Genomic DNA, 56,876 nt, shown 5'->3' with positions numbered 1-56,876 from the left:
CATCATCGCCGACACCCTGATTGCGGCCGGGGAGGAGGTCTTTCATATCCTCGGCGACGGCCGCATCGAACTGGCGCGCCTGACCCCCGCAGCCCAGCCTCAACCCAATGGAATGCTGACCTATCCCGCTCGCTCCTGATCATCGGGACGCGGCGTAACCTCGCCCGAGACACCCAGGCGAGATTTTTGGACGCGCTCCAGTTCATCGGCGCCGGCGCGAGGACTCGCGCCGGCGACGGTTCGTTCTTCTCACCCGGAAGCGGGATTGTCCTGCAACAGCGAGTGGCGACGATGAGCGTGGGCGGATTCCTCGGTCATCCATTCCTGCCGGTGGATCTTGACCCAGAACGTCGCGAACGCGGCCGGCCGCCCGGCGAGCGGCCGCCTCGTCACATGCGCGTTCGCCGCCCGCATCCGCGGCGGCGCCCGTATGGCGGGTTTGTCGACGTGTCCATGCATCGGTGGCCTCCCTCGTTTGGAGCCCTCCGATCGCCCTCTTCGCGTCCGCCACCCCATACGGCGACGCTCCACCCGATCGCGGCGATCCCTAGCGCGACGGGCGTCAATTTGCATTGATTCAGGTCATTGACCGCAAGAATTTGGCTACGGACGTTAACTTCTGCAGGACGAGGCCCGGGTGAAGCGCCCGCGGCTCGACGTCCGCTTCGGCGCCGGGCGCCGTCCCTCGGTGGAAAAAGCTCAGTTCCGACGGTCCGCGGCGGCGCATGGACGGCCCGCGTCTGCGCAGGAATTCTAAAACCGAAATCCGAAACGGGGTTCCAGAAACGGAAGGACGCCCTCGCGGATTGACGGCGGCAGCCCGGACGCCCGGCGTTCGAACGGCGGCGCGGGAGTCCGGTCCGAAAAGAGCAGGGGCCGCGAGGGCCCCTGCGAATCACAATCGTGAGGGCGCCGATCGGGCAATCGCCGATCGTTCCCCAAAAGCCCGTCGCGCCGGATTACGCCTTCGGCGTTTCGGCCGGCGCCGTTTCGGCCGGCGCCGGCTCGGCGACGACGGGCGGGGCGGGGACGTGCGCGGCGAGCGCCGCCTTCAGCGCCTCTTCCTTCGCGTTGTCGAACGAGGTCCGGATCACCGTGCCGCCGACGCCCTTGAGATCGTCGAGCACCTTGTCGGTCGTCATCTTGCGGATCAAGAGGAAGAGACCGGCCGTGCCGGGCTTCAGCGCCGCGTTCGCCTGGGCCCGCATGTCGTCGTCGTTGATGCCGGGGTCGGCCATCGAGCCGCCGAGCGCGCCGCCGGCGGCGCCGACCGCGGCGCCGGCGAGCGGCATCATGAACAGCCAGCCGACCAGCATGCCCCAGAACGCGCCCGACACCGCGCCGCCCGCCGCCGGATGCAGGATCTGGTTCAGCTTCACCCGGCCGTTGGCGTCGCGGACCGCGATGACCGCGTCCTCGACCTCGATGAGATAGTCCTTCTGGAGGCCGAGCACCTTTTCGCGCACCTCCTCGGCCTTGTGTTCGCTGTCGAAGGCGATGAAAACCAGATCGCTCATGTCGGACTTCTCCTTGGGTCGGGTTGCAAATTTGTTTCGCCGGCGCTTCCTTGGCGGCGGCGCATTACGGTTTCGTGTCGGCGCCGGCGGCCAGCGCCCGGCGATAGCGCGCCAGCACCTGCGCCCGGTAGACCGGCCGCATCGCCTCGTGGCGCAGGCGATCGATCAGGCCGAGCCGCTTGCGCTGCACGGTCGTGCCGCCGGTCTCGCGCGAGACGTCGCGGATCGGGGTCGGGGCGGCGGCGAGCAGGGTGACGCCGGTCACCCAGTTCATCTGCAGAAAGGTGTCGACCGGCCGGTCGAACGGCGCGGTGAGCGCCAGCAGGCGCTCGGCCGCCTCGCGCGCCACCGCCTGTCCGATCGCGCGCAGCGGGGGAGACGAGGGCCGGAGGAGGGCGACGTCGCCCCGTCGGGCGAGCGTCACCCCCGCGGGCTCGAGCCCCGCCGCGGGCAAGAGGACGTAGCGCCAGCGCCCGCGCTCGGCCGCAAGCGCCGCCAGAAGCGCCGTGAAACGCTGCGGGTCGAGCGACGCGTCGTCCTCGAACACGAAGGCGAAGTCGAGGCCGTCGTCGACGATGCGGCGCCACGCGGCGCGATGGCTCAGGAAAGCGCCGATCTCCGAGCGGGTGAGGGCGAACGGATAGCGCGGCGCGTAGCGGGCGCCGGCATAGGCCGCGCCCACGGCTTCGGCCGAGAGCGCCAGGCCGTCGACGGCGGGAAGAATTTCGCTCTCGATCGGCAGGGCGCGCGCCAACGCCTCGACGCTCGCGCGTCGCCCGGCGGCGCGCTCGAGGTGGATGACAAAAGCCTTCGGCGCGCTCGACACTGGCCGATCCTGACGAGAGCTGATAGGACCCGGAGAATCGGGCGAGCGGCCTTCTACCGCGACGGCCCTCCCGGAGTCATCATGGGCCCGCCGTCGTTTTCGCGTCGGCGCCGCCCCGTCGGCGAGAGCATGACGGAAACGTTCGCAAACCCCTCCGCCCTGCCGATTTCCGCGACCGTCATCTGCCGGAACGAGGAGGCCTGCATCGGCCAGTGCCTCGCCAGCCTCGCCGGCCTCGCCGAGATCGTGGTCGTCGATTCGGGCTCGACCGATCGCACGCTCGCCATCGTCGACGAATTCGCCCGCAACGGCGCGCCGATCCGGCTGATCCGCCGGGACTGGCCCGGCTACGCCCGCCAGAAACAGTTCGCCCTCGACGAGGCGCGCCAGCCGTGGGTGCTCAGCATCGACGCGGACGAGTGGCTGGACGCCGACCTGCGCGCCGATCTGCCCCGCCTCGTGGCGGCCGAGGCCTCCCTCCTCGGCTGGCGGCTGCGCCGCACGCTGACGCTCTACGGCAGCCCGAAGCCGGTGAGCCTGTGGACGCGGCCCGAGCACATCGTGCGGCTCGTCCGGCGGGGCTGCGCCCGCTTCGACGAGTCGCTCATCGTCCACGAGGGCCTGATCGTCGACGGCCGGACCGAGATCGCCGAGCGCGGCCTCATGCGCCACGAGCGCGGCCTGCCGCTCGACGAGCAGATGCGCAAGGAGATCGACTACGCCAGACTCAAGGCCGAGCAGCGGCTCGAGCGCGGGCGAAAGCCCTCCCGGGCAAAGCTGTTCTTCAACCCGCCGCTCTATTTCTTGCGCATCTTCTTCTGGAACCGGTTTTTTCTGTGCGGCTGGGCGGGCTTCATCCACGCCCTGACCGGGGCTGCCTATTCCTTCATGACCGAGTCGATGCATCGCCAGTTCTACTACGCGCGGAAGCGCCCGTGACCGAGGCCGGGCGCATCGACCTCGACGCGGTCGAGGCGGTCATTCCCAATCTCAAGCGGCGCTATTCCGGCGTCACCGCGACCAACCGCACGATCGCGCCGCTGATCGCCGGGCGCTGCGAGGCCGTCTGGTTCGGCCCGGATCGGCCGGACGGGATCGCCGGCTTGAGCCTCCTCGACCTCGTGCGGCTGCGCTTCCGGCCGCCGAAGGGGCGCCGCGCGCGGATCTGGCACGCCCGGCGCAACACGGAAATGCTGCTCGGGCTGGTTCTGAAAGGCCTCGGCTTCCGGCTGAAGCTCGTCTTCACCTCGGCCGGGCAGCGGCGCAAGACCGCCTACACCAATTTTCTGATCGCCCGGATGGACGCCGTCATCGCCACCAGCGCCGTGTCCGCCTCGTTCGTCGAGCGCCCCGCGACCGTGATCCACCACGGCGTCGACCTCGACCTGTACAAGCCGCCCGCCGACCGCGCCGCCGAATACGCCGCGACCGGCCTGCCCGGACGCTACGGAATCGCGACCTTCGGCCGGGTGCGCAAGCAAAAGGGCAGCGATCTGTTCGTCGAGGCGATGTGCCGCCTGCTGCCGAAATACCCCGACTTCGCCGCCGTGATCGTCGGCCATGTCTCAGCCGACAACGCGCAATTCGTCGACAGGCTGAAGGGTCGCGCCGCCGCGGCCGGCCTCTCGGAGCGCATCCGCTTCCTCGGCGAACGGCCGATCGAGGAGGTTCCGCTGTGGTATCGGCGGGTTTCGATCACCGTGTTCGCCTCGCGGGTCGAGGGCTTCGGGCTCACCTTGCTCGAAGCGATGGCGGCGGAGAACGCGGTGATCGCCACCCGCGCCGGCGCCGCCGAGCTCGTCATCGACGACGGCGACACCGGCTTTCTGGCGCCGGTCGACGACGTCGACGCGCTCGCGGCGGCGATCGAGCCGATGATGCGGGCGCCCGAGCGCATTCCGACCATCGGCGCGCGGGCGCGCGTCCGAATCGCGCGCGACTTCAGCCGCGAGCGCGAGGCGGACGAAATCGTGGCGGTGTACCGGAGGGTCTGGGAGGGGGCGGGCGCGGGCGGCGCGAACCAGGCGTCGGCCGCCTCGTCGTGAGATCGCGCCCAGGCAGGCCCGGCGCGCGCGAGCCCGCGCGCCGCGGCGCCCGACTTCGCCGCCTGGCGGCGGCGCTCGCCTTTTGCAGTGGACCCCCGAACCACGTCGGCTTATAAGAGCCTCGGTTGGGTGGCTGGCATGTTAGCTATCGGAAATCGAAGTCGGACCCGCCTCTTCAAGGCGAGCCGGGTGGGGGAAGCGATGGGCCGGCGCTCCGGCGCCGCCGCGCCAAAAGAGCTGCTGGTGGACGGTGTCCCCGCCGCGGTGGCGCGGCGCTTTGCCGCGGTTTCCGTTTGCAGCGGTAACTCCCAAGGCGGGAGCTCGCTTCAACGTCGTCATCGCGAGGAGCGAAGCGACGTGGCGATCCAGGAGTCCGGGACGCCGTCGCCTGACGCCAGTGGAGTCCGGCGCTCCGGCGGCCGGAAGCGCAGACGGCTCCCGGATCGCCGCGTCGCCCTTCGGGCCCCTCGCGCTGACGACGCCGGGGCGCCGTCCTTGGCAGTGACTTCGAGTGAGACGGCTCCGGGAGCCCGACCATGCCCGACACGGGTCAATTAGACCGGCCCGAAATCGGGCCTCTCCCGGTGTTGCGGCTCGAAGGGATATGCAAGGCGTTCGGGCCGGTGCGTGCGCTCGAGGACGTCTCCTTCGACGTTCTGCCCGGCCGGGTGCACGGCCTCGTCGGCGAGAACGGGGCCGGCAAGTCGACGCTGGTGCAGATCATCACCGGCCTCGCGCAGCCGGATTCGGGGCGCGTGTGGCTCGCCGGCCAGCCGGTCCGGTTCCGAACGCCGATCGAGGCGCGAGCCCAGGGCGTGGCCGCCGTCTATCAGGACCCGAAACTGTTTCCCCACATGTCGGTGGCCGAGAACATCGCGCTCGGCGCCTATCCGACGCTGCCGATCGGCGTGATCAACCGCAAGACGATGGTCGCCACGGCGAGCGCGTTGCTTCGCCGCCTCGGGTCCGACATCGACCCGCGCGCTCTGGTGGCGGGGCTGTCTTATGCCGAACACCAGTTCGTCGAAATCGCCCGCGCGCTCTCGGCGGACGTGCGCGTCCTGATCCTCGACGAACCGACCTCGGCGCTCACGCCGGCGGAAGCCGAGCGGCTGTTCCGGGTGGTGCGCGCGCTGCGCGATCGCGGGACCGCGGTCATCCTCATTTCTCACCGGCTCGAGGAGATCACCGCCGTCTGCGACGACGTCACGGTGTTGCGGGATCGCCGCCACGTGGCGACCAGGCCGGCGGCGGAGGTGGACCGCGCCAGCCTCGTGCAGATGATGGTCGGCCGGCCGCTCGAGACGCTGTTCACACGGCGCGCGGCGCCGGCGCTCGGCGCGGAGACGTTGCGCGTCGAGGCCCTGTCGCTCGCAAGGGTTTTCGCGGACGTCTCGTTTTCGGTGCGCGCCGGCGAAATCGTCGGCATGGGCGGGCTGGTCGGCGCCGGACGATCCGAGATCGCGCAGACCCTTTTCGGCGTGACGCCGCCGACTTCGGGTCAGGTGTTTCTGCGCGGCCGCGAGGTCCATCCGCGCAGCCCCGGGCAGATGCTGGCGCTGGGCCTCGCCTATCTGCCGGAGGACCGCGACCGCGACGGGCTGATCATGCCCGAAACCATCACCCACAACATCACGCTGCCGATCGTTCGGACGCTGGCGCGCTGGAGTTTCGTCGATTCCGCCCGCGAGCGACGGTTGGCCGAAGACGCCGCCGCGACCTATCGGGTCCTGACGCCGTCGGTGGAGCAGATCGTATCGTCCCTCTCCGGCGGAAACCGGCAGAAAGTGGCGTTCGCCAAGTGGCTGGCCACCAAGCCGGCGGCGCTGATCCTCGACGAACCCACGCACGGCATCGACATCGGCAGCAAGGCGCAGGTGCACGAAATGATCGCCCAGCTCGCCGGCGAGGGGTTGGCGGTGGTGCTGATCTCCTCGGATCTGCCGGAACTGATCGCGATGAGCGACCGCATCCTGGTGATCGCCGAAGGCGCCCTGGTCGGTGCGTTCAGCCACGCCGAAGCGACGCAGGAGAAGGTGATGATGGCCGCGGCGCAGCAGGGCGCGAGGGCGCGGCGGTGAGCGCGCCGGACGACGCCGCGGTCGGGAACCGGAAGGGCTCGCGTCGAGCCATCGCGTTCGTCCTGCGGCTGCGCGAAGCCGGCGTGCTGGTGTTCCTGGCGGCGCTGGGAACGCTGTTCGCCGTGTTGACGAACACCTTCCTGACGACCCAGAACCTCACCACCGTCGCCTCCTCGGCGGCGATCCTCGCGATCGCCGCCTGTGCGCAGGCGGTCGTTCTGCTGACACGCAATCTCGACGTTTCGGTCGGCGCGATGATGGGCTTCGCGGCCTACCTGACCGCCGATTTCGCCGCCCGCCATCCCGCCATCGCGCCGTGGCAGCTCGTGCTGATCCCGCTCGCGATCGGCGCCGCGCTCGGCGCGATCAACGGCCTCCTGGTGGCTTACGGCAAAGTCCCGGCGCTGATCGCGACGCTCGGCACGATGTCGCTCTATCGGGGTCTGACCTACGTCTACGCGCACGGGCAGGAAGTCACGTCGAGCCGCTTGCCGCCCTGGATGCTGACCAGCGTCGATGCGCGGATTGCCGGCGTGCCGCTGCTGGCGGCGGCGGCGACCGCGATCGTCGTCATCGTCTGGGCGTTCCTGCAATACTTTCCCTGGGGACGGCGCATCTACGCAGTCGGCTCCAATCCGCTCGCCGCCTTCTATTTCGGACTTCGCGCCGAGCGGGTCGTGCTCATGGCCTACACGCTGTGCGGCGTCTTGTGCGGCGCGGCGGGGCTGCTTTATGCGGCGCGGGTCGGCACGGTCACGGTGGTGCTGGCCTCGGGCTGGGAGATGAGTTCGCTGGCCGCGGCGGTGATCGGCGGCGTCAGCGTGTCGGGCGGCGCCGGCTCGGTGATCGGCGCCGCGCTCGGCGCGGTGGTGCTCGCCACCATCGACAACGGCCTGGTGCTGCTCGCCGTGCCGGAGTTCTGGCGCATGTTCATTCAGGGCGTGGCGATCGTCGCGGCGGTGGCGGCCGACGCCGCGATCGCGTCGGGCATCCGCGCTTCGCTTCGCACGCGGGGGGCGAAGTGAAGGACGACAGGACCAAAAGGCCGGTTCGCCCGCAGTGGCCCGCCTGGGAGATGACGCTCGCCGCGTTGATCGTGGCCGCAGGCGTCTGGTCCACGACGCTGTCGCCGTACTACCTGAGCCTCGACCAGATCTTCGGCTCGACGCGATTCTTCATCATCCCCGGGTTGCTGGCGCTCGGGCTGGCGATGGTGGTGTCGCTCGGCGAGATCGACATCTCGCTCGCCTCCACCGTCGCGGTCGGCACGGTCACGCTGTCGAAACTGTCCATGTTCGGCGTTCCCATCGGCTTCGCCGCCGCCGCCGTCGTCGCGATCGGGGCGCTGCTGGGAACGCTGAATGGGGTTCTGGCGGCGCGGTTCGGTCTGCCCTCGCTCGCCGTCACGCTCGGCGCCATGGGCGCCTACCGCGGCCTCGCCTTCATCGTCGGCAGCGAAGTCGGCTACACGGATTTCAACGATTCGTATCGCTGGCTCGGCGCGACGCGTTTGTTCGACGACATCGTTCCCGTGTCCCTGCTGGCTTTCGCGGCGGTGGCGGTCGCCGTCTGGCTGCTGATGCATCGCACGGTGTTCGGGCGGTACTGCTTCTCGATCGGGCTCAACCGGGACGCGTCGTGGTTCGCCGGCGTGAACGTGGTGAAGATCAAGATCTGCGCCTATGCGCTGGCGAGCGCGCTCGCCGGGCTGGCGGCCGTGGTGTGGGTGGGGCAGTACGGCTCGGCGCGCGGCGACAACGCGGACGGCTCCATTCTGTTCGTCGTCACCGCGGTGGTGCTCGGCGGGATGGATATCAACGGCGGACGCGGCACGATCGGCGGCGTCGTGCTCGCGCTCATGCTGCTGGGCACCCTCCGCAACGGCATGGGCCTCGCCAACATCGGCGGCCCGACACAGACAGTCGTGCTCGGCGTCCTGCTCGTCGGCGGCGTGCTCCGCCCGGCGGTTGCGGCGGCGCTGGCGCGTCTGCGGCGTCCCGACAACGCGGACGTCTGAAGCGGAACCACAGGAACGCAACGATAAAGAAGGAGGAAGACGATGGTGAACCGTAGAGAATTGGGAAAGCTCGGGGCGGGTCTCGTCCTGGCCGGCCTGGCGCCGCGCCTCGCGACCGCCAAGGACTCGGGCTTCAAGATCATGATGACGCCGAAATGGACCGGCTTTCCGTATTTCGAGCTCACCGGCGACGGCGCCAAGGCCGCGGCCAAGGAGCTCGGCGACACGCTGATCTACGCCGGCGCCGATCATGCGGACGTGTCGCTGCAGGTCGAGACGCTGCAGAACTTCGTCAACCAGAAGCCGGACGCCATCATCCTTGCGGCGATCGACCTCAACGCCGTCGCGCCGGTGCTGGAGGAGGCGCGCAAGAAGGGCATCGTGGTCACGACCTACGACGCCGACGCCGCCGTGCCGGCGCGCGACATGTTCGTCAACCAGCTCTCCTACGAACAGGCCGCCAAGGTCATGCTGGATGCGGCGTTGATCGACGTCCCCGAGGGCGGCGAGATCGCTTTCGTAGCCGCGTCCCCAACGTCGCCCAACCACATGGCGCACATCAAGATCATGACGGAGCTGACCAAGACCGATCCGAAGTATCAGGTGTTCAAGGTCGTCGACACGCAGTTCGCCGGCGACGACGACGCCAAGAGCTACGACGTGGCGGTGAACCTGATGCAGGCGCATCCGAACCTGAAGGTGATCATCTCCTCGTCGGCGGTCAGCGCGCCCGCGGCGGCGCGCGCGATCGAGGCGAGCGGGCATGTCGGCAAGGTCTACGCCACCGGCTTCGCGCTGCCGAGCGCGATCAAGCGCTACCTCGAAAACGGCTCGCAGAAGGCGTTCGCGTTCTGGGATCCGTTCGAGCTCGGCTACGTCGCCGCCTATGAAACCCACATGAAACTCGCCGGCAAGTTCGACCCGTCGAAGGTCGGCGCGACGATCGAGGTGCCGAAGGCCAACGCCACCTTCACCGCCGGCAAGGACGGCGAGGTGGTCTACGGCAAGCCGTTGATCTTCACCAAGGACACCGTCGGCAAGTACGACTTCTGACGACGGGCGGCGTCCTGGCGTCTTGCGCCGGGACGCCGCGACCGCCGACCCGGCGCGCTACGCCAGCGCGGCGACGGCGGCGGCGAAATCGTCGACCTGCCCCCAGTCGGTGTATTCGATGTCGGAGCGGCCGTCGGCGACGCCGCCGGTCATCGCCATGATCAGGCGGATCATCTGCTTGTCGACGAAGCGATAGTGCGGATAGTTCAGCCGGCCGGCGATGGCGACGGCGAGGGCGGGGCGCAACGGATAGCGCGCCAGCGTCTTGCGCAGATAGGGGTTGGTCTCGGGCGTGCGCCGCGCCGGGTCGCGCGCCACCAGATTGACGACCGCGAGCGCCAGCGGCCGCACCGTATCCTCGGCGGCGTAGGCGGCGAGGAAGTCGCGCGCCTCAGGCAGCACGTTCCCGTAGCGCACCGCGAGGATGGCGACGCAGGCCGAACTCTGGGCGCCGATCGCCGGCGGGCTGCGTCTTTCGAGGCGGTGAAAGGCGGTGGTCGCGCCGGCGTCGCCGAGGCGCGCGGCGATCCGCCCGGCGATCCGCTCGGACTGGCCGTCGCGCGTGGCGTAAACAATCGCAATATCCTTCGTCGCCGCCTCCCCTCACATCGTCTGGACCGCGGAAAGGACGAAGCGGGGCGCGACGAAGCGCTCGAACGGCTCCCGCGCCGCCAGCGCCGCCTTCCTGTCCAGACATCGCAACGTCACGAGGGGCGCAGACTCCCAGGCCGCGGGCGAAATTATGGTGCGGCGCACAGGGTGTCAAAAGCGCATGGGGCGGCAAAAGCGCGCGGGCGGCGCGGCGATTGCGTCGCAGTCGAGCAAGACCTCAGCCGGCCGGCTCGAACACCGGAATCCGGCGCAGCGCCGCGCGCTCGCGCCCCGCCTCGAGCGCCTCGCGCAGGATCGTCGCCAGCTGACGAAACGTCTCCTTGCGGCCCGACGCCCTGCGCCAGACGAGGGCGATCCGGCGTCCGGGCTCCTCGCCCGCGAGCGGCGCGACATGCAGATCGAGGCCGGCGGCGAGGCCCGAGGCGATCGCCATCTCGGGAACCAGGGTGACGCCGAGCCCGTTCGCCGCCATCTGCACCAGCGTATGCAGGCTGGTGCCCTGGAACGCCGCGGTGTTGCGGCGCGCGCCCTCGAGGTGACAGGCGGCGAGCGCGTGTTCGCGCAGACAATGGCCGTCCTCGAGCAACAGCAGGTCCTCCGTCGCCATGTCGCACGGGCGAACCACGGGCAGGGACGCCAGCCGGTGCCCGGGCGGGCAGACCACGTAGAACGGATCGACGGCGATGTCCTCGCTCTCGACGTCGGCGAGGGGCACGGGCAGCGCGAGCACCGCCGCGTCGAGCTGGCCCGCCTCGAGCCGGTCGACCAGTCGCGCCGTCTGCTCCTCGCGCAGGTAGAGCTTCAGATCGGGCGCGATTTCCCTGAGTCTGGGCAGCACGCGCGGCAGAAGGAACGGCCCGATCGTCGGGATGACGCCGAGTCGCAGCGGACCGGACAAGGGATCGTGCGCGGCGATCGCGATGTCGACGAGGTCCTCGGCCTGGCGCAGGATGGTTCGCGCTCGCTCGGCGATCTCGACCCCGATCCCGGTCGGCGCGACCGAGCGGCGGGTGCGGTCGAACAGGATCACGCCGAGGCCTTCCTCCAGCTCCTGGATCGCCGCGCTGAGCGTCGACTGGCTGACGAGGCAGGCCTCCGCCGCCTGGCCGAAATGCCGGCGGTCGGCGAGGGCGACGAGAAAACGGAGCTGGCGAAGCGTCGGAAGGAATTTCATCGGCCCCATGTGATCGAACAAATCGATCAATGCAATCGCTATTTCCAACTTCTAGCGATTGGGCTAACAGGGTATACGCAGGGCGTCCCCGGGGTCCGCGCTGGGCGGTTCGCCGGGGCATAAGACACCAAAAAAATCTCAAACAAGAACCGCAACAGCGAGGGCTGAATCATGTCGCTCATTGGTACCGAAATCAAACCGTTCAAGGCGACCGCGTTCAAGGCGGGCAAGTTCATCGACGTCTCCGAGGCGTCGGTGAAGGGCAAGTGGTCCGTGTTCTTCTTCTATCCGGCCGACTTCACCTTCGTCTGCCCGACCGAGCTCGAGGATCTCGCCGACAACCAGGCCGAGTTCGACAAGCTCGGCGTCGAGGTCTACGGCGTCTCGACCGACACCCATTTCAGCCACAAGGCCTGGCACGACACCTCGAAGGCGATCGGCAAGATCAAGTACGCGCTGATCGGCGACCCGACGGCCAAGCTGTCGCGCAACTTCGACGTCTACATCGAGGAGGCCGGCCTCGCCGACCGCGGCACCTTCGTCGTCGATCCCGACGGCAAGATCCAGATCCTGGAGATCACCGCCGGCGGCGTCGGCCGCAACGCGGCGGAGCTGATCCGCAAGATCAAGGCGGCGCAGTATGTCGCGGCGCATCCGGGCGAGGTTTGCCCGGCGAAGTGGGAAGAAGGCCGCAAGACGCTGGCCCCCTCGCTCGACCTCGTCGGCGCGATCTGAACTTTCACGACCCGGGAGGGCGCCGTCCGCGGCGCCCTCCGACAACACTCCGTCCATCGCGGTGAGCCGGGAACCAACGCCGGCCCGCGCATTCGCCATAGGCACATTCGGGGGCGTTCCATGCTCGACGATTCCATCAAGACACAGCTCAAAGGCTATTTCGAGCGCATTCAACGTCCGATCGAGCTCGTCGCATCGCTCGACGGCGGCGAGGCTTCGCGGGAGACGCTGGAACTCCTGGAAGAGATCGCATCGCTCTCGGACCGCATCGCGCTCATCCGCGACGGCGACGACGCGCGAAAGCCGTCCTTCGCGATCCGCCCGGCGGGCGGGGACGCGGTCGTCACCTTCGCCGGCCTGCCGATGGGCCACGAATTCAACTCGCTGGTGCTCGCTTTGCTGCAGGCCGGCGGCCATCCGCCGAAAATCGCGCCCGAGACGGTCGAGCAGATCAAGGCGATCGCGGGCGATTACCGCTTCGAGACCTATTTCTCGCAATCCTGCCAGAACTGCCCCGAGGTGGTACAGGCGCTGAACGCCATCAGCGTGCTCAACCCGCATGTCCGCCACGTGGCGATCGACGGCGCGGCCTTCCCGGCCGAGACGGCGGAGCGCGAGATCATGGCCGTTCCGTCCGTCTTCCTGAACGGAAAACCGTTCGGGCAGGGTCGCATGAGCCTCGACGAGATCGTGGCGAAGCTCGACGCCGGCGCGTCAGCCCGCGACGCCGAACGGCTGAACGCCCGGGCGCCTTACGATATGCTGATCGTCGGCGGCGGCCCGGCGGGGGCGGCGGCGGCGATCTACGCCGCGCGCAAGGGCATCCGCACTGGCCTCGTCGCCGACCGCTTCGGCGGCCAGACCAACGATACGCTCGGCATCGAGAACCTGATCTCGGTCGCCCACACCGAGGGGCCGGCGCTCGCCAAGGAGCTCGAAAGCCTGGTGCGCGCCCACGAGGTCGAGGTGATGACCGGCCAGATGGCGGCCCAGCTCATTCCGGCTGCGCCCGGCGGCCTGGCCGAAGTCCGGCTCGCGAGCGGCGCGACGCTGAAGGCGCGCACGGTCGTGCTGTCGCCCGGGGCGCGCTGGCGGTCGATGAACGTGCCGGGCGAGGCCGAATACCGCAACAAGGGCGTCGCCTATTGTCCGCATTGCGACGGGCCGTTGTTCAAGGGCAAGCGCGTCGCGGTGATCGGCGGCGGCAACTCGGGCGTCGAGGCGGCGATCGACCTCGCCGGCATCACCGCGCACGTGACGCTGATCGAGTTCGACCCGAAGCTGCGCGCCGACGAGGTGCTGCAGGCGAAACTCCGTTCGCTGCCGAACGTCTCGATCATCGCCTCGGCGCAGACGACCGAGGTGTTCGGCGACGGCGCCAGGGTGGTCGGCCTCGCCTACAAGGATCGCACGACCGGGGCGGTTCACCGCCTCGAGCTCGAGGGGATCTTCGTCCAGATCGGCCTCGTGCCCAACTCGGAATGGCTGAAGGGCGCGGTCAAGCTCACCGGGCGCGGCGAGATCGAGGTCGACGCGCGCCAGGAGACCTCCGCCTACGGGGTGTTCGCCGCCGGCGACGCGACGACCACGCCGTTCAAGCAGATCGTCATCGCGATGGGCGACGGCGCCAAGGCCGCGCTCTCGGCGTTCGACTGCCTGATGCGCGCCCCGGCGCCGATGGTCGAGGCGGCGTGATACAAGAAGGCAGTCGGCAGTCGGCAGTCGGGTTTTCCGTTGAGTCGACTGCCGAAGCCCGACTGCCATTCGAGGGAGCGAGACGATGGGCAAGATTCTGGTGATCGGCGCCAAGGGACTGATCGGCTCGGCGGTGGTCGAGGCGTTGGGAGCGGATACCTGCATCCGCGCCTCGCGCAGTTCGGACGAGACGGTCGACATCTCCGATCCGAAGTCGCTGCAGGCGCTGTTCGGCCGCGTCGGCGAGCTGGACGGGATCGTCTGCACCGGCGGCGCCGCCCGGTTCAAGCCGTGGGACCAGCAGAGCGACGACGATTGGGCCTTCTGCCTCGCCAACAAGCTGATGGGTCAGGTCAACGTCGTCCGCTACGGCGCGAAATCGGTGCGTCCGGGCGGGGCGATCACGCTCACCACCGGGGTGCTGGCGCAGCATCCGATGCCGGGCGGGGCGATGATCACGACCGTCAACGACGCGGTCGAGGCCTTCGTCCGCGCGGTCGCCGTCGAGCAACTGCAGGTCCGGGTCAACGCCGTCTCGCCCGGATGGGTGTCCGAGACGCTGCAGGCGATGGGCCGCGACCCCTCGGCCGGGATCCCCGCGGCGGAGGTGGCGGCCGTGATGGTCCGCCAGTTGCGCGAAGGGCCCGCCGGAACCATCGCGCTCGCCGCCAAGGGCTGACGCCGGCCGCGGCTCCGCCGCGAAACAGACATTTCGTCAGCGGGGGCGCCATGGGCGACGTCGGGTTGCTGTCCCGCCTGAAGCGATCGTTTCTGGCGTCCGCCGGCGACGTCGTCTTCGGCATGGAGGACGGCACGGTCTCGATCTTCGGCTTGGTGTTCGGGGTCGCGGCGACCACCACCGACAGCAAGACCGTGCTGATCGCCGGCGCCTCGGGCGCGGTCGCGGCGGCTGTTTCGATGATGGCGGGGACCTATCTCGACGTCGAGACCGCGCGCGACGCCGCGCGCCGGGCGGCCGCCGCGCTCAAGGCGGAGATGAGGACGGACGCGCGCGCCGTGCTCGACCGGGTCGAGGCGCGGCTCGGGCGGCTGGGGCTCGCGCCGACGACGACCGCGGCGATCGCCGAGCTTCTGCGCGCCGATCCGACGAGCCTCGAAGGCGTGGCGACGGCGCTCGAAGCGCCCGAGCCCGGCGACGGACAGGGGCCGGCAGCCCAGGCGCTCTGGATGCTGGTCGCCGACTTCTTCGCCGCCGCCATCCCGATCGTGCCGTTCGTCCTGTGGCCGGTCCCGCAGGCGCGCGCCGTCTCGGCGTCGGTGACCCTTGTGCTGCTCGTCGCGCTCGGCGTCGGGCGGGCGCTGGTCGGCGGCCGCGGCGTCGTGCGCACGGTGATCGAGACGGTCTCGATCGGCGTCGCGGCGGCGCTCGCAGGGGTCGCGATCGGCGTGGCGATCTCGCGCGCTTTCGGCGCGTGAACGACCAGCTCACGGCGGGACGAAAAAGTCCTCGACCGCGAGGGCGAGGCCCGGCGGCTCGAGCGGCAGCGGCCCGGCCGTCAGGATACGGGTCTCGATCACGTCGCCGCGACCACGCCGGTGGTGGATGAGGGTCCGGCGTTCGGGGTCGACGATCAGATAATGCGCGACGCTCGGCAGCGAGAAGTAGTTTTCGAGTTTCGCTCCGAAAGTCGGGTCCGCCGCGCCTTCGGACAGGACTTCGACGACGATCAGCGGATTCGGGATTTCGATCGCGTCAGGCGGAACACGGGGGTCGCAGGTGACGAGCGCGTCCGGCTCGAACGCCGTGCGCGCCGACACCCGGACGGTGGCGCCGTCGGGGAAAACCGTGCAGGGCAGACCGGCCCGTCCGACCGCTCGATAAAGTGCGTCCCAGGCCTGCGCCTTCGTCAGAAGATGCGCCGCCCGTTCCGGCGCCATCGCGATCGGGCGGCTGTCGAGAAGCTGCCAACGCCCGTCCAGCCCCTCGGCCCAGGCGAGAAACGCCTCGACGGTCATCGGCGTTTCGGCGGCGATCGACATGGCCGCGAAGCCTACCACGCCGGGCCGCGTCGGTCAGCCCTCACACCGGCGCGAACAGCTCCTCGACGAAAAACGCCAGGCCCGGCGGGTCGAGGCGGAGCGGGCCGTCCGTCAGCGCCTCCCGCTCGATCCGGCCGCCCGCGCCGCGCCAGCGGTGCTCGACCGTGCGCTGCTCCGGGTCCAGGATCAGATAATGCGCCACGCTCGGCAGCGAGAAGTAGCCGGCGAGCTTCGGTCCCCGATCGCGCGCCTCCGTGCCCTCCGACAGAACCTCGACCACGACCGTCGGCGCCGGGACTTCGACCGTGTCGCGCTCCGCCCGCTCGCCGCTGTAGATCACCGCGTCGGGCTCGAACGCGGTGCTTTCGGAAATGCGGACGATCGACCCGTCCTTGGTGACGTGGCACGCCGCGCCGACGCGGCGGATGGCGCCCTTGAGGGCGGCGGCCGTCCGGCGCTTGGTTTCCGTATGGGCGGGGCGCTCGGGCCTCTTTTCCACGAGTTCGCCCTCGAACAGCTCCCAGCGCCCTTCGCGGCCCTCGATCCAGGCGAGGAATTCGTTGACGGTCATGGGCGCGTTCGCCGCATCGGCATGGATCGTTCTCTCCGCAAGCCTTCACCGGGAGCGCTCCCGACCGGGCCCGGCGCCGCTCGCCATGGAGCCAAGTCCGTCGGCGGCGTTCAGGTAACCACGGTCCCGGAAGAGCGTTCCCCCATGAATTGCTTATCATTGTCGCGAACACCGGAAAACCGGCTCTTTGCGCTATAGCGTCCCGAAAATGCGGTTGAGGAAGTCGTTGGTCTTCCGTCCAGGTTGGGCGTCGGGAATGGGCGCGGGCGGGACCGGCGCATCGCCGGGCGCGGGAAGGGATGGCGCGCGGCCGGCTGGCCGCGGCGCCGGCGCGGGCTCGGACGGCGCAACCGCGACCGGCGCGGCCGCGACCGGCCGGGCGCCGCCCCGGCCGCCGGCCTGCGGGATCATCCCGGGCGGCAGAGGCTGCGGCTGGGGTTGGCCGCCGCCCGCGAACGGGGCCAGCAGCGGCGCGAACGGGTTGGACGGCTGCGCCTGCCACGTGCCCAGCGGCAGGGGGACGGGGGAGACGTTCTGGTGCGCGGCCTTCATGAACCGGCTCCAGATTTCGACCGGCAGATTGCCGCCGGAGACTTTCTTCGTCGGGCTGTCGTCGTCGTTGCCGAGCCAGACCGCGGTGACGATGTAGCTCGTGTAGCCGATGAACCAGGCGTCGCGGAAATCCTGGCTCGTGCCGGTCTTGCCCGCCGCCTGCCAGCCCGGCAACTCCGCCTTGCGCGCCGTGCCGGTGAGCAGCGTCTCCTGCATCATGCTGTTCATCATCGGCACGTATTGCGGCTCGATGACCCGGCCGAAGCTGGCGTTGCGCCGCACATAGAGCAGCTTGCCGCCGGTCGTGCGGACCTTCGTGATCACGTGCGGCTGCACGCCGATGCCGCCGTTGGCGAAGGCGGCGTAGGCCGAGGCCATTTCCAGCGGCGTCACCGCCGAGGTGCCGAGCGCGATCGAGGCGTTCGGCTCGAGGTCCGAGGTGACGCCCAGGCGGTGCGCCGTCGCGCATACCGTCTTCGGCCCCACCTCGAGGCCGAGCCGCACCGCGACCGTGTTCAGGGACAGCGACAGGCCCTTGGTCAACGTGACCGGGCCGAAATATTCGCGGCTGTAGTTTTCCGGGTTCCAGCCCTTGACCGAGATCGGCGCATCCTCGCGCACGGTGTCGGGGGTGAGGCCCTTTTCCAGCGCGGCCAGATAGACGAACGGCTTGAACGACGAGCCCGGCTGGCGCTTGGCGGCGACCGCGCGGTTGAACTGGCTCTCGGCGTAGCTCCTGCCGCCGACCAGCGCCTTGACGCCGCCGGTCGGGTCGAGCGCCACCAGCGCGCCCTGTCCGACGCCGAATTTTTGCCCCTTGGCGGACAGTTCGTCGGCGACCGCGCGTTCGGCCTCGGTCTGCATCCTGGCGTCGATCGTGGTGGTGACCACGATGTCGTCGTCGATCGCGCCGACGGTGTCGTCGAGCGCGTCGAGGACGTAGTCGGCGGCGTAGTTGATCGCGCCGGCGGTCTTGTCGCGCCACGCCTGCGCCGGACTGGCGAGCGCCATCTTGGCCTGCGCCGGGGTGATCAGGCCCTGTTCGGCCATGGCGGCGATGACCTGTCCGGCGCGCTCCGCGGCGCCGGTCGGGTTGCGGTTCGGCGCCAGTTTCGACGGCGATTTCATCAGCCCGGCGAGCAGGGCGGCCTCCGACAGGCTGTCGAAGCGCGCGCTCTTGCCGAAATATTTCTGCGAGGCCGCTTCGACCCCGTAGGCGCCGGCGCCGAAATAGACCCGGTTCAGATAGAGTTCGAGGATCTGGTCCTTGGAATAGCGGCGCTCGAGCCAGATGGCGAGAATCGCCTCCTGGACTTTTCGCGACAGCGTCCGCTCCTGGGTCAGGAACAGGTTCTTGGCCAGTTGCTGCGTCAGCGTCGAGCCGCCTTCGACCGCGCCGCGACCGGCGATGTCGCGCACGAGGGCGCGCGCCATGCCGAGCGGATCGACGCCGAAGTGGGAATAGAAGCGCCGGTCCTCGATGGCGATGAAGGCCTTCGGCAGATAGGGCGGCAGGTCCATCAGCCGCACGGCTGGGCCGCCGGAATCGCCGCGATTGACGAGCAGCGTCCCGTCGTCGGCGAGAATGGCGATGTTGGGCGGCCGCTTGGGCACCGCGAGCTGGTCGATCGGCGGCAGACGGCTGGCGTAATAGCCGACCACGCCGACGAGCGCGATCGCGCCCCAGACGGAGGCGACCACGCTCCAGTAGACGAGACGGCGAAACAGCGAGCCGATCAGCGGCCGGCGTCGCGCTTGCCGGCCTCGCGCGGGTTCGGCGACGAATTTGGCGGCGGATTTGGCGGCGAATTTGGTGTCGGACCTGCGTCGGCCGCCCGGGGGGCGGTCGGCGGGATCGGCGCGCAGGTCGTCGTCGCCGCGCTCGTCCGGCCAGTCGAGGCGCGGCTCGATCCGCGCCCGGCTTCTCTTTCCGCCGCCTCGGCCGAACATGGGACATCCCGCTCGTCGGGCGCCTGGGCCCCGGCTCTCGGGTATCCTCGCGCCTGACGCTGACGGAGAGGCTAAACCGGGCGATTTAAGGGCGGGTAAAGGAGCAGGGGACGGGCTGGGATTCGGGGGCGAATCGTCTCAGTCCTCCTCCTGCGGAGCGATGCCGAAGCGTCGCGTCTCGAAGGGTCTGCCCCGGTTGTCGAGGGGACGCTTTCGGGCCGGCGGAACACGCCTATCCGACGTCAACAAACCGACGATGTCGAAGCGGCCCACGACGACAAGGACGAGGGCCATGCGAAATCAGGACTTCCGCCGCGATCGCGGGTTACAGGACGCGGACGACGTCGAGGACGCCGACCATCGAGGCGCGCGGCGGGTTCATCGGCTCGGCGCCCGAGGCGGGACGAAGCCGGCTGCGCCGGGCGCTTCGCCCTCGCCCGGGAAGCGCGGGCGAGGGCGCGCGTCGATGCGCCTATTTCGCCTTCGCCGCGGCGACAGCGGCAGGACCCGGGGCGGCGGCAGGGGCCGGGGGGGAGGCGGCGGCAGGCGCCGGGGCCTGATCCGGCGCGTCATTCCGACCGGACATTCTCTCTCCGAACCGATACAAGGCGCCGATCAGGATCACCGCCAGAAGAAGCGCCGGGATTGCCCACGGAGACTTCCCGTAGTCTTTCCACCTTTCCATTGTCTCGACCCACGACGCTTCTGGTCGGCGGCCTTCCAGGCGGCTATTGCGGGAAGCCTGCGGCCTCACCCCGCCTGACCTTCTCCCGCTCGCGGCACGAGGCGGCGCCCCGCCCGCCTGGACTCGTTCCCAGGCGGAGCCGACGAGGGCCTGCAGCCTTACGCCCCCGCTCCCTTCAACGCCCAGCCGATCGCGATCCAGGTGGCGCCGTAGAAAACCAGGTCGACGCCGATGAACAGGCCGATCACCCACAGGCCCGAGAACGGGAACTGGGCGAAGATCATCAGGCCGAGCAGGATGTTGATGACGCCGTCGATGACGTGCCAGCCATAGCCGCCGTAGCCGGCGCCGGCGTAGCCGATCATGCCCATCCCGGTGCCGGCGATCTGGAAGATGCCGCCGACGAGGAAGAACGCCGCCATCAGGAAGGTCAGCACTTCCGCTGAGACCCTCGGCCTCACGAGGAACATCAGGCCGACCACGCCGTAGAGAATCGCGGCCAGCGCGTGCTGGAAGAACCCGGCCCAATGGCCGACCCAGAAGGCGGCGCCGGCCTCGACCGCGGCGGCGATGACGAGCAGCCAGCCGAAGAACAGCATCGAAACGATGGTCGCCGCCACCGAGCGCCAGATCGCCGCGGCGCCGAGGACGACGAGCGCGGCGCCGAAGGCGATGATCCAGCCCCACTGGGTGGCGAAGGTCTTGGTCACCTCGATATCGAGGGTGTGGACGACGTCGGTATTCATGAGCGGTCACGCCTCCTGTAGACGAGTGCGCCCGGTTTAGGCCGCAAACCGGCCACAGTCCAGTTATTGGAACGGCTGCGGGATGTGTTAACGAGGCGCGGAGCCGGCGCGGGGCGCGCCGCTCGCCGCGCCGGTCGCGGCCGGCGTCTGTATAAAGCGCGACGCCGAGCCAACGTCCGGGCGCCGATTTTCGACGCGCCGCACTTTTCAGGTCTCGATTCGAGCGATCGACATGTCCGGTCGTTTCCCCATTCGCTTTCACCGACAAAATTATTTGTTCCGACTTGCGCGGGCGCCGCGCCGGGTCGAGGCGAACGCTCGAACAGGAAGACAAGGCGCGCTCGGTGTCCGGACATCGATGGCAGGTCGCGACAGGCGTCGGGGCTGCGGCAAGCTGTCGCGCTTTGTGGACGTCAAGCCGGCTGGACGTTTTCCGCGCCGCCGACCCCGGGTCCGCGGGCGGCGCCGGGCGTCGGAGCGCCGCCGTCAGGACGCCCCTTCGACCTGTTCCGACAGCTCGAGCCACGCCTCCTCGGCGGCGGCGAGCGCGCGTTCGAGGTCGCCGCGGCGTGCGGCGAGGTCCGCCACCTTGACCGCGTCGCCGCCTGCGCCGGCCGCTTGCGCCAGCGCCTCGTCCACCCGGCGCAACAGGTCCTGGAAGCGGTTCATCTTGTCTTCGAGCGCGGCGAGCTCCCGCTTCATCGGCGCCGGATCGCGCTTGCGCGCCGGGGCGGGTTTCGCCGCGGACGACGCCTGCTTCTTCTGCGCCGACGGCGCGCTCTGGCCGAGGACGAAACGGCCGTAGTCGGCGACGTCGCCGTCGAACGGCTTCACCGTGCCGCCCGCGACCAGCCACAGCCGGTCGACGCAGGCCTCGAGCAGCCGCCGGTCGTGCGACACCAGAATGCAGGCGCCCTCGTAGTCGTTGATCGCCTCGATCAGTTCGGCGCGGCTGTCGATGTCGAGGTGGTTGGTCGGCTCGTCGAGGATCAGCAGCTGCGGGCCGTCGAAGGTCGCGAGCCCCATCAGCAGCCGCGCCTTCTCGCCGCCCGACAGCGCCTCGATCCTGGTGTCGGCGCGGGCGCCCGAGAAGCCGATCAGCGCCGCACGGCCGCGGATTTTCGCCTCCGGCTCGCCGCGCATGCGCTGGGCGACATGCGTGTAGGGCGAGCCGCCGGGCTCGAGGTCGTCGACCTGGTGCTGGGCGAAGAAGCCGGTCTCGAGCTTGTTCGCCCGCACCATCTTGCCCGCCATCGGCGCGAGCCGCCCGCCGATCAGCTTGGCGAAGGTCGACTTGCCGTTGCCGTTGGCGCCCAGAAGCCCGATCCGGTCGTCGTTCGAAAGGGTCAGGTCGAGGCGCGACAGCACCACGCGCTCGCCGTAGCCGGCGCTGACCTTCTCCAGGGTGACGATCGGCGGGCTGAGCGGCCTGGCGACCGGCGGCCACTTGAACGGCAGGACGGCGTCGTCGACGACCGCCGTCACCGGCTCCATCTTCGCCAGCATCTTGAGGCGCGACTGGGCCTGGGTCGCCTTGGTGGCGCTGGCGCGGAACCGGTCGACGAAGGCCTGCAGGTGGGCGCGCCGCTCCTCCTGCTTCTTCAGCATCTTGCCCTGAAGGGCCTGTTGCTCGCGGCGCTGGCGCTCGAAGCTGGTGTAGCCGCCGGTCCAGAGCGTCAGCCGGCCGCGGTCGAGATGCAGGATGTGGTCGGCGACGTCGTCGAGCAGGTCGCGGTCGTGGCTGATGACGACGATGGTCGAGGGGCACGAGCGAAGATAGTCGGTGAGCCACAGCACGCCCTCGAGGTCGAGGTAGTTGGTCGGCTCGTCGAGCAGCAGGATGTCCGGCTCGGAGAACAGCACCGCAGCCAGCGCCACCCGCATCCGCCAGCCGCCGGAATATTCCGACAGCGCCCGGTCCTGCGCCGCCTCGTCGAAACCGAGGCCGTTGAGAATCCGCGCCGCCCGCGCCGGCGCGGCGTGCGCGTCGATGTCGACGAGCCGGGTCTGGATCTCGGCGATGCGCTCGGGGTCGGTCGCATCCTCGGCCTCGGCGCTGAGCGCGGCGCGCTCGACGTCCGCCGACAGGACGAAATCGATCAGCCGCTCCGGCCCGCCCGGCGCCTCCTGCTCGACGCTGCCGAGCCGCGCCCCCCTCGGCGTCGTGATCGCCCCCGACTCGGGGGAAATCTCGCCGCGGATCAGCCGGAACAGCGTCGACTTGCCGGCGCCGTTGCGGCCGACCAGACCGACGCGCGCGCCGCTCGGCAAGGCCGCGGTCGCGCCGTCGATCAGCAGCCGCGCGCCCAGCCGGTAGGTGAGGCCGTTGATATGAAGCATGGCGGGCTTTTGACCCGGCGGGCGTCAGGTTTCAAGCCGCGTCAGCTCGCCCGGCCGCCTGGGCGTCGCCTCAGCGCAGGCGGCGGCCGCGAGGGCCGGCGCGCCGACGAACCGGCGGCGTTGCTTTCGCAAGGCGCGCCGCTATATATGCGACGCTTTTTCGACGACCCCCTGATGAACGGCGCGGCCTCCGCGCCGCCGGAGCTGCTCCCCGTGTTCATTTCCGAAGCCTACGCCCAGACCGCCAGCGCCATATCGCTCGGCGGGATCAACGATACGGTCGTCCAGCTCGTGCCGATCGTGGCGATGATCGCGATCGTCTATTTCGTCCTGTGGCGGCCGCAGCAGCGCCGGGCGAAGGAGCAGCGCGCGATGATCCAGGCCGCCAAGCGCGGCGACACCGTCGTCACGTCGGGCGGGCTCATCGGCAAGATCAGCAAGTCCGTCGACGACAACGAGGTGGAGCTGGAAATCGCGCCCAACGTCAAGGTCCGTCTCGCCCGTTCCGGCATCGCCGAGGTCCGGGTCAAGGGCGAGCCGGTCAAGGACGCGTCGAAGGCCTGAGCGTCGCGACCGGTCGCGGCATAGTTTTGTAAGACAACGCGAGAGCCCGATGCTCCGATTCGCCCCCTGGAAATTGGCTTCGGTTCTGGCGATGGTGGCGGTGGCGATGCTGCTGGTCGTGCCGAGCTTCCTGCCCGCCGATCTCGTCGATACGCTGGCCGCCCGGGTCCCGAGCTTCGTTCCGCTGCGTCAGATCGTGCTCGGTCTCGACCTCCAGGGCGGCGCCTACATGCTGATGCAGGTCGACGACGCCTCCGTGGTCAAGGCGCAGGTCGAGGCGCTGCGCGACGACGTGCGCCAGAAGATGCGCGACGGCAAGATCGCGCTCTCGGGCGGCATCGTCACGCAAGGGCGCGGCGTTCTGGTGCGCATCGGCGATCAGGCCGAGCGCGACAAGGCCTACAGCCTGCTTCAGGCGCTCAGCCAGCCGATCGGCGGCGCGCTCGCCGGAGGCAACGGACGCACGCTGGACGTGACCGAGACCGACAGCGGGGTTCAGCTCACGCTGACGGACGCCGCCATCGCCGACAAGGTCCGCCACGCGGTGACGCAGTCGATCGAGGTCCTCAACCGGCGCGTCAACGCCATGGGCACCAAGGAGACCGTGATCGCGCAGCAGGGCCTGAACCGGGTGCTGATCGAGATTCCCGGGCTGCAGGACACCACCAAACTCAAGGAAATCATCGGCCAGACCGCCAAGCTCGACTTCCAGCTCGTCGCCGATCCCGGTGATCCCGCCAACGAGGTCGAGACGCTGCCGATGCAAAAGGGCGGCGGAACGATCACCGTGCAGAAGCGGATCATGGTCGACGGCGGCGACCTCGTCGACGCCCAGCAGAGCTTCGACCAGCAGACCGGCGAACCCGACGTGACGTTCCGCTTCAACCTGCGCGGCGGCCAGAAATTCGGCCAGGTGACGACCGAGAACGTCGGCCGGCCGTTCGCCATCGTGCTCGACGGCAAGGTCATTTCGGCGCCGGTGATCCGCTCGCCGATCACCGGCGGCACCGGCCAGATCACCGGCAACTTCACCTCGGAGGAGGCGAGCAGCCTCGCCATCCTGCTGCGCGCCGGGGCGCTGCCGGCCAAGCTCACGGTGGTGGAGGAGCGCACCGTCGGCCCCGGGCTCGGCCAGGATTCGATCGACGCGGGCAAGCGCGCCGCCTATGTCGGCGCGGTGCTGGTGGTGATCTACATGATCGCCACTTATGGCGTGTTCGGCGTCTTCGCCGATCTCGCGCTCGCGGTGCACATTCTGTTCATCTTCGCCTCGATGACGCTGCTCGGGGCGACGCTGACGCTGCCGGGCATCGCCGGCATCGTCTTCACCATCGGCATGGCGGTCGACTCCAACGTGCTCATCTACGAGCGCATCCGCGAGGAGGCGCATCTCGGGCGCTCGGTCATCTCCGCGCTCGACGCCGGCTTCAAGCGCGCCTTCGCCACCATCGTCGACTCCAACGTGACGATGTTCGTGGCGGCGCTGATTCTCTACCTGTTCGGTTCGGGCGCGGTCCGCGGCTTCGCCGTGTCGCTCGGCCTCGGGATCATCACCTCGATCGTCACCGCGGTGACGATGACCCGGATGATGATCGCCCTTTGGTATCGCCGCGTGCGGCCGACCAAGATACCGATCTAAAAGCGCGCCGGTCCCGGAAAAAGAACCCCCATGAAACTCCTCCGTCTCGCGCCCGAGAACACCAAGTTCGGCTTCATGCGGTTCCGCCGCGTGAGCTATCCGTTGTCGGCGTTCCTGTCGCTCGTCTCGGTGGCGATGTTCCTGTTCGTCGGCATGAATTTCGGCATCGACTTCGCCGGCGGCACGCAGGTCGACATCCGCGCCAAGAGCGGCGAGGTCCGCATGGCCGAGATCCGCGCGACCGCCGACGGCCTCGGCCTCGGGCGGGTGGAAGTGCAGCAGATCGGTTCCGGCGGCGACGTGCTGCTGCGCCTCAACGTGCAGCCGGGCGGCGAGCAGGGGCAACAGACGGCGATCGCCAAGCTCCGCGACGCTTTCGGGGCCGACTATGAATTCCGCAGCGTCGACTCGGTCGGCCCGAGCGTCTCGGCGGAGCTGGTGCAGAGCGGCACGCTCGGCGTCGTGGTGGCGATCATCGCCGTGCTGACCTACCTCTGGTTCCGCTTCGAGTGGCAGTTCGCCGTCGGCGCCATCATCGGCACCATGCACGATCTGTTGCTGACGGTCGGCTTCTTCTGCGTCACCCAGCTGGAGTTCAACCAGACCTCGATCGCCGCCATCCTGACCATCGTCGGCTACTCGCTCAACGAGACGGTCGTGGTGCTCGACCGCATCCGCGAGGTGATGCGCAAGTACAAGCGCCTCTCCACCGCCGAGATCATCGACATGTCGATCAACGCCGTGCTGCCGCGCACCATCATGACCGCGACCACGGTGTTCCTGGCGCTGCTCGCCCTGTTCTTCCTCGGCGGCCACGTGATCCGCTCGTTCTCCGCGGCGATGATCTGGGGCATCTTCGTCGCCACCTACTCGTCGATCTTCATCTGCTCGCCGATGCTGATCTACATGGGCGTGCGCGGCGACGTGTTCGACAAGAAGGACGAGGGCGCCGAGCCGGCCGCCGCGGACGCGAAGGCGAAGGCGTGACGGCGCCGTCCGCGCCCTTCGCGCCGGGACATCATGCGATCGTCGCCCACGGCGGCGGCGGCTTCGCCTTCGCCGGCATGATTCATCGCGGCTCGATCCTCGCGACGCCGCTCGGCGTGCGCCCGCTCGAGGCGGCCGCCGCCGGCGACCTCGATCCGTTGCGCCTCGCGCCGCTGTTCGCCGAGCTCTCGGCGCGTCCGGGGGCGATCGAGTTCCTCGTCCTCGGCTCGGGCGTCGACCTCGCGCCGCCGCCCTCGGCGCTACGGGCGGCGCTCAGGGAAGCGGGCCTGCGCTTCGAGATCATGGCCACCGGACCCGCGCTCCGGGTCTACAACGTGATGCAGTCGGAAGCGCGCAGGGTCGCCGCGGCCCTGATCGCCTGCCCGTGACGGCGGCGGCCGGACCCGACGCGACGCGGCTTTCGGAAGCCTTCCGGCACTGCGCGGCGATTGCGCGGGAGAGCGCCCGGGATCAATGGCTCGGAGCGCTGTTCGCGCCGGCCCGCAGCCGCGACGGATTGCTCGCGCTCGCCTGTTTCGATCACGAGATCCGGCAGGCGAAATTCCGCGCGCGCGACGCCAATCTCGCGGCGATCCGACTCGCCTGGTGGCGCGAGGCCGCGCTCGGCGCGCGCGACGCCGGCGGCAGCCCCGCGGCGCTGGCCTTCGGCGCGACGATCGACGCGTTCGCTCTGCCGCCGGAGGCGATCGAGGCGATGCTGGACGCGCGGCTGACCGAGATCGCGCCGCCATTGCCGTTCACGCTGTCCGAGTTCGAACGCTACGCCGGCGAAAGCGAGGGCGCGCGGCTGCGGCTCGCCGCGCGCATCGCCTCGGGCGGTCCGGACCTCGACGCGGCGCGGGCCCACGAACCGGCCGGCGCGGCGCTGGCGCTGGTCGGCATGCTCGCCGCCCTGCCGGCGCGGGCCGGCGCGGCGCCGACGCTGTTTCCCGTCGACGTGGTGGAGCGGCATGGCGGGGCGGCCGGCGACCTCGACGGCCGACGCGGCGCCGAAGCGGTGGTTGCGGCCGTCGCCGACCTCATCGCGCTCGCGCGCGATCGTCTGCTCGAGGCCGAGCGGCGGCTGAAAGCCTCGCCGGCGGCGATCCTGCCCGCCTTCGTTCCCCTCGGCGCGCTGCGGCTCGACCTCGACCGGCTGGCGCTGAACGCCGCGCGGCCGTTCGAGCCGTTCGTCGCGGCGTCCGCGCTCCGGCGCCAGTGGGCGATCTGGCGCTGGACGCGGCGGTTCTGACGGCGTCGGTCACGGCGCCGCGGCCAGGGCCGCCGCCTCGTCGCGCTGGCGCAGGTATTCGCGCACGTCGCCGATCGAATCGCGCAACAGTGCGGCCATCCGTTCGCGCGCCCGCTCCGGCGCGCCGTCGCGGATCGCTTCGAACACCTCGCGATGCTGAAGCAGGCGGTTGTCCTGGATGCCGGCGGCGCCGCGCCAGCTCAACCGGAAGGTGATTTCGAGCGCGGTGTGGATGAGGCCGCCGAGCGCGGCCACGAAGCGATTGCCCGACGCCTCGAGAATCGCCATGTGGAAATCGAGATCGGCGCCGATCAGGTCGCCCTCGCCGTTCTTGAACCGCTCCATCCGGTCGTAGGCTTCGGCGATCCGCTGCACCGTCTCGCGGGCCGGCGCCGCCGCCGCGAGCGCCGCCGCCGCCGGCTCGACCATCTGCCGCAACACGAACAGTTCGCCGACCAGATGCTCGCTCGGCGTCGCCGCGAGGTGCCAGGCCAGCACTTCCGGGTCGAGCAGGTTCCATTCGGACTTGGGCCGGACCCGGGTGCCGATCTTGGGCCGGGCGAAGATCAGCCCCTTGGCGTTGAGGATGCTGTAGGCCTCCCGCAGCGCCGTGCGCGAGACGGAGAACCGGGTGCACATCTCCTGGGCGTTGGGCAGCAGCGAGCCGTTCTCGTACAGGCCGGCGACGATCTCCTGCCCGAGCCGGCCGGCGAGCTGGCTGTAGATGTTGCGCTCGAACTCCGGAACGCCGTGGTCGCGCGCGGCCGGGCGCCCCGCCGGGACGTGGCCGGCGGCGACGCGGCGGCGCTTGAGGCCGGCGGTCGAGACTTTGCCCGGGCGGGTCATTGCGCCGGATCCCTCAAGCCGCGCCTCGCATCCGCAGCGAGCCGACCAGCGACCGCTGCAGGACGATGAACACGAACAGCAGCACGCCGCTGACGATCATGATCCAGGCCCCGTTCAGCGTTCCGTTGAAGATGATGATGGTCGCGATCAAACCAAGAATCATGCCGCCGAACAAAGTGCCCGCGACCATGCCGACGCCGCCGGTGAGCATCGTGCCGCCGAGCACGACCGAGGCGATGGCGGTGAGTTCGGCGCCGGAGCCGGCGAGCGGATAGCCGGACGAGGTGTAGAAGGCGTAGATCACCCCGCCGAGCGCGCTGTAGAACCCGCCGAGCGCGTAGATGCCGACCGTCGTGCGCCGGACCGGCACGCCCATCAGGGTCGCCGACGTCCGGTCGCCGCCGATCGCGTAGACGTTGGCGCCGAAGCGAGTGAAGTGGGCGATGACGATCCCGCCCGCGAGCGCCAGAAGCATGACGATCGCCGAACTGCGCAGCACGCCGCCGCCGGGCAGGGGAATGCCGAGACCGGAAAACCAGCCGACGAAACCGTTCTGGATCGGCACCGAATCGAGGTTGATCATGAAACAGGCGCCGCGCAGCAGGAACAGCCCCGCCAGCGTCACGATGAACGGCTGGATGTCGCAGATGTCGATGATGAGACCCTGGAGCGCGCCGAACAGGAATCCGAAGCCGAGCATCAGCGCCGCGGCGAGCAGCGGATGCCACCCGGCGAGGTCGAGATTGGCGATCACCACGCCGACGAAGCCGATCATCGACCCGATCGAAAGATCGATTCCGCCCGACAGGATGACGAACGTGGTGCCGAACGCCGCCGTGATGATGAAGGCGTTGTCAGCCAGGATGTCGCCCAGCACCTGCGTCGACATGAAGTTGTTGTAGAGCAACCCGCCGATCACGAAGATCGCGACGAACACGGCGATGGTGGCAAGGAGCGGCAGAAACTTCTCGTTCATCGCTTCGTCCTCGCGAGGGCATGGTAGAGGGCGTGGGTGAGGGCGCGGCGCAGGTTGGCCGACTGCAGCAACAGGACGCAGATGACCACGACCGCCTTGACCACGAGGTTGTATTCCGGCGGCAGGCCGCTGGTCAGGATCGACGTCGTCAGCGCCTGAATCACCAGCGCGCCCAGGATCGTCATGCCGAGATAGACCCGGCCGCCCGCGAGCGAGCCGCCGCCGATCACCACCGCGAGGATGGCGTCGAGTTCGATGTTGAGCCCGATGCTGACCGGATCGGAGGTGTGGGTGTCGGCGGCGAGCACCACGCCCGCCCAGCCCGAGCAGAAGGCGGAGATGAGATAGGCCGCGTAGATGATCAGGCGCGCGTTGATGCCGACGATGTTCGCCGCCGCCGGACTGCTGCCGACCGATTCGAGCATCAGTCCGAAGGCCGTGCGCCGGACGAGCAGCCACAGGGCGGCGAAGATCGCGACGAACAGCACGAGGCGGGTCGGGATCAGGCCGACGTGGCCGACGCTCAGGCCTTGCAGCAACGGGCTGGTGAAGCTCGGGTTGGTGCCGCCGTAGAGCAGGTTGATCATCAGCCCGATGCCGCGGCCCGAGGTCATCAGGATCAGAGTCGCGATGATCGGCTGGATGTCGAGGACGGCGACGAGGCAGCCGTTCCACAGGCCGCACAGCAGCGCCGAGCCGAGCGCGATGACGAGGACGAGCCAATGCGGGTCGCCGGCGTGGATGCGCCAGGTGATCACCGCGCCGACGATGGCGACGATCGATCCGACCGAGAGGTCGATGCCCTTGGTGCCGATCACCACCGCCATGCCGAGCGCGACCAGCGCCGTCGGCGCCGCGCGATAGAGGATGTCGACCAGGTTGCCGAACAGCCGGCCCTCGACGATGCGGATCTGGAAGAAGCCCGGCGAAATCATCCCGTCGACGGCGAGGATCAGCGCCAGCGCCAGAACCGGCCACACGGCGCGGTGAGCCATGAGCGCGCGCAGGCGCGACGGGGCGGGGGCGTGCGGCCGGATGTCGGAGGAGTGCTTCACGTCCGTGCGCCCGCGATGGTGTCGATGATCGTCTGCCGGTCGATGGCGCGCTCCTCGATCTCGCCGACCTTGCGGCGGTCCCTCAGGACCGCGATCCGGTCGCTGACCGCGACCAGTTCGTCGAGCTCGGACGAGGCGACCAGCAACGCCAGCCCCTCGGCGCAGAGTTTGCGGATCAGCGCCACGATCTCGGCGTGCGCGCCGACGTCGATGCCGCGGGTCGGCTCGTCGAGGATCAGGATGCGCGGGTCGGAGGTGAGGGCGCGCGCCAGCACGACCTTCTGCTGGTTGCCGCCGGACAACTGGCCGACCGGCTTGTCGGCGTCCGGCGTCGCGATCCCGAGCGCCTCGATCATCGCCTCGGCCAGCGCCTGCTGCGCGTCGAACGACAGCCGGCGCAGCCAGCCGCGCTTGGTCTGCAGGCCCAGAATGATGTTCTCGCGCACGCTGAGCTCGGCGAACAGGCCCTCGGCCTTGCGGTCCTCCGGGCAGTAGGCGACGCCGAGATGAAGCGAGCGGGCGGGGGAGGCCGACTTCACCTCGGCGCCGGCGATGGTCAGCTTGCCGGAATCGCGCTTGATGGCGCCGAAGACCAGCTTGGCGACTTCGGTGCGCCCCGAGCCGAGGAGGCCGGACAGCCCCACCACCTCGCCCGGGCGAAGCGTCAGATCGAAGGGCGCCATGACCCGCCGTCGACCGACCCCCTCGGCGACCAGGATCGGCTCGCCGTGGATCGCCGACGACTCGGACGCGGCCCGCCTCTCGGTGGTTTCCAACTCGCGGCCGAGCATCATCGGAATCAATTGCAGCGGAGGCAGTTCGGACGTCGGCGCCGACCCGACGCGGCGGCCGTTGCGCAGCACCGAGATGCGGTCGGCGATGGCGTAGACCTGGTCGATGAAGTGGGTGATGAACACGATCGCGATGCCGCGCGCCTTCAGGTCGCGGACGATGCCGAACAGCAGCGCCGTCTCGTTGGCGTCGAGGCTCGCGGTCGGCTCGTCCAGCACGAGAACCCTGGTGTCGTCCTCGAGCGCGCGGGCGATCGCCACGAGCTGCTGGACGGCGACCGAATAGGAGCCGAGCGGGCGCTCGACGTCGATCTGCGAGGCGATGTTGAGCCGCTCGAGGCGCTGGCGGGCGCGCCGCCGCGCTTCCCGCCAGTCGATCAGCCCGAACCGCTTGGGCTGGCGCAGAAGCGTCATGTTCTTCGTCACCGACATGGTCGGGACGAGGTTGACCTCCTGATAGACCGTTCCGATGCCGAGCGCCTGCGCGTCGCCCGTCGAGCCGATCCGGACGGTCTGGCCGTCGAGCCGGATCTCGCCGGCGTCGCCTTGCACGGCGCCGGTCATGATCTTGATCAGCGTCGACTTTCCGGCCCCGTTCTCGCCCATGAGCGCGTGAACCTCGCCGGCCTCGACGCGAAAGTCCACGCCGTCGAGCGCCCGGACCCCGGGAAACGCCTTGGAGACTCCCAGCATTTCGATACGCGCAGTCACGATTGTCTGCTCCAGGCAGGTTCCGCCGACCTCGTCCCCGTCCCCGGGCTTTTTCGGTCCGGAGGCGTCGAAGGAGGCTCGTGGGGACTCGAACCGGCGGCCCTGCGGCGCATCCTGCGCCACCCCCGGATCAAGTCCAGAAGGGGCAGGACGATGTCCGCGGAAGAACGCGCCGGCTTCCGACGTCGCAGCCGCAGCCGGAGCGCGTCCCGCTTGGTGACGGGACGCGCCCTGCCGCTACGGCGCCTCGTCCCGGGTCAGTTTCCGGGCGTCGCCGAGGCGTGGAGATCGGACGGAATCACGATCCACTTCGGCAGCTCTTTCTTGTCCTTGAGATAGTCGGTCACCACCGGGTAGATGTACTTGCCGATCGCCGAGCGAAGCTCGACCGAGGCGTTGGCGTCGCCCGCGGCGAGCGCTTCCTTCATCGCCGGCACGTAGTCGACCGAGACCATCAGGAAGTCCTTGCCCGGCTTCAGGCCGGCTTCCTTCATCGCCTGGATGGCGCCGAGCTGCATGTTGTCGTTGTGGGCGAACACGCCGCAGACGCCCTTGAGGTTGTCGGTGGCCTTGATGAAGGCCTCCATCACTTTCTTGCCGCCGTCGGTGGTGAAGTTGCCGCTCTGCGACTTGATGATCTTCATCTCGGGGAACTGCGAGATGATGGCCTCGAAGCCCTTCTTGCGCTCGATCGCCGGGGCGGAGCCGACCGTGCCCTGCAGCTCCACGATCTTGCAATTGCCCTTGCTGGCCTGGGCGAGCCAGGCGCCGGCGAGCTTGCCCTCGAGGTTGAAGTCGGCCGAGATGCGGGCGACGAACAGGCTCTTGTCGCCTTCCACGTCACGGTCGGCGAGGAACACCGGAATGCCGGCCTTCTTGGCTTCCTCGAGCACCTGGCTCCAGCCGGTGGTGACGACGGGGGCGATGATGATCGCGTCGACCTTCTGCGCAATGAAGGCGCGCACCGCCTTGAGCTGGTCCTCTTCCTTGCCTTGCGCGTCGGCGAACTTGAGGTCGATGCCCTCTTTCTTGGCCTCGTCCTGCATGTCCTTGGAGAAAGCAGGACGCCAGTCGCCTTCGTCGCCCACCTGGCTGAACCCGATCGTGACAGCGAAAGCGGACGAAGCGGCGAACGCCAAGGTCGCTGCGACGGCGGCGCCGCCCAGCCATTTTGCAAATTTCATAATGTACCTCCCGATTGTTGGCGCCTCGGCTGCCGGACGCTCGCTTGTTGATTCAGGCTTGGCGGCCCCCGCAGCCGAAATGCCAATTATCATACAATACGACTTAACGACAGGAGGGTCAATCGGCGCGACGCCGGCGAGCGCCGGAAACCGGGCGGACGCGAGACCGGCGCGAACCCTTCAGGCGCTGTCAAACATGGGAGACATTGCGGCCGCGGGCGGCCGGGGCGCGGCGCCCGGGCGGCGTGACAGCGACATCTCGCCGCGCGCGGCGAGGGGGCGAATCAGCCCTACAGATCCTCGATCTCGCGCCGCGCCCGCTCCAGGACGTCGCGCAGACGCCGGGCCTGCCCGGCGTCCAGCGCCCCTTCCCGCATCTTGGAGAACAAAGCCTGGCGGAGGTCGCGGATCGCCTCGCCGATGGCCTGCTCGCCGATCGGCGAGGCCGCTTCGTCGAGCTGAACCTTGATCGCGTCCAGTTCGGCGCTCTGCCCGGCGAGCCAGCTCTTTCCGGCCTCGGTGATCGCGAAGCGCCGGCGCGGGCCGTGCGAGGACGATGTGACGAGACCGGCGTCGGAAAGCTGCTGCAGGATGGGATAGATGGAGCCGGGACTGGGGCTGTAGGACCCCTGGAAGCGCGCCCGCAACACCCGGATGATGTCGTAGCCGTGGCGCGGCTCCTCGGCGATCAGGCCCAGCGCCAGCAGGCGCAGCGCGCCGGAATCGAACATGCGCGCCCCGCGCCAGCGCCCGAACGGGCCGCCGCGATGGCGTCCGAACAGGCCGCGGAAGGCGGCGCGCGGGCCGCAGTCCGGCGCCTCGTCATCGCCGGGCGGCGGCGGGCGGAAGGGGGAAGGCATCGATCGCTTCTCTGGCCGCGGAGCGCGACGGGATCATGCTAGAGCGACTTGCGTTCGTGCGGAATCGCAAACTCGCGCAAAGGTCTTTTTCGCAGGCGCGCCGGGGCGGAGGCGCCGGCGCGAGGGCGGCCGCCCCCGCCGGGGAAGCGGGGGCGGAACGACGGGTACGGTTACTTCGGCGGCTCGTCGCCCTTGGGCGCATTGCGCTCGGCCACGAACCGCTCGAACGCCTCGCGGTCCTGCGCCTCGCGGCGCCGCTTCTCGAAGGCCTCGAACGCCTCGGCCTCCTCGTCGAGCGCCTTCAGGGTCTCGCGCCGGCGTTCCTCGAACGCGGTGTTGCCGGACGACCGGCGGACGTGCGCGCGCGTCCCGAACCGGTCGGCGTGGAAGCCGCAGCCGCGTCCCCGCGCCGCGCGCCACAGGAAGTAGACGAGCAGGGCGACGCCGAGCGGATGGAACAGCCAGAAAGCCACGGCCACCGCCAGGATCTTCACCGGCAGCGGCGGGCCATGGCGACGCTCGCCCCATCGCCAGGGGTCGAAGTCATGAGGGAGCGGCCCCGGCCAGCGGGGGCGCGGGCCTTCGAACGTGTCGGACATGGTGAACCTCGTTCTTGCTATCCGATATATCGGATGCGTAGCATCTAAGGTGCGATATATCGGTTTCAAGGGGCGCCGCGGGCGCCGCGGCTTGCCCGAAAGCGCCGGTTTGACCCGCGTCAAACGCGCCGGTTGCGGATCCCTCTAGCGTCCGGGCCGGCGGACGCCCGGGCGGATGTCTCCATGCGCCGGGCGTCCCCGCGAGGACGCACGATCATGACGGATTCGGGCGCAACGCGATCGTTTCTCCACCGCGGCCGTCTCGGCCTCGCCATCCTCGCCGCGGCGCTCGCGGCCGTGTCCGCGGCGGCGGCGCAGAGCGCCGGGCCGCGACCGAACGTGGCGCTGATCCTGGCCGACAACGTCGGCTGGGGCGATCTCGGGCCCTATGGCGGCGGCGAGCTGCGCGGCTTTCCCACGCCGCGCATCGACGACCTGGCGCGCCAGGGCCTGCGCCTGACGCAATATCTGGTCGAGCCGTCGTGCACGCCCTCGCGCGCCGCGCTGATGACCGGCCAGTATTCCATCCGCAACGGGCTCTCGCTGGTGCTCATGCCCGGCACGCCGAACACGCTGCCGGCCGACGCCTTCACCATGGGCGACCTGTTCCACGGCCTCGGCTACGCCACGGCGATCTTCGGCAAGTGGCACCTCGGCCGCGATCCGCAGAGCCTGCCGACCGCGCATGGCTTCGACGAGTTCTACGGCATTCCGCCCGACTGGTCGTGGGACTCGGCGACCTTTCTCGACACCATCCGTCTCACGCATTCCTACACGCCGGCGCACGAAGCGGCGGTCGCGGCCGAGGCGATGATGGTCGAGGCGAAGGCGGGCGGGCCGCTGCGCGCGGTCAAACCCTATACGCCCGCGGTGCGGGCCGAGATCGACAACGAGCTGACCGACCGGGCGATCGACTTCATGACGCGCGCCCACGCCGCCGGGCGGCCCTTCTTCCTCTACCTGCCGTTCTCGATGGGCCACTATCCCAATCTTCCCTCGCACGCCTTCGCCGGCAAGTCGCGGATCGGCAACTACGGCGACAAGATGATGGAGGGCGACTTCCACGTCGGGCAAATTCTCGACGCGCTCGAGCGCCTCGGCGTCGACCGCGACACGATCGTCGTCTTCGCCTCCGACAACGGCCCGCAGGGCATGACGGTGCGCGAGCTCGGCAACAGCGGCACGCCCGACATGGGCTTCAGCGGCCCGTTCCGCGGCGAACTCGGCGACGCCAGCGAGGGCTCGGTCCGCACCTTCGCCTTCGTCCGCTGGCCCGGCCACGTGGCCGCCGGCTCGTCGTCCAACGCCATGGTCTCGGAAATGGATTTCCTGCCGACGTTCGCCGCCATCGTCGGCGGCAAGTTGCCGGCCGACCGGCCGATCGACGGCGTCGACCAGAGCGAGGCGCTGTTCGGCCGGAGCGCGCTCGGCGCCCGCGAGCAGCTCCTGACCTTCATCGGGCCGGATCTGGTCGCGGCGCGCTGGAAGCAGTGGCGCGTCTATTATCGCGACATCCGTCCGAGCGGCGAGGGCGCGCAGCGCCTCGGCGGGCTCGAGGCGGCGAGCGGCGAGATGAACGGCTATCCGAAGCTCTACAACATCGAGATGGACCCGGCCGAGCAGTTGAACGTCGCGTTCCTGTTCCCCTGGGCGCTCGATCCGGCGCTCCAGGCGGTGAAGGCCTACGAGCGCTCGGTCAAGGACCATCCCAACCCGCCGGCGCCGAACATCACGCGGTTCCGCGGCGGCGGGTGAGGCGCGCCAGCTCGCCCGCGAGCGTATCGGGCCGGCTCGCGCGCGGATCGTCGAGCGGGGCGCGGATGCTTCCCATGCGCTCGTGCGAAGTCCAATTTTCGACCATCGGCCGTGCGACGGTCCCGGCGCTCGCCGCAGGCGCCCGGGAAAGGGAAAGCCGGTCCGCCGCAAACAGGCGCGCGACATCAGGAGGAGGAACGGAATGGCGAAGTTCATGGTCCTGTACATGGCGAACCCGGCGGACTTCGAGCGGATGATGCGCGAGTCGACGCCCGAGCAGCAGAAGAAGGGCATGGACGCCTGGATGAAGTGGATGGGCGAGCACCAGGCGTCGCTGGTCGACGGCGGGGCGCCGCTCGGCAGGACCAAGCGCGTCGACGCGAAGGGGATCTCCGACACGAAGAACGGCATCGGCGGCTATTCGATCGTGCAGGCGGACTCCGCCGAGGCTGCGGCCGCGATGTTGCAAAAGGGCAATCCGCATCTCGAGATGCCCGGCGCCTGGGTCGAGATCGTCGAGATCATGCCGATCCCCGGCATGTAGCCGGCCGCTGCGGGGACGCGGGGAATTCTATCCGGCCGCGTCCTCGCTCCGCAACGGCGGGCGATTGGCCTCGATCCAGGCGGCGAGGTCGGCGTCCGCCCGCGCCGACAGCGCGCGCTTGCGCGCCGCGCCGCGGTCCGGTCCGCGCAGGCGCCGGCCCGTCTCGTCGACCCGCGGCTCGACGATCGGCGGAAACAGGCCGAAATTGACGTTCATCGGCTGGAAGGAGCGCGGCCCGGCGTCGATCGCTTCGATGTGGCCGCCGGTGATGTGGTTGAGGAGGGCGCCGATCGCGGTCGTTCCGGGCGGCGGCTCGAGCGCCTCGCCGCGGCGTTCGGCTGCGGCGAGGCGCCCGGCGATCAGGCCGATTGCGGCGCTCTCGACATAGCCCTCGCAGCCGGTGATCTGGCCGGCGAAGCGCAGGCGCGGCTCGGCCCTGAGCCTCAGGAGCGGGTCGAGAACCTTCGGGGAATTCAGGTAGGTGTTGCGGTGGATGCCGCCGAGCCGGGCGAATTCGGCGCGCTCGAGGCCGGGGATCATCCGGAACACCCGCGTCTGCTCGCCGTATTTCATCTTGGTCTGGAAGCCGACGATGTTGAAGAGCGCGCCGATCGCGTTGTCCTGCCGGAGCTGCGCCACCGCCCAGGGCTTGACGGCGGGCGCATGCGCGTTGGTCAGGCCCACGGGCTTCATCGGCCCGTGGCGCAGGGTCTCGCGCCCGCGCTCGGCCATGACCTCGATCGGCAGGCAGCCGTCGAAATAGGGCGTGCCCTCGAACTCGCGAAACTCCGTCTTCTCGGCCGCGAGCAGCGCGTCGACGAAGGCCTCGTACTGGTCGCGGTTCATCGGGCAGTTGACATAGGCCGCCGCGCCCTCGCCGCTCGGCCCTTCCTTGTCGTAGCGCGACTGCATCCAGGCGACGTCCATGTCGATCGAGGCGCGATGGACGATCGGCGCGATGGCGTCGAAGAAGGCGAGCGCGCCTTCTCCGGTGAGGCGGGCGATCGCCTCGGCGAGGGCGGCCGAGGTGAGCGGGCCGGTCGCGATCACGACATTGTCCCAGTCGGCGGGCGGAAGACCGGCGATCTCGCCGCGCGCGAGCGTGACCAACGGGTGCGCGAGCACGGCGCTTTCGACCGCTTGGGAAAATCCGTCGCGGTCGACCGCGAGCGCGCCGCCCGCCGGCACCTGATGGGCGTCGGCGCTGCGCAGGATGACCGAGTCGAGGGCGCGCATCTCGCGGTGCAGCACGCCGACGGCGTTGGTCGCGGCGTCGTCGGAGCGGAAGGAGTTCGAGCAGACGAGCTCCGCCAGCCGGCCGGTGCGGTGCGCGGCGGTCGCGGTTTCGGGGCGCATTTCGTGCAGCACGACCGGAACGCCGGCCTCGGCCGCCTGCCACGCGGCTTCCGAGCCGGCGAGGCCGCCGCCGATGACGTGAATGGGACGCATCGCCTCGTCTTCGCCCGAGCCGGGCCGGGGCGTCAACCGGACAGCGGCCCAAACAAACGAAAAAGCGGCCCGCCAGGGGCCGCTTCCCGATCCGTTCAGGCGAAACGCAGACGGTTCACGCCGGTTCAGCCGACGGTCGACATCACCGACTGGCGGACGACCGTTTCGATCTCGCCGCGGCGGATGCCGATGTCGTTCAGCTCCCGGTCGGTCATCTGGCTCAGTTCCCGAACCGCTTCGCGATACCGGCGCCACGCGGCCAGCTTGTCGGCGACGTTCTTGAGAGTGCTCATGGTCTGGTCTCCTGAATGTCCCGCCCGCCCGCGCGAGCGGATCGGACGGCGTTTGTGTTGCGATGCAACAAATCTTTCCTTGCGCTGCAACATAGGCGGCTCGGTCGCTTTTCGGTAGGTATGCGTATTCAGCGCAGGTATGCGACAAATGCATACAGAGATTACACAAATGTTCATATTCCTACGCCCGGCGGCGCAGGCGCCCGGATTCCCGGACGGAACGGATCCTCCCGGCGCCGGCCGCGTTCCTGGCCTGGGGCCCGCGAACGCCCCGCCATCACTCGGAAAGATCAGCAATCGAGCGGCCGTGGCGGGTATCGGGACGGTGCGGCGGCCGCGCCGCCGCGCCGCTCGCGGCGACGGCTCCGGGCGGGCGGGCCTGGGCGGATTCGCCGCCGTCGCGCCGTCGCGACGGCGGTCACCCGAGGGCGCTGCGCAATTCCTGCATAATTCGTCCGGGTTTAGTTATGTGAAATTCTCATGAAGGTCTGAGCGAGCCGCGTCGCGCCGGCGTCCGGCCGGGTCCCCTCGTCCGCCGCGCCCTTTCGTCGCGCCCTCGGTCGCCGGCGGGCGTTTCGGTGGCGTTCGCGCCGCCGACCAATTACTATGCGGGGCGTTCTTGATTTTGGTTGCGCTGGGGGCGACACAACGCCGCAAAGACCGTGCAACCAGGGAGTCATTTATGGACAACGTCATCGCCCGCGTCGCCACCGCGGCCAACCTGTCGCCGGAGGTCGCCCGCAAGACGGTCGCGCTGATCGCCGACTTCATCCAGCGCGAAGCGTCCGAGGAGGCGGTCAAGGACCTGTGGGAGAAGGCGCCGGAGCTGCACGCGATCGTCGCCTCCGGCGACCGGACCGGCGGCGAGGGCATGGGGTTCGGACTGAAGGGCCTCATGGGCATCGCGACCGGCGCGATGGGCGGCGGCGGCCTGATGGCGCTGGGCGGCGAATTGATGGGGCTCGGCCTCAGCATGGACCAGATCCAGACCTCCGGGCGGGAGGTGTTCGCCTACGCGCGCGAAGTGGCGGGCGACCAGATCATCGGCGAGATCGCCGCTTCGATACCGGGCATTTCCCAATTCATCTGACCCGGAGTTTTCCGGGTCGCACAAACGACAGGGAGTGAGGGCTGTGGGAGCGGAGGCGGAAGTATTCCCGGCCTGGACGGAGGCCGACTGGCGCAAGGCCGCGGAAGCGGCGCTGAAGGGGGCGAGCCTCGACAAGCTCGTCGCCAGGACCGCCGACGGCGTCCGGATCGAGCCGGTCTACCAGCCCGCCGAGGGCCCGCGCGCCCTTCGCGCCGGCGGGGCGTGGCGGGTGATCGCCCGCCTCGACAATCCCGACGCCCGCGAGGCCAGCGCCCAGGCGCAGGACGACCTCGCCAACGGCGCCGACGGGCTCCAGGTGGTGTTCGCGCGCGCGATCGGCGCCTACGGCTTCGGCCTGCGGCGATCCGACCCGGAGGCGCTGGGACTGGCCTTCGACGGCGTGCAGTTCGACGCCGGGACCCGCTTCGAGCTCGACCTCGGTCCGGACGGTCCGGCCGAGGCGCGCGCCTTCCGCCAGCGCATCCGCGACGCCGGGGCCGAGCCCGCGATCTCGGCGGTCTCCTTCGGCCTCGATCCGTTCGCGGCGGCGGCCCGCGGGCCGTTCCCCGCCGACTGGTCGGCGCACGTCAATCCTTACCTCGACGCGGCGCTCGACCTGCGCTCCGGGCGCTTCGCCGGACCCTTCTTCGTCGCCGACGCGCGCAGCGTGCATGCGGCGGGCGGCTCGGCCGCGCAGGAACTCGCCTTCGCGCTGGCCGCCGCCGTCACCCTCCTGCGCGCCCTCGGCGACGCCGGCGTCGCGCCCGACGCAGCGCGCGCCATGCTGGCGTTCCGGCTCGCCTCCGACGCGGAGGAATTCGTGTCGCTGGCCAAGTTCCGGGCGTTGCGCATCCTGTGGGCGCGGGTCGAGGACGCCTGCGGGCTCGCGCCGCGCGCCCCGTACGTGCAGGCGGAAAGCGCCTGGCGGATGATGACCCGGCGCGATCCGTATGTGAATGTCATGCGCGGAACGGTCGCGGCGTTCGCCGCCGGCCTCGGCGGCGCCGACACCGTCAGCGTCCTGCCGCATACGCTCGCGGTCGGTTTGCCCGACAGTCTGGCGCGCCGGCTCGCCCGCAACGGCCAGCTCATTCTCTTGCGCGAGTCCCACCTCGGATTCGTCGCCGATCCCGCCGCCGGCGCCGGCGGTTTCGAGGCCCTGACCAAGGCGCTCGGCGAGAAGGGCTGGGCGCTGTTCCAGGAGATCGAAGCCAGGGGCGGCCTGCCGTCGGCGCTCGTGGAGGGGACTTTCCAGCGCAAGGTCGGCGAGAACGCCGCGGCGCTCAGGCGCGACATCGCCAGGATCAAGACGCCGATCACCGGCGTCAGCGCCCACCCGCAGCCTGACGAAACGCCTGTCGACGTCGCGCCGGGGGCGCCGGCGCCGGAGCCGTTCGCATCGGTCGAGGGGGCGCTGTCGCCGATCCGGCTCGCCGAGCCGTTCGAGGCCTTGCGCGACCGGTCCGACGCGATCTTGGAAAAGACCGGCGAGCGCCCCCGGGCCTATCTGGTGGCGATCGGTCCGGAGCCCGCCCACCGCCGCCGGGTCGCCTACATGCGCGACTGGCTCGAGGCGGGCGGCGTCGCCTCCGTCTATGACGGCGAGGCGGCGACGCCCGAGGACGCGGTGGCCAAGCTCGCGGCCAGCCGCGCCCCGTTCGCGTGCCTGTGCAGCGACGACGCGACCTATGCGGCGCGCGGCGAGGCCTTCGCCGCCGCCGTCAAGGCGTCCGGCGTCAAGGGCCTGATGTTCGCGGGGCGCCCCGGCGACCTCGAGCAGGGGCTGCGCGCGGCGGGCGTGGACGAGTTCGTGTTCGTGGGCGGCGACGCGATCGCCGCCCTCGAGGGTCTCTACAAGCGCGTCGCGCCGTAACGGGCGCTCTGGAGGGTGCGATGGGCGTGATTCCGAATTTTGCCAAAGTCGCCTTGGGCGACGCGCCGGTTCCGGCCGCGGACGCCGGGACGGAAACCTGGGCGACCCCCGAGGGCGTCGAGGTCAGGTCGTACTACGACGCCAGCGACCGGGCCGGCCGCGACCTCAGCCACGACTGGCCGGGCCTCGCCCCGTACCTGCGCGGGCCTTACCCGACGATGTACGTCAACCAGCCCTGGACGGTGCGCCAGTACGCGGGCTTCTCGACCGCCGAGGCGTCGAACGCCTTCTACCGCGCCAATCTCGCCGCCGGGCAGAAGGGGCTGTCGATCGCCTTCGATCTGGCGACCCACCGCGGCTACGATTCCGATCATCCGCGGGTCGCCGGCGACGTCGGCATGGCGGGCGTGGCGATCGACTCGATCTACGACATGCGCACCCTGTTCTCCGGCATCCCGCTCGACACGATGAGCGTGTCGATGACGATGAACGGCGCCGTGCTGCCGGTGATGGCGCTCTACATCGTCGCCGCCGAGGAGCAGGGCGTGCCGATGGAGAAGCTGACCGGGACCATTCAGAACGACATTCTGAAGGAGTTCATGGTCCGCAACACCTATATCTATCCGCCCGCCTCCTCGATGCGGATCATCTCCGACATCTTCGCCTTCACCGCGAAGAACATGCCGAAGTTCAACTCGATCTCGATCTCCGGCTATCACATGCAGGAGGCCGGCGCGACGCAGGACCTCGAGCTGGCCTATACGCTGGCGGACGGTCTCGAATACATCCGCGCCGGGGTCGCCGCGGGCATGACGGTCGACCAGTTCGCGCCCCGCCTGTCGTTCTTCTGGGCGATCGGCATGAACTTCTTCATGGAAATCGCCAAGATGCGCGCGGCGCGGATGCTTTGGGCGAACATCGTGAAGGGGTTCGGCCCGAAATCGGACAAGTCCCTGCCGCTGCGCACCCACAGCCAGACCTCGGGCTGGTCGCTGACGGCGCAGGACGTGTTCAACAACGTCATCCGCACCCAGATCGAGGCGATGGCGGCCACGCAAGGCCACACCCAGTCGCTGCACACCAACGCGCTCGACGAGGCGCTGGCGCTGCCGACGCCGTTCTCGGCGCGCATCGCCCGCAACACCCAGCTGTTCCTGATCGAGGAGAGCGGCACCACCCGCATCATCGACCCCTGGGGCGGGTCCTATTACGTCGAGCGCCTCACCACCGAGCTCGCGGCGCGGGCGCAGAGCCACATCGACGAAATCGAGTCGCTCGGCGGCATGGCCAAGGCGATCGAACAGGGCCTGCCGAAGCGGCGCATCGAAGAGGCCGCCGCGCGCACCCAGGCGCGCATCGATTCCGGCCGTCAGACGGTGATCGGCGTCAACGCCTTCCACCCGACCGTCGAGCGCGGGATCAACGTTCTCAAGGTCGACGCGGCGACCGTGCGCGCCGCGCAGATCGACAAGCTCCAGCATCTGCGCGCCGAGCGCGACGAGGCCAAGACCCAGGCGGCGCTCGCGGCGCTGACGGAAGGCGCGCGCGGAAACGCCAATCTGCTGCAACTGTCGATCGAGGCGGCGCGCGCCAAGGCGACGGTCGGCGAGATTTCGCTCGCGATGGAGAAGGTGTTCGGCCGGCACGTCGCCAGGAACCAGGTGATTTCCGGCGTCTATCTCGCCGAGTCGGGGGCGACGACGGCGGCCAACGAGCGGGTCCTGTCGATGGCGCGCGCGTTCGAGGAGAACACCGGGCGCCGTCCGCGCATCCTCGTGGCCAAGATGGGCCAGGACGGCCACGACCGCGGCCAGAAGATCATCGCCTCCGGCTTCGCCGATCTCGGCTTCGACGTGAAGATCGGGCCGCTGTTCGCGACGCCCGAGGAGGTCGCGGCGCAGGCCGTCGAAAGCAAGGTCGACATCGTCGGCGTGTCGTCGCTCGCGGCGGGCCATCTGGCGCTGGTGCCGGCGCTCAAGAGCGCGCTCGCCAAGGCGGGCCTCGGCGAGGCGATGATCGTCGTGGGCGGCGTCATCCCGGAACAGGACTTCGCCGAATTGCGCGCCGCCGGCGCCGACGCGATCTTCCCGCCCGGGACCGTCGTTCCCGAGGCCGCGCAGGCGGTTCTCGAGGACCTGAACGAGCGGCTCGGGTTCAGCCAGCGCGCGCCCGCCTGAGGCGGCGCGCCGGGCGCTTTCTCTCCCTTTCCCGAAATGGTGCAGACGGTCTCCGCGGGGACCGTCGCGCGTGGCTCGTGTGATCCAGATTGGCGCCGATCCGGCCCGTTTCGCGCGGCGCCGGAATTGCCATCCTCTCGGCGTGCGGCTATCGAGAGGGTGAGGCGCTCATGGGCGGGCTGGCTTCCGACATCGTCGAGCGCGCGATCCTCCATGCGCAGCGGCTGTCGGCGAACGCGAGTTACCAATGGCCGACTGCGCGCGCGGCGCTGTCGCGGATTCTCGAGGATCTCGAGCAGCGCGCCCGGGACGACGAGAGCCTGGAGCGCCTGCGCCGCTTCATCGCTGAAGGCGATCGCGCCTCCGCGGAGCGGTCGGGCGAGTGTTAGCCCGCAGCGCCCCGGCGAGGCCGCGCTTGACTCGCCGGCGGCGGTGCAGAAGTATTTTCCGGACGCCCAGGATGGTCTTCGCACATTGCGGGCCCGGGAATTCGGCGCCACGCGTTTTACAGGGAGGAAGCCGACGCGGCGGTCCGCGAGGCGGCCTTTGTCACGGGCTCTCAGGGAAGGGCGTCGCCATGCCGATGGGCGTGAACGGACGAGGCTTGCGAACCCGGAAATTCGTGACGCGCCTCGGCGCCGAGCTCACCTTCAGCGAACTCGGCTTCGGCGGCGCGCCGCTCGGCAACCTCTATCGGCCGCTGACCGAGAAGGAGGCGCGGACGACGCTCGAGACCGTGTGGGCGACGGGCTGCCGCTACTTCGACACCGCGCCGCTGTACGGCCTTGGTCTCTCCGAGACCCGCCTCAACGGATTCCTGAGGCCGAAGCCGCGCCACTCCTACCTCCTCTCGACCAAGGTCGGCCGCCTGCTCGAGGTCTGCAAGCCGCAGGAACGGTCCCGCCCCAACGCTTTTTTCGAGACGCCGTCGCGCCGCGAGCGCTTCGACTATTCCTACGACGGCGTCCTGCGGTCGCTCGAGCAGTCGCTCGAGCGCCTCGGCCTCGATTCGATCGACATCGTGTTCGCCCACGACGTCGATCTGACGACCCATGGCTGCTCCGAGGCGGTCGAATGCCGCCTCGCCGAGTTCATGAACGGGGGCTACCGGGCGCTCGACGAATTGCGCGCCGCCGGCGTCGTCAAGGCGATCGGCGCCGGCGTCAACGAGTGCGAGGCGGCGGAGGCTTTCGCGCGCGCCGGCGACTTCGACGTGTTCATGATCGCGGGCCGCTACACCCTGCTCGAACAGGACGCGCTGACCAATTTCCTGCCGATGTGCCGGCAGATGGGGATCGGCGTCGTCGTCGGCGGCCCGTTCAACTCCGGCATTCTGGCGACCGGCGTCAAGTCCGACGCGCACTACAACTACCGGCCGCCGCCCGACGCGGTGAAGGCGCGCGTGCGGCGCATCCAGACGGTTTGCCGGGACCACAACGTCAGGTTGCCCGAGGCGGCGCTGCACTTTCCGCTCGGGCACCCGGCGGTGCTCAGCGTGGTTCCCGGAGTCGCGCGCGCGAGCGAGGCCAGGCGCAACGCCGCGATGATGGCGAAGAAGATCCCGCCGGCCCTCTGGCGCGCCTTGAAGGGGGAAGGGCTCTTGCGCGAGGATGCGCCCTGCCCGAGGTGACCGGGGCCCCAAGCCCGGCGAAACGCTGTCATGGCGAGCGCGAAAGTTGCCCGGCCGCATGGCGGACGGCTCAAAGCCGACGGCCTCCTGCGCGCCGACGCGTCGACGCCGAAGCGATCAGCCCGCCCACGTCTGCTCGGCCGCTCGCCGACAAGGACCCGCAACCCGGTCGTCAAAACAAAGCGATCGCCCTGGACAATCGCGCCCGGATAGCCGCGGCGTCAGAACAACCCCTCGATCTCGCCATCCACAACGCGAATCCGCTCCGCCGCCGGGCGGCGCGGCAGTCCCGGCATGGTGCGGATGTCGCCCATCTGGGCGACGACGAAGCCGGCGCCGGCGCGCAGGCGCACGTCCTTGACCGTGACGGTGAAGCCGGTCGGCGCGCCGAGCCGGCTCGGATCGTCGGAAAACGAATATTGGGTCTTGGCGACGCAGACCGGCAGCGCGCCGTACCCGGCCGCGTCGAGGGCGCGGAATTTTTCGCGCACGGCGTGGTCGGCGACCACGTCGTCGGCGCCGTAGATTTCGCGCGCGATCGCGCGCGTCTTGTCCCAGAGGCCGAGTTCGTCGGGATAAAGCGGCTGGAACTGGCCTTCGCCGGCGTCGGCGAGGGCTGCGACCGCGTGCGCGAGCGGCTCCGCGCCGGCGCCGCCGCGCGCCCAGTGGTCGCAGGCGACCGCGGTGAGGCCGAAGCGCTCGCCGACCGCGCGGCGGACCAGATCGAGTTCGGCCTCGGTGTCGGCGGTGAACCGGTTGACCGCGACCACGACCGGCACGCCGAACTTGTGGATGTTGGCGATGTGGCGCGCGAGATTGGCGAGCCCGGCCTTGAGGGCGGCGAGATTCTCGATTCCGAGCGCGTCCTTGGCCACGCCGCCGTGCATCTTGAGCGCCCGGACGGTCGCCACCACCACCGCCGCGGCGGGCTTCAGTCCGGCCTTGCGGCACTTGATGTCGAAGAATTTTTCCGCCCCGAGGTCGGCGCCGAAACCGGCTTCGGTGACGACATAGTCGGCGAGTTTCAGCGCGGCCCGGGTGGCCACCACGGAATTGCAGCCGTGGGCGATGTTGGCGAACGGGCCGCCGTGGACGAAGGCGGGCGTGCCTTCGAGCGTCTGCACCAGGTTCGGCTTGATCGCCTCCTTGAGCAGGGCGGACATCGCGCCCTCCGCCTTCAGGTCGGCCGCCGTCACGGGCTTGCGGTCGTAGGTGTGGGCGACCACCATCCGGCCGAGGCGGCGCTCGAGGTCGTCGATGTCGGCGGCGAGGCAGAACGCCGCCATCACCTCGGAGGCGACGGTGATGTCGAAGCCGTCCTCGTGCGGAAAGCCGTTCGAGGGGCCGCCGAGGCCGACCACGACCTCGCGTAGCGCGCGGTCGTTCATGTCGATCGCGCGCTTCCAGGCGATGCGGCGCTGGTCGATTCCGAGCGCGTTGCCCCAGTAGATGTGATTGTCGAGCATCGCCGCGAGCAGGTTGTGCGCCGAGGTGATGGCGTGGAAATCGCCGGTGAAGTGGAGGTTGATCGCGTCCATCGGCACGACCTGGGCATGGCCGCCGCCGGCGGCGCCGCCCTTCATGCCGAAGCAGGGGCCGAGCGACGGCTCGCGCAGGCACACGATCGCTTTCTTGCCGATTCGGTTGAGCGCGTCGCCGAGGCCGACGGTGGTGGTGGTCTTGCCCTCGCCCGCGGGGGTGGGATTGATCGCGGTGACCAGAATGAGCTTGCCGTCGCGCCGGTCCGCCCCCGCTTCGCGCAAAAAGTCCGGCTCGATCTTGGCGATGAACCGGCCATACGGCTGCAGCGCCTCCTCGGGAACGCCGATCGATGCGGCGATGTCGGCGATCGGTTTCAGGGTTGCGGCGCGGGCGATCTCAATGTCGGAACGCATGGGGTCCTCGGACGTGATGACGCCCGAGCCATCCACGCTCCCGCGCGGCTTGGCAAGCCCGCGGCCGCGGGCCGCCAAGCCCGTTTCGGGCCTCTCGCCGGCAGCGTCGGCGGACGCCTCGTCTTCCGCTCGCGGCGGCTCGTCTGACAGGGCGATCGCACGAAAGGCGCAACGGCCGCCGCCGGCGGACGCCCCGGCTAAGAAGCCGTGCGGGCGCCCTTCGAGGGGGAGTGACGCGACGCCGGAGAGAACCCCCGCCGGCCGCCGGTTCAGGCGAACTTCGCAACCGCTCGGCGCGCGCCGCTACGGCCGAGCGCCGAGACGGCGATATAGCCGCCGATGAACGACCCGCCCGCCGCGAACACGACGTAGACCCAGTTCGAGGTGAAGCTGATGACGGCGACGGCCGACAGCAAGTACCAGGCGCCGCTCCAGGACGCCGCTCCGAGACGGCGGCGCGCGGCGACGTTGGATGTGTACATCACATAGGCCGCGTCGGTCGCCGCGGTGGACAGGACGACGCCGGCGGCGACGAGAGGGCTGATGGCTGGCAGGATCGGCAGGATCATGATGGTCTCCACGACTCGAGTGCGGCGGCCGATTGGCTCGATGGCTTCCCCGCCGGCGCCCGGCGGGGAGCCGCGGTCGCGGCGAACCCGTCCCGGTCGCCCGGCGGGGTCTGGACGCGATCCCGGTCGCCCGCCCACACGGATCGTGGGCCGACGGCGGTCGCGAGGGATGGCCGGTCGAGCGGGCGACCGGGAGGGGGCGCCGGCGCCGTTCCGGCCGGCCCGGCCGTCAGGCGCCGACGGCGAGGCACGGGGAAGCGTTCGCGTCGGCCTCGGCGGCGATCCGCCGCCGGAGGTAGGGCGAGAAGTGCTGGCCGTACCTGCGCCGCAGACGGGGGAGCCGCCAGTCGTCCGCGGTGAACGCGCCGCGGCATTCGGGGCTCCCGCAGAGGCAGGCGGAGAATTCCTGGACCGTGCTTTCAGAAGTGGCGTAGTCGAAGCAGATTTCCTCGCCCGCGGCGATGTCGCGCCAGGCGATGAGCGTGATCTGGCCAGCCAGGACGGCGTTCGGGTCGCAGCTGTGATTGACGAAGTCGGCCAGCGACTCCTCGCCCAGCGGCGTCGCGATGTGGAGGTCGTCCTCGACCTGCAGGGCGTAGCGCAGGCCGAGGCGATTCCGGATCTTCGCGGTGGTCACGACGCAGCCGCCCCAGGTGAGGAGGTAGTCCCCGCGCGCGAACGGTCGGTCCGCGAACACGCCCCGGCCGCCGCAAGCGGCCCGTTCTCCCAGCCGCAGTCCGTCCGCATGATGATGCATCGGTTCAGCCCGCCCTGCGCATGACGGCGATCATCCGGCGCGACGCCTCCGAATTGTCGAGCGGCTGATCGAGCCGGAAATCTCCGAACCAGCCGACGAGCTGCAGGGCGCCGGAAACGCCAGCGAGGGCCGCGAGTTCCGGCGGATACAGGAAGCGCTCGCGGGCGCTGTCCACGAATTCGAACCGCTCGCCGCCGTCGCGAACCTGCATCCGGGTCTCGGGCCTGACCACCATCGTGACCGGATCGATCACCGGATCGTTGATCGCCCAGTCGATCCTGACCTCGACGTCGCCGCGCGAGCCCGAATAGCTCCAGGCGCCGTAGCGAAACGGGGTGCAATCGCGCGGGTGTGTCGATTCGACCACATAAAGCCCGCCCGGAACGAGGTTGCGTCCGACGGCGCGCAGGTGATCGACGATCTCGTGCTGCTCGACCAGGCAGTCGAGGCTGTCGTAGGAGGTGAGCGCGATGTCCGCCGCCTCCGGCAAGGTGAAGTCCCGGATGTCCCCGACCATCCAGTCGAGTCGGCCGGCCAACGCCTCCTGCGCCGCTTCCGCCTCGGCGAACGCCGCCATCTCGGGACGGATGTCCAGACCGATGGCGTGGACGCCGACCTCGCGGGCGAATGCGCGCGCGTGGTACCCGGGGCCGCAGGCCAGGTCGACCAGCGTGCGCGGCGGGCGGCGGTTGTAGGCTTCGAACAGCGCGCGGAGAAATTCGACCTCTGCGTCCACGTCGCGGCGGAACACGATATCGTAATAGACCGCTCGCCTGTAGAGATCGTTGTACTCGCCCACTGGCCCCTCTTCAACAATGAACGTCATCGAGTTGCACAACAGTCAGCCGACGTTGTCCTTTTCTCAGCCCCGTTGCGCTATGGCTTCCTTGCATTTGTTGATGGTGCTTATTTCTTCCGATCTAACGTTTGAGCATGACATTGATGTTACACTGCGCGCGTCGGCGCTTGGCCCGGGACGGCGCGCGGGCTTACCATCCGCTCATGACGTCGCTTCGCATCGCGCTCCTCACCACGATCAGCCTCGCGATCTTCCTCGGCCTCGCGGCGGCCGGGGAGGGCGGTGCGGCGCGTTTCTTCGCCTCGCCGCCGTTCGTCGCCGTGACGCTCGCCACGATCGCGCTCGGGATCGCGGCCCTGTTCACCCGAGGCCATGTCGGACCGGGCGTCCGCGAGGACCGCTCCAACCGCTGGGTTCTCGCGGCGGTCACGGTCCTCGGCGTCGCGCTCGCCTTCCTGCCGCCGCTGTGCGATCGCTTCGACACGCTGACCTTCGGCGGCCAGGCCGTGCGCTGGCTCGGCGTCGCCCTCTATGCGGCCGGCGGCGTCCTGCGCCTCGCGCCGGTGTTCGTCCTCGGGCGCCGGTTCAGCGGCCTCGTCGCGATCCAGCCGGACCACGTTCTCGTCACCGACGGGCTCTATGGCGTGATCCGCCACCCGTCCTATCTCGGATTGCTCGTCACCTGCGTCGGCTGGAGTCTTGTCTTCCGCTCGATCGTCGGGCTCGCCCTCACGGGCGCGATCGCCCTCGTCCTGGTCGCGCGCATGAACGCCGAGGAGCGGCTGCTCGGCGAAACCTTCGGCGCCGAGTATGCGGCTTGGCGCGCCCGGACGTGGCGGCTGGTGCCGTGGGTCTACTGAGGGGCGGCGGCGCGATGCAGGGCCCGGCCCGGACAAGATATAACAATCACTATTAGTTTTAGCGCGGAGTTGGCTTCGCCGCCGCCTTCCGCAACGGCGCCGCGGGCGTCCGCGCCGGGCGGCGGAGACGGGGTTTCGGGACATTTGGTCTCTCTTGGATTCCCTCGCGCGAAGCGGGCCTTTTCAAAGGTTTGCGGCGGCGCCGCGGGGCGAACGTAACTCCCAACCCCGTCATTGCGAGGAGCAAAGCGACGAAGCAATCCATGCCGCCGCTTGCTTCCTGCGGAAAAAATCGCTCCGTCTTTGCTCGCAAGGAAGGGCGGCGGGACGACCAGAGGGCGCGACAGCGGCCCAGCGGCCCTAGATCGCTTCGCTTCGCTCGCGATGACGGCGCTATTCGCTGCCGGCTTGGGAGTTACGGGCGAACAAATTTGGCTTCCCGCCGTTCCCCGCGCCGCCCAGCCGGCCCTGCCGTCTGGGGCGTGCGGACGGGGCTCGACGGCGGACGGAGGGGATCGGACAAGGGCGGCCTCGCTGTCGTTTCGTCGCTCCCGGGTGTCGAAGCAGCTTATGTCGCGACCCATTAGCGGGCGAGCGCGATGCGTAGGCGTTGGGCTCGATCCCGAAATGCGAGTTCGCCGCCTTCCAAAATGTCGCAGGCCATCTGCCGCACGTGTGCCTCTTCGATGCGCCTTGCGTCGCGATACTCGTGCGCCCGAAGATCGAGCAGTTCCTGAAAATCAATCGCTCCATCGCGGTCAAGTGATGAATGGGCTTCGAAAATAACTCGCTCAATTTCCGCTATGAGGCGCGGTACGCCCTCGATCGAGCACAGAATTTCAACGAATTGTTGGTGAAGCGGAGTTGGCCCAGAAACCTATTTAGTTCCACGACGTGATTGGGGTCGTCTGGACATACTAACAAGTGGATGTTGACAAAGCTGCCTTTCACGGTGCCTGTGTCGAGACGAAGCTCGATGTTTGGAAAGAGTAGATCGCAGGCCTTAAGGCGGCCGGACTCTTTAAACGCCTTCACGCGCTCATAGGACCGCGTGATGCAATAGTCCGTCACCCCGATCGCCCGCAGGGGCGGAACCGCCGCCTCTAAGGCCGAAATGTAGTTTTCCATGCCGGATGCTGGATAATGGTCCTCAAGAACTGTGCCCGGAGCGTGGATGTGCGGCTCCCATCGGTTCCATCCCGATCCGCGCGAAACTACGATCATCTCAGCTTTTCCAACCTTCAACCCGCCGTAATTGTATGTTGCCGAAATGGAAATTGAAAGGCAGCACTGTGGGGCTTCGCGGTGCTAAATGGGCCTCGCCCACGGTTTGTACGAACGGATTCATTCGGAGCGCGCTTCCGGAATTTCCCATCATGCCGCCGGTCTCTCCTTCGGCCAACGTGCGGTCCCCTCAGCAAGACGCCCGTTCCAGGCTCACCCGCCAATCCCCGCAAGGGTCTGAAACCCGGCCTCCCAAGCCTCCGTCGCCATCGGCGGAAACCCTCGATTTGCGTCGCCCCGGCGCATCCCCTAAAGCAGCGCCTCTCTCAAAACAGGGGCCCCCGCCATGATCCGTTCCGCGCTCATGACCGTCATGACCAACGCCGCGATCAAGGCCGGGCGGGGCCTCAAGCGGGATTTCGGCGAGATCGGCAATCTGCAGGTGTCGATGAAGGGGCCCGGCGACTTCGTCAGCCTCGCCGACAAGAAGGCGGAAAAGACGCTGTACGAGGAGCTCGCCAAGGCGCGCCCCGGCTACGGCTTCGTTATGGAGGAGAGCGGCCAGGTCGAGGGAACCGACCAGAGCCACACCTGGCACATCGACCCGCTCGACGCGACCACCAACTTCCTGCACGCGATCCCGATCTTCGCCATCTCGATCGCGCTCGAGCGCGAGGGCCAGATCGTCGCCGGCGTCATCTACAACCCGGCCGACGACGACATGTACGTGACCGAGAAGGGGCAGGGCGCCTGGGGCGGCAACCGCCGCCTGCGCGTGGCAGGGCGCACCGAACTGTCGCAGGCGCTGATCGGCTGCGGCGTGCCGCATCTCGGCAAGGCGCGCGAGCATCCGCTGTTCAAGGCCGAGCTCGCCGCGGTGATGGCGCGCGTGGTCAACGTGCGCCGCCTCGGCTGCGCTTCGCTCGATCTCGCCTATGTCGCCGCCGGCCGGTTCGACGCCTTTTGGGAGCGCGGCCTCAATTCCTGGGACATCGCGGCGGGCGCGCTCTTGATCCGTGAAGCCGGCGGCTTCGTCACCGACGCCGACGGCGATCCCGACTACCTGAAGACCGGCTCGATCTGCGGCGGCAACGAGATCATGCACCGCGAAATTCTGGCGCTGTTGAAGAGCGCGGCTTAACTGGCGGCAAATTTCTGCTACGCTGGCGCGGAAAATATCGAACGAATCATGTAGGTTTTTGCGCCGGTGAACAGGGAAGCGGACTCATGGCCTGACGGCGCGGCGCAATGACCGCCGTCGCGCTCTGCCTCGCGGCCGTGGCGACGTTGCTGGCGCTGGCGCTCGCGGGCGGGTTCGTCGCGGCGACGTCGTTCGGCCGGGCGCTGGTCTATGGCGGGACGTTGGCCCTGTCGCTGCTCGTGCTGCTGGTCGCAGGCGACGCGCTCCTGGTCGGCGCGGCCGGCGAGACGCTCATGCTGCCGCTCGGCCTGCCATGGGTCGGAGCGCGGTTCCACGTCGACCCGCTGTCGGCGTTCTTTCTCGTCGTCGTCAGCCTCGCGGCCGCCGCGGCCAGTCTCTACGCCCTCGGCTACGGCCGTCACGAGCGTGATCCGGGGCGGGTGCTGCCGTTCTTCCCCGCCTTCCTCGCCGGCATGATCCTCGTTCTCGTCGCCGCCGACGCCTATACGTTCCTCCTGTCGTGGGAGTTCATGTCGCTGGCGTCCTGGGCGCTGGTGATGGCGCATCACCGCGAGGAGCAGAACGCGCGCGCCGCCTACGTCTATCTGGTGATGGCGAGCTTCGGCACGCTGGCTCTGCTGGTCGCCTTCGCGCTGCTCGCCGGCCCCGACGGCCACTACGCCTTCGCCGCCATGCGCGCCGCGCCGCCGGCGGCCGGGGCGGCGACGCTCGCCTTTCTCGCCGCGCTCGTCGGCGCGGGCTCCAAGGCCGGCCTCGCGCCGCTGCACGTCTGGCTGCCGCTCGCCCATCCCGCCGCGCCCAGCCACGTCTCGGCGATGATGAGCGGGGCGATGACCAAGGTCGCCGTCTACGCCTTCATTCGCATCGCCTTCGACCTCGCCGGCAGCCCCGACTGGCGCCTCGCCATTCCCCTGCTGATCGTCGGCGCGGCGAGCGGCATCATCGGCGTCCTGCAGGCGCTGATGGACAACGACCTCAAGCGGGTGCTCGCCTATTCCACGATCGAGAACATCGGCCTCGTGTTCGTCGGCCTCGGCTTCGCTTACGCCTTCCGCGCCGCCGGCTTTCCGGCGGCGGCGGCGCTGGCGATGACCGCGGCGCTGTTGCACGCCTTCAACCATGCCGTGTTCAAGAGCCTGCTGTTTTTCGGCGCGGGCGCGGTGCTGTCGGCGACCGGCGAGCGCAGGCTCGACAAGCTCGGCGGACTCCTCAACCGCATGCCGGCGACCGGGCTCTTCATGCTGGTCGGCGCGGCGGCGATCTCGGCCCTGCCGCCGCTCAACGGCTTCGTTTCCGAGTGGATGATCCTGCAGTCGGTGCTGCTGAGCCCGAGCTTTCCGCAATGGACGCTGAAGATTCTCGCGCCTGCGGTCGGCGCCGGGGTCGCGCTGACCGCGGCGCTGGCCGCCGCCTGCTTCGTGCGCGCCTTCGGCATCCCGTTCCTCGGCCGTCCGCGCAGCGAGGCCGCCGAGCGGGCGGGGGAGGTCGACCGGTTCTCGCTCGCGGCGATGGCCGTCCTCGCCGCGCTCTGCCTCGTCGCCGGCCTCTTTCCCGGCCAGGCGATCGACGCGCTCGCCGCCGCGACCGATCTCGCGGTCGGCGCGCACATGCCCAGCCAGTCCTCGATGCCCTGGCTGTCGATCGCGCCGGTGGCGGCGAGCCGCAGCTCCTACAACGGCCTGCTCGTCGGCGTCTTCATCCTGATGTCGGCGACCACGGCGTCGACGATCATCCACCGTTTCGCCTCCGGCGCGGTGCGGCGCGCGCCGGCGTGGGACTGCGGCTTTCCCGATTCCTCGCCCTCGACGCAATACAGCGGGGAAAGCTTCAGCCAGCCGATCCGTCGGGTGTTCGGCCGGATCGCCTTCGTCGTCGAAGAGCGGATCGACATGCCGCGTCCGGGCGAGACGCGCCCGGCGCGTCTCGAACTCAGGCTCGGCGACCGGATCTGGAACACGCTCTACCGGCCGCTGATCGTCGCCGTCGAGCGCGCCGCGGTGCAGCTCAACCGCCTGCAGTTCCTCACCATCCGGCAGTACCTCGGCGTCGTGTTCGGCGCGCTGGTCGCCCTTCTGGTCGTGCTCGCGACATGGCCATGATCGTCGAACTGGTGTTTCAGCTTCTGCAGGTGACGCTGGTCATCCTGATCGCGCCGCTGCTGACGGGGGTGGTGCGCGCGACCAAGGCGCGCCTGACCCGCCGCCGCGGCCCGCCGCTCGTGCAGCCCTATCGCGACCTCGTCCGGCTCGCGCGCAAGGAGGCGATCGTCGCCGACAGCGCCTCGTGGCTGTTCCGCGTGACCCCCTACATCGTGTTCGCCTCGACCTGGGTCGCGACCGCGCTGATCCCGACCTTCGCCACCGGGCTCTTGTTCTCCTGGTCGGCGGACCTGATCGCGATCATCGCGCTGCTCGGCGCCGGGCGCTTCTTCCTGGCGCTCGCCGGGCTCGACGTCGGCACGAGTTTCGGCGGCCTGGGCTCGAGCCGCGAGTCCCTGTTCGGCGCGCTCGCCGAGCCGGCGATGATCGTGATCGTGTTCTCGCTCGCGCTGATCGCGGGCTCCACCCAATTGTCGACGGTCGCCGCCTTCATGACCTCCGGCGCCGTCGGCCTGCGCGTCACGCTCGCCATGGCGCTGGTCGCCTTCATCATCGTCGCGCTCGCCGAGAACGGACGCATTCCCGTCGACAACCCGGCGACCCATCTCGAACTCACCATGGTGCACGAGGCGATGATCCTGGAATATTCCGGCCGCCACCTGGCGGTGATCGAACTCGCCGCCATGCTGAAGCTCGCGCTCTACGTCTCGCTGATCATCTGCGTCTTCGTCCCCTGGGGCTCCGCGATCGCCGACGCGAGCGTGGCCGACCGTGTCGTCGGCGCCGGCGTCTACGTCGCCAAGGTGCTCGCGGCGGGCGTCGCGCTGGGCGTCTTCGAGACCAGCATCGCCAAGATGCGGGTGTTCCGCGTGCCGGATTTCGTCGGCGCGGCGCTGATGCTCGGCTTCCTCGGCGCCCTGCTCTTGTTCGTGTCGAGGACGCTCAAATGAAGGGTCTCGCCTTCGACGTCTCGCACATGCTCGCCGGCGGCCTCGTGCTGACGAGCTTCCTGCTCCTCTATCAGAACCGCCTCTACGCCCTGCTCAACATGTACTCGCTGCAGGCGGTGGTGCTGTCGCTGTCGGTCGCGTGGCAGGCCTTCGTGCAGGACGCGAGCCACCTCTACGTGACGGCCTTCATCGCGCTCCTGTTCAAGGCCGTCGTCATCCCGCTGACCCTGCACCGGATCATCGCCCGGCTCGGCATTCAGCGCGACGTCGAGAACGTCGTCGGCGCCGGGACGACGATGCTGGCCGGCCTCGCGCTGGTGGCGCTGGCCGAGGTGGTGATGCTGCGCATCGCCGGCGGCGCCGACGTGCTCGCCCGCGAGGACCTCGCCTTCGCGCTGTCGGTCGTGCTGCTCGGCCTCCTGATGATGGTGGTGCGGCGCAACGCGGTGTCGATGGTGGTCGGCTTCATGTCGCTCGAGAACGGGCTGATCCTCGCCGCGGCCGGCGCCAAGGGCATGCCGCTGGTGGTCGAATTCGCGGTCGCCTTCTCGGTGTTGGTGGCGCTGGTGGTGATCGGGGTGTTCCTGTTCCGCATCAGCGAGCGGTTCGACTCGATCGACGCCGAGGCGCTCGACAGTTTCCGGGAACGGGGCCGATGAGCCTCGCGCCGGACGCGACCGTCGTCCTCCTCGCCGTGCCGCTGGCCGCGTCTGCGCTGCTCGCCGTCCTGCCGTCGTATCGCCTGTCGGCGGCGCTGAACGTCGCCGCCGCCTTCGCCGCCTTCCTCGCCGCAGCGTCCCTGTTCGTCGCGGCGCCGCGCCCCAACGCCTACATTGTGATCGACGATCTCAACGTCGTCTTCATCGTGCTCAACACCTTCGTCGGCTTCACCGCCAGCGTGTTCAGCGCCACCTACATCGCCCACGAGATCGACACCGGCCGGCTCGGGGCGACCCATCTGCGCTTCTATCACGCGATGTATCAGTTCCTGCTGTTCGCCATGAATCTGGCGCTGATCGCCAACAACATCGGCCTCATGTGGGTGGCGATCGAGCTGGCGACGCTGACCACGGTGCTGATGGTCGGGATCTACCGCACGCAGGCGGCGATCGAGGCGGCGTGGAAATACTTCATCCTCGGCAGCGTCGGCATCGCGCTCGCCTTGTTCGGCACGATCCTGATCTACATGGCGGCGCAGCCGGTGGTCGGCGAGGGCGTGCCGGCGATGCTGTGGACCACCCTGATCGAACACGCGCCGCAGTTCGACGAGACCCTCCTCGACCTCGCCTTCGTCTTCCTGCTGCTCGGCTACGGCACCAAGGTCGGCCTCGCGCCGTTGCACGCCTGGCTGCCCGACGCCCACGCCGAAGGGCCGACGCCGATCTCGGCGGTGCTCTCCGGCCTGCTGCTCAACGTCGCCCTCTACGCCGTCCTGCGCTTCAAGCTGCTGCTCGACGGCAACGCGCGCGCGCTCGCGCCCGGACCGCTGATGGTGACGCTCGGCCTCGTCTCGACCGTGTTCGCCGCCTTCATGCTGTACCGCCGTCGCGACGTGAAGCGCATGTTCGCCTATTCGTCGATTGAACACATGGGGATCATCGTGTTCGCCTTCGGCGTCGGCGGGCCGCTCGCCAATTTCGCCGGCCTCCTGCATATGGCGATGCACAGCCTGACCAAATCGGCGAT

Annotated in this window: 53 protein-coding genes (2 of these 53 running past the window's edge); 30 read left to right on the top strand and 23 right to left on the bottom strand. The window is 69.5% G+C overall.

Annotated elements, in window-relative coordinates; translation table 11 throughout:
* A protein-coding gene (locus DFR50_RS11730) for a DUF488 domain-containing protein (RefSeq protein ID WP_113889453.1) crosses the window boundary here: on the top strand, positions 1-139 show its 3' portion. Its footprint begins 398 nt before the window's first position; 139 of the gene's 537 nt are visible here — the last part of the coding sequence; its start codon lies beyond the left edge, outside the window; the stop codon is at positions 137-139.
* A 110-nt stretch (positions 140-249) separates the two neighbouring features.
* Here DFR50_RS11730 and DFR50_RS11725 read toward each other — a convergent pair whose 3' ends face one another.
* The 3 genes from DFR50_RS11725 to DFR50_RS31355 form a co-directional block, all read right to left on the bottom strand.
* Positions 250-459, bottom strand: coding sequence for a hypothetical protein (locus DFR50_RS11725; RefSeq protein WP_113889390.1), 210 nt, complete (start codon positions 457-459; stop codon positions 250-252).
* Between the two features lie 500 nt (positions 460-959).
* On the bottom strand, positions 960-1,517 hold the full coding sequence (locus DFR50_RS11720; protein WP_113889389.1) for a DUF1269 domain-containing protein: 558 nt from the start codon (positions 1,515-1,517) through the stop codon (positions 960-962).
* Between the two features lie 64 nt (positions 1,518-1,581).
* Positions 1,582-2,343, bottom strand: coding sequence for a glycosyltransferase family 25 protein (locus DFR50_RS31355; protein ID WP_170153177.1), 762 nt, complete (start codon positions 2,341-2,343; stop codon positions 1,582-1,584).
* Positions 2,344-2,472: 129 nt separating this feature from the next.
* Between DFR50_RS31355 and DFR50_RS31350 the strand changes: the two genes are divergently transcribed.
* From DFR50_RS31350 to DFR50_RS11690, 6 genes are all read left to right on the top strand, one after another.
* The gene (locus DFR50_RS31350) at positions 2,473-3,282 is read left to right on the top strand and encodes a glycosyltransferase family 2 protein (RefSeq protein ID WP_170153176.1); all 810 of its coding nucleotides are present in this window, start codon (positions 2,473-2,475) and stop codon (positions 3,280-3,282) included.
* On the top strand, positions 3,279-4,388 hold the full coding sequence (locus tag DFR50_RS11710; RefSeq protein WP_245427656.1) for a glycosyltransferase family 4 protein: 1,110 nt from the start codon (positions 3,279-3,281) through the stop codon (positions 4,386-4,388). The genes DFR50_RS31350 and DFR50_RS11710 overlap by 4 nt, the downstream gene beginning before the upstream one ends.
* 536 nt (positions 4,389-4,924) lie before the next feature.
* The gene (locus tag DFR50_RS11705) at positions 4,925-6,469 is read left to right on the top strand and encodes a sugar ABC transporter ATP-binding protein (RefSeq protein ID WP_113889387.1); all 1,545 of its coding nucleotides are present in this window, start codon (positions 4,925-4,927) and stop codon (positions 6,467-6,469) included.
* Complete coding sequence (locus tag DFR50_RS11700; RefSeq protein ID WP_210208867.1) at positions 6,466-7,494, top strand: ABC transporter permease; 1,029 nt, start codon at positions 6,466-6,468, stop codon at positions 7,492-7,494. Before DFR50_RS11705 ends, DFR50_RS11700 begins: the two co-directional genes overlap by 4 nt.
* Entirely contained in the window at positions 7,491-8,486 is a 996-nt protein-coding gene (locus tag DFR50_RS11695) for an ABC transporter permease (protein WP_210208866.1), read from the top strand. Before DFR50_RS11700 ends, DFR50_RS11695 begins: the two co-directional genes overlap by 4 nt.
* Before the next feature lie 42 nt (positions 8,487-8,528).
* Positions 8,529-9,539, top strand: a complete 1,011-nt coding sequence (locus DFR50_RS11690; RefSeq protein WP_113889385.1) for an autoinducer 2 ABC transporter substrate-binding protein — start codon at positions 8,529-8,531, stop codon at positions 9,537-9,539.
* Between the two features lie 57 nt (positions 9,540-9,596).
* Here the strand turns inward: DFR50_RS11690 and DFR50_RS11685 are convergent, their stop codons facing one another.
* Positions 9,597-10,115, bottom strand: a complete 519-nt coding sequence (locus DFR50_RS11685; RefSeq protein WP_281015958.1) for a flavodoxin domain-containing protein — start codon at positions 10,113-10,115, stop codon at positions 9,597-9,599.
* 253 nt (positions 10,116-10,368) lie between these two features.
* Positions 10,369-11,355, bottom strand: coding sequence for a hydrogen peroxide-inducible genes activator (locus tag DFR50_RS11680; RefSeq protein ID WP_245427654.1), 987 nt, complete (start codon positions 11,353-11,355; stop codon positions 10,369-10,371).
* Positions 11,356-11,496: 141 nt separating this feature from the next.
* Here DFR50_RS11680 and ahpC point away from each other — a divergent pair, with 141 nt between their 5' ends.
* From ahpC to DFR50_RS11660, 4 genes are all read left to right on the top strand, one after another.
* Positions 11,497-12,060 carry an alkyl hydroperoxide reductase subunit C gene (ahpC, locus tag DFR50_RS11675; protein WP_113889383.1) on the top strand — a complete coding sequence of 188 codons (564 nt, stop codon included), beginning with the start codon at positions 11,497-11,499 and terminating at the stop codon, positions 12,058-12,060.
* Positions 12,061-12,180: 120 nt separating this feature from the next.
* Positions 12,181-13,755: an alkyl hydroperoxide reductase subunit F gene (gene ahpF, locus DFR50_RS11670; RefSeq protein WP_113889382.1), complete on the top strand. Its 1,575-nt coding sequence runs from the start codon at positions 12,181-12,183 to the stop codon at positions 13,753-13,755.
* A gap of 85 nt (positions 13,756-13,840) precedes the next feature.
* Complete coding sequence (locus DFR50_RS11665; RefSeq protein ID WP_113889381.1) at positions 13,841-14,434, top strand: short chain dehydrogenase; 594 nt, start codon at positions 13,841-13,843, stop codon at positions 14,432-14,434.
* Positions 14,435-14,484: 50 nt separating this feature from the next.
* Positions 14,485-15,192, top strand: coding sequence for a VIT1/CCC1 transporter family protein (locus DFR50_RS11660; protein ID WP_170153175.1), 708 nt, complete (start codon positions 14,485-14,487; stop codon positions 15,190-15,192).
* A gap of 9 nt (positions 15,193-15,201) precedes the next feature.
* On the opposite strand, the gene DFR50_RS11655 is transcribed toward DFR50_RS11660, so the two are convergent.
* From DFR50_RS11655 to DFR50_RS11635, 5 genes are all read right to left on the bottom strand, one after another.
* Complete coding sequence (locus tag DFR50_RS11655) at positions 15,202-15,756, bottom strand: Uma2 family endonuclease (protein ID WP_245427652.1); 555 nt, start codon at positions 15,754-15,756, stop codon at positions 15,202-15,204.
* Positions 15,757-15,796: 40 nt separating this feature from the next.
* Positions 15,797-16,327 carry a Uma2 family endonuclease gene (locus DFR50_RS11650; protein ID WP_113889379.1) on the bottom strand — a complete coding sequence of 177 codons (531 nt, stop codon included), beginning with the start codon at positions 16,325-16,327 and terminating at the stop codon, positions 15,797-15,799.
* 192 nt (positions 16,328-16,519) lie between these two features.
* Complete coding sequence (locus DFR50_RS11645) at positions 16,520-18,829, bottom strand: transglycosylase domain-containing protein (RefSeq protein WP_113889378.1); 2,310 nt, start codon at positions 18,827-18,829, stop codon at positions 16,520-16,522.
* An 843-nt stretch (positions 18,830-19,672) separates the two neighbouring features.
* A complete protein-coding gene (locus DFR50_RS11640) occupies positions 19,673-20,260 on the bottom strand; it encodes an HdeD family acid-resistance protein (RefSeq protein WP_113889377.1) in 588 nt (195 codons plus the stop codon).
* A gap of 486 nt (positions 20,261-20,746) precedes the next feature.
* Positions 20,747-22,600: an ABC-F family ATP-binding cassette domain-containing protein gene (locus DFR50_RS11635; protein WP_113889376.1), complete on the bottom strand. Its 1,854-nt coding sequence runs from the start codon at positions 22,598-22,600 to the stop codon at positions 20,747-20,749.
* A 147-nt stretch (positions 22,601-22,747) separates the two neighbouring features.
* Here DFR50_RS11635 and yajC point away from each other — a divergent pair, with 147 nt between their 5' ends.
* Genes yajC through DFR50_RS11610 form a run of 5 tightly spaced genes read left to right on the top strand, consistent with a single transcriptional unit; the run spans position 22,748 to position 27,042 of the window.
* Complete coding sequence (yajC, locus tag DFR50_RS11630) at positions 22,748-23,164, top strand: preprotein translocase subunit YajC (RefSeq protein ID WP_342634556.1); 417 nt, start codon at positions 22,748-22,750, stop codon at positions 23,162-23,164.
* A 49-nt stretch (positions 23,165-23,213) separates the two neighbouring features.
* Entirely contained in the window at positions 23,214-24,803 is a 1,590-nt protein-coding gene (secD, locus tag DFR50_RS11625; protein WP_113889375.1) for a protein translocase subunit SecD, read from the top strand.
* A 30-nt stretch (positions 24,804-24,833) separates the two neighbouring features.
* The gene (gene secF / locus DFR50_RS11620) at positions 24,834-25,790 is read left to right on the top strand and encodes a protein translocase subunit SecF (RefSeq protein ID WP_113889374.1); all 957 of its coding nucleotides are present in this window, start codon (positions 24,834-24,836) and stop codon (positions 25,788-25,790) included.
* Positions 25,787-26,179: an Mth938-like domain-containing protein gene (locus DFR50_RS11615; protein WP_245427649.1), complete on the top strand. Its 393-nt coding sequence runs from the start codon at positions 25,787-25,789 to the stop codon at positions 26,177-26,179. Before secF ends, DFR50_RS11615 begins: the two co-directional genes overlap by 4 nt.
* A complete protein-coding gene (locus DFR50_RS11610) occupies positions 26,176-27,042 on the top strand; it encodes a squalene/phytoene synthase family protein (protein WP_170153174.1) in 867 nt (288 codons plus the stop codon). The genes DFR50_RS11615 and DFR50_RS11610 overlap by 4 nt, the downstream gene beginning before the upstream one ends.
* 9 nt (positions 27,043-27,051) lie before the next feature.
* On the opposite strand, the gene DFR50_RS11605 is transcribed toward DFR50_RS11610, so the two are convergent.
* The 7 genes from DFR50_RS11605 to DFR50_RS11575 form a co-directional block, all read right to left on the bottom strand.
* The gene (locus tag DFR50_RS11605; protein ID WP_113889372.1) at positions 27,052-27,888 is read right to left on the bottom strand and encodes a FadR/GntR family transcriptional regulator; all 837 of its coding nucleotides are present in this window, start codon (positions 27,886-27,888) and stop codon (positions 27,052-27,054) included.
* A 13-nt stretch (positions 27,889-27,901) separates the two neighbouring features.
* Positions 27,902-28,864: a galactofuranose ABC transporter, permease protein YjfF gene (gene yjfF, locus DFR50_RS11600; protein ID WP_113889371.1), complete on the bottom strand. Its 963-nt coding sequence runs from the start codon at positions 28,862-28,864 to the stop codon at positions 27,902-27,904.
* The gene (locus DFR50_RS11595; protein WP_113889370.1) at positions 28,861-29,919 is read right to left on the bottom strand and encodes an ABC transporter permease; all 1,059 of its coding nucleotides are present in this window, start codon (positions 29,917-29,919) and stop codon (positions 28,861-28,863) included. The genes yjfF and DFR50_RS11595 overlap by 4 nt, the downstream gene beginning before the upstream one ends.
* Positions 29,916-31,403: a sugar ABC transporter ATP-binding protein gene (locus tag DFR50_RS11590; protein WP_113889369.1), complete on the bottom strand. Its 1,488-nt coding sequence runs from the start codon at positions 31,401-31,403 to the stop codon at positions 29,916-29,918. Before DFR50_RS11590 ends, DFR50_RS11595 begins: the two co-directional genes overlap by 4 nt.
* Before the next feature lie 275 nt (positions 31,404-31,678).
* The gene (locus DFR50_RS11585; RefSeq protein ID WP_170153173.1) at positions 31,679-32,605 is read right to left on the bottom strand and encodes an ABC transporter substrate-binding protein; all 927 of its coding nucleotides are present in this window, start codon (positions 32,603-32,605) and stop codon (positions 31,679-31,681) included.
* Positions 32,606-32,895: 290 nt separating this feature from the next.
* Positions 32,896-33,465, bottom strand: a complete 570-nt coding sequence (locus DFR50_RS11580; protein WP_113889367.1) for a PadR family transcriptional regulator — start codon at positions 33,463-33,465, stop codon at positions 32,896-32,898.
* A 170-nt stretch (positions 33,466-33,635) separates the two neighbouring features.
* On the bottom strand, positions 33,636-34,064 hold the full coding sequence (locus DFR50_RS11575; protein WP_113889366.1) for a DUF2852 domain-containing protein: 429 nt from the start codon (positions 34,062-34,064) through the stop codon (positions 33,636-33,638).
* A gap of 216 nt (positions 34,065-34,280) precedes the next feature.
* Between DFR50_RS11575 and DFR50_RS11570 the strand changes: the two genes are divergently transcribed.
* Positions 34,281-35,819 carry an arylsulfatase gene (locus tag DFR50_RS11570; RefSeq protein WP_113889365.1) on the top strand — a complete coding sequence of 513 codons (1,539 nt, stop codon included), beginning with the start codon at positions 34,281-34,283 and terminating at the stop codon, positions 35,817-35,819.
* 202 nt (positions 35,820-36,021) lie between these two features.
* Positions 36,022-36,363 (top strand): YciI family protein, encoded by a 342-nt coding sequence (locus DFR50_RS11565; protein WP_113889364.1) that lies wholly within the window; start codon positions 36,022-36,024, stop codon positions 36,361-36,363.
* 27 nt (positions 36,364-36,390) lie between these two features.
* Here the strand turns inward: DFR50_RS11565 and trmFO are convergent, their stop codons facing one another.
* Complete coding sequence (trmFO, locus tag DFR50_RS11560; RefSeq protein ID WP_113889363.1) at positions 36,391-37,812, bottom strand: methylenetetrahydrofolate--tRNA-(uracil(54)-C(5))-methyltransferase (FADH(2)-oxidizing) TrmFO; 1,422 nt, start codon at positions 37,810-37,812, stop codon at positions 36,391-36,393.
* 125 nt (positions 37,813-37,937) lie between these two features.
* On the bottom strand, positions 37,938-38,105 hold the full coding sequence (locus tag DFR50_RS32505) for a DUF1127 domain-containing protein (protein ID WP_113889362.1): 168 nt from the start codon (positions 38,103-38,105) through the stop codon (positions 37,938-37,940).
* Between the two features lie 682 nt (positions 38,106-38,787).
* Here DFR50_RS32505 and DFR50_RS11550 point away from each other — a divergent pair.
* The 5 genes from DFR50_RS11550 (at position 38,788) to DFR50_RS11530 (ending at position 44,875) form a co-directional block, all read left to right on the top strand.
* Positions 38,788-39,195 (top strand): hypothetical protein, encoded by a 408-nt coding sequence (locus DFR50_RS11550; protein ID WP_113889361.1) that lies wholly within the window; start codon positions 38,788-38,790, stop codon positions 39,193-39,195.
* A gap of 34 nt (positions 39,196-39,229) precedes the next feature.
* Positions 39,230-41,068, top strand: a complete 1,839-nt coding sequence (locus DFR50_RS11545; protein WP_113889360.1) for a methylmalonyl-CoA mutase family protein — start codon at positions 39,230-39,232, stop codon at positions 41,066-41,068.
* Positions 41,069-41,088: 20 nt separating this feature from the next.
* On the top strand, positions 41,089-43,245 hold the full coding sequence (gene scpA, locus DFR50_RS11540; protein WP_113889359.1) for a methylmalonyl-CoA mutase: 2,157 nt from the start codon (positions 41,089-41,091) through the stop codon (positions 43,243-43,245).
* An 89-nt stretch (positions 43,246-43,334) separates the two neighbouring features.
* Complete coding sequence (locus DFR50_RS11535) at positions 43,335-43,634, top strand: hypothetical protein (RefSeq protein WP_147262733.1); 300 nt, start codon at positions 43,335-43,337, stop codon at positions 43,632-43,634.
* Between the two features lie 215 nt (positions 43,635-43,849).
* The gene (locus DFR50_RS11530) at positions 43,850-44,875 is read left to right on the top strand and encodes an aldo/keto reductase (protein ID WP_113889446.1); all 1,026 of its coding nucleotides are present in this window, start codon (positions 43,850-43,852) and stop codon (positions 44,873-44,875) included.
* 221 nt (positions 44,876-45,096) lie between these two features.
* Here the strand turns inward: DFR50_RS11530 and DFR50_RS11525 are convergent, their stop codons facing one another.
* The 4 genes from DFR50_RS11525 to DFR50_RS11510 form a co-directional block, all read right to left on the bottom strand.
* Positions 45,097-46,770, bottom strand: a complete 1,674-nt coding sequence (locus DFR50_RS11525) for a formate--tetrahydrofolate ligase (RefSeq protein ID WP_113889445.1) — start codon at positions 46,768-46,770, stop codon at positions 45,097-45,099.
* Positions 46,771-47,039: 269 nt separating this feature from the next.
* Positions 47,040-47,339 carry a hypothetical protein gene (locus tag DFR50_RS11520; RefSeq protein WP_170153171.1) on the bottom strand — a complete coding sequence of 100 codons (300 nt, stop codon included), beginning with the start codon at positions 47,337-47,339 and terminating at the stop codon, positions 47,040-47,042.
* A 229-nt stretch (positions 47,340-47,568) separates the two neighbouring features.
* Positions 47,569-48,036 (bottom strand): SET domain-containing protein, encoded by a 468-nt coding sequence (locus DFR50_RS11515; protein ID WP_170153170.1) that lies wholly within the window; start codon positions 48,034-48,036, stop codon positions 47,569-47,571.
* Between the two features lie 64 nt (positions 48,037-48,100).
* Entirely contained in the window at positions 48,101-48,895 is a 795-nt protein-coding gene (locus DFR50_RS11510) for an SAM-dependent methyltransferase (protein WP_170153169.1), read from the bottom strand.
* Positions 48,896-49,098: 203 nt separating this feature from the next.
* Between DFR50_RS11510 and DFR50_RS11505 the strand changes: the two genes are divergently transcribed.
* The 7 genes from DFR50_RS11505 to DFR50_RS11475 form a co-directional block, all read left to right on the top strand.
* Entirely contained in the window at positions 49,099-49,755 is a 657-nt protein-coding gene (locus DFR50_RS11505; RefSeq protein ID WP_113889443.1) for a methyltransferase family protein, read from the top strand.
* 610 nt (positions 49,756-50,365) lie between these two features.
* Positions 50,366-50,521, top strand: coding sequence for a hypothetical protein (locus DFR50_RS32055; protein WP_170153168.1), 156 nt, complete (start codon positions 50,366-50,368; stop codon positions 50,519-50,521).
* Between the two features lie 804 nt (positions 50,522-51,325).
* Positions 51,326-52,120, top strand: a complete 795-nt coding sequence (locus DFR50_RS11495) for an inositol monophosphatase family protein (RefSeq protein ID WP_113889355.1) — start codon at positions 51,326-51,328, stop codon at positions 52,118-52,120.
* Between the two features lie 107 nt (positions 52,121-52,227).
* On the top strand, positions 52,228-54,240 hold the full coding sequence (gene hyfB / locus DFR50_RS11490; protein WP_113889354.1) for a hydrogenase 4 subunit B: 2,013 nt from the start codon (positions 52,228-52,230) through the stop codon (positions 54,238-54,240).
* On the top strand, positions 54,231-55,190 hold the full coding sequence (locus DFR50_RS11485) for a respiratory chain complex I subunit 1 family protein (RefSeq protein ID WP_113889353.1): 960 nt from the start codon (positions 54,231-54,233) through the stop codon (positions 55,188-55,190). Before hyfB ends, DFR50_RS11485 begins: the two co-directional genes overlap by 10 nt.
* Complete coding sequence (locus DFR50_RS11480) at positions 55,187-55,849, top strand: hydrogenase-4 component E (protein WP_113889352.1); 663 nt, start codon at positions 55,187-55,189, stop codon at positions 55,847-55,849. Before DFR50_RS11485 ends, DFR50_RS11480 begins: the two co-directional genes overlap by 4 nt.
* Positions 55,846-56,876, top strand: partial view of a hydrogenase 4 subunit F gene (locus DFR50_RS11475; protein WP_113889351.1) — the 5' portion only. Its footprint extends 415 nt past the window's final position; only the first 1,031 of its 1,446 coding nucleotides appear in the window; it begins with the start codon at positions 55,846-55,848; its stop codon lies beyond the right edge, outside the window. The genes DFR50_RS11480 and DFR50_RS11475 overlap by 4 nt, the downstream gene beginning before the upstream one ends.

The sequence above is a fragment of the Roseiarcus fermentans genome (assembly GCF_003315135.1).
Lineage (GTDB): Bacteria > Pseudomonadota > Alphaproteobacteria > Rhizobiales > Beijerinckiaceae > Roseiarcus > Roseiarcus fermentans.
The sequence above is the reverse complement of the archived record's forward strand: the minus strand, read 5'-3'. Positions and strand labels throughout refer to the sequence as shown.

Bases quoted from the DNA above. Each gene is read 5' to 3' on its own strand.
- DFR50_RS11690 (WP_113889385.1), top strand. From the start codon at position 8,529: ATGGTGAACCGTAGAGAATTGGGAAAGCTCGGGGCGGGTCTCGTCCTG.
- yajC (WP_342634556.1), top strand. From the start codon at position 22,748: ATGCGACGCTTTTTCGACGACCCCCTGATGAACGGCGCGGCCTCCGCG.
- DFR50_RS11575 (WP_113889366.1), bottom strand. From the start codon at position 34,064: ATGTCCGACACGTTCGAAGGCCCGCGCCCCCGCTGGCCGGGGCCGCTC.
- DFR50_RS11660 (WP_170153175.1), top strand. From the start codon at position 14,485: ATGGGCGACGTCGGGTTGCTGTCCCGCCTGAAGCGATCGTTTCTGGCG.
- DFR50_RS11665 (WP_113889381.1), top strand. From the start codon at position 13,841: ATGGGCAAGATTCTGGTGATCGGCGCCAAGGGACTGATCGGCTCGGCG.
- DFR50_RS11505 (WP_113889443.1), top strand. From the start codon at position 49,099: ATGACGTCGCTTCGCATCGCGCTCCTCACCACGATCAGCCTCGCGATC.
- DFR50_RS11550 (WP_113889361.1), top strand. From the start codon at position 38,788: ATGGACAACGTCATCGCCCGCGTCGCCACCGCGGCCAACCTGTCGCCG.
- DFR50_RS11590 (WP_113889369.1), bottom strand. From the start codon at position 31,403: ATGCTGGGAGTCTCCAAGGCGTTTCCCGGGGTCCGGGCGCTCGACGGC.
- DFR50_RS11635 (WP_113889376.1), bottom strand. From the start codon at position 22,600: ATGCTTCATATCAACGGCCTCACCTACCGGCTGGGCGCGCGGCTGCTG.
- DFR50_RS11640 (WP_113889377.1), bottom strand. From the start codon at position 20,260: ATGAATACCGACGTCGTCCACACCCTCGATATCGAGGTGACCAAGACC.
- DFR50_RS11655 (WP_245427652.1), bottom strand. From the start codon at position 15,756: ATGTCGATCGCCGCCGAAACGCCGATGACCGTCGAGGCGTTTCTCGCC.
- ahpC (WP_113889383.1), top strand. From the start codon at position 11,497: ATGTCGCTCATTGGTACCGAAATCAAACCGTTCAAGGCGACCGCGTTC.
- DFR50_RS11650 (WP_113889379.1), bottom strand. From the start codon at position 16,327: ATGACCGTCAACGAATTCCTCGCCTGGATCGAGGGCCGCGAAGGGCGC.
- hyfB (WP_113889354.1), top strand. From the start codon at position 52,228: ATGACCGCCGTCGCGCTCTGCCTCGCGGCCGTGGCGACGTTGCTGGCG.
- secF (WP_113889374.1), top strand. From the start codon at position 24,834: ATGAAACTCCTCCGTCTCGCGCCCGAGAACACCAAGTTCGGCTTCATG.
- DFR50_RS11565 (WP_113889364.1), top strand. From the start codon at position 36,022: ATGGCGAAGTTCATGGTCCTGTACATGGCGAACCCGGCGGACTTCGAG.
- DFR50_RS31350 (WP_170153176.1), top strand. From the start codon at position 2,473: ATGACGGAAACGTTCGCAAACCCCTCCGCCCTGCCGATTTCCGCGACC.
- secD (WP_113889375.1), top strand. From the start codon at position 23,214: ATGCTCCGATTCGCCCCCTGGAAATTGGCTTCGGTTCTGGCGATGGTG.
- DFR50_RS11525 (WP_113889445.1), bottom strand. From the start codon at position 46,770: ATGCGTTCCGACATTGAGATCGCCCGCGCCGCAACCCTGAAACCGATC.
- DFR50_RS11585 (WP_170153173.1), bottom strand. From the start codon at position 32,605: ATGAAATTTGCAAAATGGCTGGGCGGCGCCGCCGTCGCAGCGACCTTG.
- DFR50_RS11645 (WP_113889378.1), bottom strand. From the start codon at position 18,829: ATGTTCGGCCGAGGCGGCGGAAAGAGAAGCCGGGCGCGGATCGAGCCG.
- DFR50_RS11480 (WP_113889352.1), top strand. From the start codon at position 55,187: ATGAAGGGTCTCGCCTTCGACGTCTCGCACATGCTCGCCGGCGGCCTC.
- yjfF (WP_113889371.1), bottom strand. From the start codon at position 28,864: ATGAACGAGAAGTTTCTGCCGCTCCTTGCCACCATCGCCGTGTTCGTC.
- DFR50_RS11570 (WP_113889365.1), top strand. From the start codon at position 34,281: ATGACGGATTCGGGCGCAACGCGATCGTTTCTCCACCGCGGCCGTCTC.
- ahpF (WP_113889382.1), top strand. From the start codon at position 12,181: ATGCTCGACGATTCCATCAAGACACAGCTCAAAGGCTATTTCGAGCGC.
- DFR50_RS11605 (WP_113889372.1), bottom strand. From the start codon at position 27,888: ATGACCCGCCCGGGCAAAGTCTCGACCGCCGGCCTCAAGCGCCGCCGC.
- DFR50_RS11705 (WP_113889387.1), top strand. From the start codon at position 4,925: ATGCCCGACACGGGTCAATTAGACCGGCCCGAAATCGGGCCTCTCCCG.
- trmFO (WP_113889363.1), bottom strand. From the start codon at position 37,812: ATGCGTCCCATTCACGTCATCGGCGGCGGCCTCGCCGGCTCGGAAGCC.
- DFR50_RS11485 (WP_113889353.1), top strand. From the start codon at position 54,231: ATGGCCATGATCGTCGAACTGGTGTTTCAGCTTCTGCAGGTGACGCTG.
- DFR50_RS11520 (WP_170153171.1), bottom strand. From the start codon at position 47,339: ATGATCCTGCCGATCCTGCCAGCCATCAGCCCTCTCGTCGCCGCCGGC.
- DFR50_RS11580 (WP_113889367.1), bottom strand. From the start codon at position 33,465: ATGCCTTCCCCCTTCCGCCCGCCGCCGCCCGGCGATGACGAGGCGCCG.
- DFR50_RS11495 (WP_113889355.1), top strand. From the start codon at position 51,326: ATGATCCGTTCCGCGCTCATGACCGTCATGACCAACGCCGCGATCAAG.
- DFR50_RS11725 (WP_113889390.1), bottom strand. From the start codon at position 459: ATGCATGGACACGTCGACAAACCCGCCATACGGGCGCCGCCGCGGATG.
- DFR50_RS11720 (WP_113889389.1), bottom strand. From the start codon at position 1,517: ATGAGCGATCTGGTTTTCATCGCCTTCGACAGCGAACACAAGGCCGAG.
- scpA (WP_113889359.1), top strand. From the start codon at position 41,089: ATGGGCGTGATTCCGAATTTTGCCAAAGTCGCCTTGGGCGACGCGCCG.
- DFR50_RS32505 (WP_113889362.1), bottom strand. From the start codon at position 38,105: ATGAGCACTCTCAAGAACGTCGCCGACAAGCTGGCCGCGTGGCGCCGG.